Consider the following 57,671-nt stretch of genomic DNA (forward strand, 5'->3'; position numbering starts at 1 on the left):
ACTGCACGCTGTGCGTACAGGTGTGCCCCACCGGCATCGACATCCGCGACGGCCTGCAAATCGAGTGCATCGGCTGCGCCGCCTGTATCGACGCGTGCGACAGCGTCATGGACAAAATGGAGTACCCGCGCGGCCTGATCAGCTACACCACCGAACACAACCTGTCCGGGCAGAAAACCCATAAGCTGCGCCCGCGCCTGATCGGTTACGCAGGGGTATTGCTGACGATGATCAGCCTGCTGGTGGCCGCATTTTTCCTGCGTCCGCTGGTGAGCCTGGATGTGAGCAAGGACCGTGTGCTGTTCCGAGAAGACGCCGAAGGCCGCATCGCAAACGTCTACAGCCTGAAGATCATGAACAAGGACCAGCGCGACCACCTCTACCTGCTCAGCGCCACCGGCCTGCCCGACCTCAAGCTGCAAGGCCGGCGCGAAATCAGGGTGGCTGCCGGTGATACCGTCAGCCTGCCGGTGGAACTGTCGAGCGCGCCGCAGCAACTGCCGTCGAGCGCCAACGAAGTGACATTCATCCTCACGGATGCCGATGATGCCAGCATCCGGATTGAAGCCGGCAGCCGCTTCATCGGCCCGCACGTTCGATAACCAGAGATCCGAACAATGCCCCCAGCCACTGCCGCAAGCCCCTGGTACACGCACCTCTGGCCCTGGATCATCATCGCGATCCTGGCCTGTTCGGTGACGCTGACCCTGTCCATGGTGACCATCGCGGTGAACAACCCCGACAACCTGGTCAACGACAATTACTACGAGGCCGGCAAGGGCATCAACCGCGCCCTGGACCGTGAACGCCTGGCCCAGACCCTGCAACTGCGCGGCAAGCTGCATCTGGACGACCTCACCGGGGAAGTCGAGCTGCGCCTCACCGGCTACAGCAACCCGAACACCCTGCAACTCAACCTGATTTCCCCGACCCAGCCGCAAAAGGATCGCAGGATCGACCTGACCCGCAGCGACAGCGAGCCGGGCCGCTACATCGGCCAGGTCTCCGACAGGGTCGAAGGCCGGCGCTTCGTCGAACTGCTGGGGGTGGAAGGCAACCAGACCTGGCGCCTGTTCGAAGAGGAAGACGTCAGCCACGACAAGGACCTGCTGCTGGGTGACGAACCACTGCAGGGCGCCGAGGAGCTGAAGCAATAAAAACGCACGCCTCGATCAAAATACGGGGGCGCAATTACCGTGGCGAGCGGGCTTGCACCGCGTTAGGGTGCGAAGCGCCCCCAATCCAGCAAAACGCGGTGTACCTGATACGGCTCAGCGCCTGGTTTTGGGGCTGCTGCGCAGCCCAACGCAGGACAAGCCTGCTCGCCACAGGGAATCTGCGCTTCACTGAACGCCATTAGGGCTTGCCCGCTCGCCACAGGGATGTGGTTGCCTGAAATAACTGATGTGCAGTCACCTCCCAGCCACCCCAGATGCCAACCATGACCAGCCCCTGCTACCACTGCGCGCTGCCCGTTCCAAGCGGCAGCCGCTTCACCGCGATGATCCTTGGCGAGCGCCGCGAGCTCTGCTGCCCGGGCTGCCAGGCCGTAGCCGAAGCCATCGTGGCCGGCGGACTGCAACATTATTACCAGCACCGCAGCGAAACCTCGGCCAACCCCGACACCCTGCCGGTGCAATTGCTGGACGAGCTGGCGCTGTACGACCGCGCCGACGTACAAAAACCCTTCTTGCGCCGCGACGGCGACCTCGCCGAAACCACTCTGCTGATCGAAGGCATCAGTTGCGCGGCCTGCGGCTGGCTGATCGAAACACATCTGCGCCGTCTGCCCGGCGTGGCCGAGGCGCGGCTGAACCTGTCCAACCACCGGCTGCACCTGCGTTGGGCCGACGGGCAACTGCCACTGAGCCGCCTGCTCAGTGAGTTGCGCCATATCGGCTACGCCGCCCACCCCTACCAGGCCGACCGCGCCGCCGAGCAACTGGCCGGGGAAAACCGCCTGGCCCTGCGCCGGCTCGGCGTCGCCGGCCTGCTGTGGTTTCAGGCAATGATGGCCACCATGGCGACCTGGCCACAGTTCAACGTCGACCTGAGCCCAGAGTTGCACGTGATCCTGCGCTGGGTCGCGATGTTCCTCACCACGCCCATCGTGTTCTACAGCTGCGCGCCGTTCTTCAAGGGCGCGATGCGGGATCTGCGCACGCGCCACCTGACCATGGACGTGTCGGTGTCCCTGGCGATTGGCGGCGCGTACCTGGCCGGCATCTGGACCGCTATCACCGGCACGGGCGAGTTGTACTTCGACGCGGTGGGCATGTTCGCGCTGTTCCTGCTGACCGGGCGCTACCTGGAACGTCGCGCCCGGGAGCGCACGGCCGCTGCCACCGCGCAGCTGGTCAACCTGCTGCCCGCTTCGTGCCTGCGCCTCAAGAGCGACGGCCAGAGCGAGCGTGTCCTGTTGACCGAGCTGGCCCTGGGCGACCGCGTGCTGGTGCACCCCGGTGCGGTGCTGCCGGCTGACGGCGTGATCCTCGAGGGCCAGTCGAGCATCGATGAGTCCCTGCTCACCGGCGAGTACCTGCCACAACCCCGGCACGTCGGCGACAGCGTCACGGCCGGCACGCTCAACGTCGACGGCGCGCTGACCGTGCACGTGCGCGCCCTGGGCCACGACACGCAACTGTCCGCCATCGTGCGTCTGCTGGAACGCGCCCAGGCCGAAAAGCCGCGGCTGGCGCAGCTGGCCGACCGCGCCGCGCAGTGGTTCCTGCTGGGTTCATTGATAGCCGCCGCCGTGATCGGTCTGCTGTGGTGGCAACTGGACCCGTCACGGGCGTTCTGGATCGTGCTGGCGATGTTGGTGGCGACCTGCCCGTGCGCCTTGTCGCTGGCCACGCCGACGGCGCTCACCACCGCCACCGGCACCCTGCACAGCCTCGGCCTGCTGCTGACACGCGGCCATGTGCTCGAAGGCCTGAATCAGATCGACACGGTGATTTTCGACAAGACCGGCACCCTTACCGAAGGACGTCTGACCCTCAACGCCATCCGGCCTCTGGGCGAACTGAACAGCGACCAGTGCCTGGGCCTCGCCGCCGCCCTGGAAAACCGCTCCGAACACCCGATCGCCCGCGCGTTCGGCCGCGCGCCGCTACCCGCCGCTGACGTGCGCAACGCTGCGGGCCTGGGGCTGGAAGGTCACGTCGGCGAACGCCTGCTGCGCATCGGCCAGCCTGCCTACGTCTGTGAACTCAGCGGGTGCCCGCCGCCCGCCGCGCCGGAACACAGCGGGCAATGGCTGCTGTTGGGTGACCGCAGCGGCGCGCTCGCCTGGTTCGGGCTCGCTGACCGCCTGCGCAGCGATGCGCCGGCCCTGCTCGCGGCGTGCAAGGCACGAGGCTGGCGCACGCTGCTGCTGTCGGGGGACAGCTCGCCGATGGTCGCCAGCGTCGCCGCAGCATTGGGCATCGACGAAGCCCACGGCGGCCTGCACCCGGATGACAAACTGCAGGTGCTGCAACGCCTGCACGCACAAGGTCGCAAGGTGCTGATGCTCGGCGACGGCGTCAACGATGTGCCCGTGCTGGCCGCCGCCGATATCAGCGTGGCCATGGGCTCGGCCACGGACCTGGCGAAAACCAGCGCCGACGCGGTACTGCTGAACAATCGCCTGGACGCTCTGGTGCAGGCGTTCAGCCTGGCGCGGCGGACCCGCCGGGTGATCATTGAAAACCTGCTGTGGGCCGGTCTGTACAATGGCCTGATGCTGCCGTTCGCCGCGCTGGGTTGGATCACACCCATCTGGGCGGCAATCGGCATGTCCGTGAGTTCGTTGACCGTGGTGCTCAACGCCTTGCGCCTGACGCGCCGGCCGCGCGCGGCGCTCGCCCCCTTAGCCAAACCGCCCGTTGCCGGCCTGAGCCGCGCGGGCCTGGAGTAGCGATGCCAGCTCTTTACGTGATGATTCCGGCGGCGCTGCTGTTAGTGGGCGTGGCGATCTACATCTTCTTCTGGGCGGTGGACAGCGGCCAGTACGACGACCTCGACGGTGCGGCCCACAGCGTGCTGTTCGACGACCACGACCCGAACCACCTGGCCGCCACCGACGAGGCCGATGCACCGCAGCAATCGCCCACGGACTCGCCCCGTGCTTGACCTGGCGCCGATGCTGATCTCCGCGCTGATCCTCGGCCTGCTCGGTGGCGGCCACTGCCTGGGCATGTGCGGCGGGCTGATGGGCGCGCTGACGCTGGCGATTCCCAGCGCGCAACGCAACCGCCGTTTTCGCCTGCTGCTGGCATACAACCTGGGGCGCATCCTCAGCTATGCCTGTGCGGGACTGCTCATCGGCCTGGCTGGCTGGGCGGTGGCCAACAGTCCGGCGGCGATGTTCATGCGCGTACTGGCCGGCATGTTGCTGGTGTGTATGGGCCTGTACCTGGCCGGCTGGTGGAGCGGCCTCACCCGCCTCGAAAGCCTCGGGCGCGGCCTTTGGCGATATATCCAGCCACTGGCCAACCGCTTGCTGCCGGTGTCGAGCCTGCCGCGTGCCTTGCTGCTCGGCGCCCTGTGGGGCTGGTTACCGTGCGGGCTGGTCTACAGCACCCTGCTGTGGGCCGCGAGCCAGGGCAATGCGGCCCACAGCGCATGGCTGATGCTGGCGTTCGGCGTGGGCACCTGGCCGGTGCTGCTGGCGACAGGACTGGCGGCGGAGCGGGTCACCGCATTATTGCGCCGGCGCAGCGTGCGCGTGGCCGGTGGCGTGCTGGTGATACTGTTCGGTGTCTGGACCCTGCCGGGCCCGCACCAGCACTGGCTGATGGGGCATTGATCAGCCTGTGGCACAGCGCCACTCCCCGTTGATGCAAATCAACATGGCCGTCCCGCCGTGCCCCTAGACTCGGCCCATCAGCCTATCCGGGGGAGCGCCCGCATGCTCGACGCCATTCGTTGGGACACCGATCTGATTCACCGCTACGACCTCGCCGGGCCGCGCTACACGTCCTACCCCACCGCCGTGCAAATGGACAGCCAGGTCGGCGCCTTCGAGCTGCTGCACGCGCTGCGCGACAGCCGCCAGGCCGCGCGGCCGCTGTCGCTTTACGTGCACGTGCCGTTCTGCGCCAACATCTGCTACTACTGCGCCTGCAACAAGGTAATCACCAAAGACCGAGGCCGCGCGCAGGTCTATCTGCAACGCCTGATGCAGGAGATCGAGAAGGTGGCCTGCCACCTCGGTCCGAAGCAGGTGGTGGAGCAACTGCATCTGGGCGGCGGCACCCCGACCTTTCTCAGCCACAACGAACTGCGCCAGGTGATGGGCAGCCTGCGCGAGCACTTCAATCTGCGCGATGACGACTCGGGCGACTACGGCATCGAGATCGATCCGCGCGAAGCGGATTGGGCGACCATGGGCCTGCTGCGCGAGCTGGGGCTCAACCGGGTAAGCATCGGTCTGCAGGACCTCGACCCGCACGTGCAGCGCGCGGTCAATCGCCTGCAAAGCCTGGAAGAAACCCGCGCCGTGATCGACGCCGCGCGCACCCTGCAGTTTCACTCGATCAACATCGACCTGATCTACGGCTTGCCCAGCCAGTCGCCGCTCGGTTTTGCCAACACGGTGGAGGAAGTCATCCGACTGCAACCGGACCGCGTGTCGGTGTTCAACTACGCGCACCTGCCGGAGCGCTTCATGCCCCAGCGGCGGATCAACAGCGACCACCTGCCCACCCCGGCCACCAAACTGCTGATGCTGCAGACCACCATCGAACAGTTGACCCAGGCCGGCTACCGCTACATCGGCATGGACCATTTCGCGCTGCCGGATGACGAGCTGGCCATTGCCCAGGAAGACGGCACCCTGCAACGTAATTTCCAGGGCTACACCACCCATGGGCACTGCGATTTGATTGGGCTGGGGGTGTCGGCAATCAGTCAGATCGGCGACCTGTACTGCCAGAACACCAGTGACCTCGGCGCCTACCAGAACGCGCTGGCGGGTGCGCAACTGGCGACCAGCCGTGGGCTGCTGTGCACCGCGGATGACCGGCTGCGGCGGGCAGTGATCCAGCAACTGATCTGCCATTTTCAGCTGGACTTCGAACGCATCGAGCAGGCGTTCAACCTCGACTTTCGCGACTATTTCGCCGCGCTGTGGCCGCAGTTGCAGACGATGACCCGCGACGGTCTGATCGAGCTCGACGCCAGGGGCATCCGGGTATTGCCGGCCGGGCGCCTGCTGGTGCGCTCGCTGTGCATGCTGTTCGATGCGTACCTTGGGCAGCAGAACCGGCAACGGTTTTCGCGGGTGATCTGACGCGTTACTTGGACGCCAGACTCATGGCTTCCATCTGCGCATCAGCCGGCTGGTCCTTCATGGCCTTGCCCAACTGCATCTGCACCATGGTCAGGCTGGCCTGCAACGTGGCGATGCTCGCCTGCAGGTTGGCGACCCGCGCCTGACGCGCCTCGGGGGTCAGCGAATTGTCGGACTGGGCGGCAGCGATTTCGGCCTGCTTATCGGCGATCTGCTTTTTCAGCTCGCGGATCATTTTCAGCAGCTGTTTGACCGGGTCGGTCTGACTGCTGTTATCAATGTCCTTGTTCGAGTCGGTTTTGGCGGCACGAAAGCCGGCACTGGAGATCGATACGCTGACGCCCTCCTTCACCTCGGTTTCACTCGCTGGTTTTTCGTCGTTGCGGGCGTCTTCTGCCGCAGCGTTTTTTCTGAGGTCCGGCACCGTCGGAATGTTCACACTGGAAGGATTGAGGCCACCGATGGAAGACATGATCCGGGTCCTGATTGAATGAGATAGGCCTTTGTATCGGCATGGATACATGAACCTTTATAGCGCCGGCGCTGGTTTGTGCGCGCTGGCCTCACACACCCTCGGTGCGTTACCCTTACGACTTATGTGTGATTTCCCACAAGGATTTAAGAAATGCCTGAGCCAGTCAAACTGCGCGCTCACAGCCAGGCTCACTGCAAGGATTGCAGCCTGGCCCCCCTCTGCCTGCCACTTTCGTTGAATCTGGAAGACATGGATGCGCTGGACGAGATCGTTAAACGCGGGCGCCCGCTGAAGAAGGGCGAGTTTCTGTTTCGCCAGAGCGACCGGTTCGATTCCGTCTATGCAGTGCGCTCGGGTGCGTTGAAGACCTTCAGCCTGAGCGGCAGCGGCGAAGAACAGATCACCGGCTTTCACCTGCCCAGCGAACTGGTCGGGCTGTCGGGCATGGACACCGAGATGCACCCGGTGTCCGCCCAGGCGATGGAGACGACTTCAGTGTGCGAAATCCCCTTTGAGCGCCTGGATGAACTGGCCCTGCAACTGCCGCAACTGCGCCGCCAGTTGATGCGCGTGATGAGCCGCGAGATTCGTGACGATCAACAGATGATGTTGCTGCTGTCGAAGAAAACTGCCGACGAACGCATCGCCACCTTTCTGGTCAACCTCTCGGCGCGCTTTCGCGCCCGCGGGTTCTCGGCCAACCAGTTCCGCCTGAGCATGTCGCGCAATGAAATCGGCAACTACCTGGGCCTGGCGGTGGAAACCGTGTCACGGGTATTCACGCGTTTTCAACAGAGTCAATTGTTGGCAGCCGAGGGCAAGGAAGTACATATCCTCGACCCGATCCAGCTGTGCGCGCTGGCCGGTGGCTCCCTGGAGGGCTGATCCAGACACCTGCGGCCAAGCGCACCGGCGACGCCGCAGGTATACTTCGCGTCCGTTTTCCTCCCAGGACCCTCGACGATGATCCTCGATTCGTTCGACATCAAATCCCTGATCCGCCCTGTCATCGACTTCCCCAAGCCTGGGGTGATTTTCCGTGACATCACGCCACTGTTCCAATCGCCCCGCGCCTTGCGCCTGGTGGCCGATACCTTTGCCCAGCGCTACGTCGAGGCCGAGTTCACGCACATCGGCGCGATGGACGCGCGCGGTTTTCTGATCGGCTCGATCATCGCCTACCAGTTGAACAAGCCGCTGATCCTGTTCCGCAAGCAGGGCAAACTGCCGGCCGACGTGCTGGCCGAGGGTTACCAGACCGAATACGGCGAGGCCTTTCTGGAAGTGCACGCCGACAGCCTGTGCGAAGGCGACTCGGTGCTGATGTTCGATGACCTGATCGCCACTGGCGGCACCCTGATTGCAGCGGCGAACCTGGTGCGACGCATGGGTGCGCAGATCTTTGAAGCGGCGGCGATCATTGATCTGCCGGAGCTGGGTGGGTCGCAGCGTTTGGAAGCGATGGGGATTCCCACGTTCTGCCTGACGCAGTTTGCGTTGACTGAAAGGTAGGCATTTCACAACACAACATGTGGGAGCGGGCTTGCCCCAATGCCGTTCAATCAAGCGCAGATTCCCTGTGGCGAGCAGGCTTGTCCTGCGTTGGGCTGCGCAGCAGCCCCAAAACCAGGCGCTGAGCCGTATCAGGTACACCGCGTTTTGCTGGATTGGGGGGGCGCTTCGCACCCCAACGCGGGGCAAGCCCGCTCGCCACAGAGTCTCCGGTTTGCTGCGCGACAGCGCTAGCGTTGTAGTGTGTTGTGTTTTAGAGCGCGATGGGCTTGCGGCCGGCGAACGAGTGGGCCAGGGTGCCGCCGTCCACCAGCTCCAACTCGCCACCCAGCGGTACGCCGTGGGCGATGCGCGAGGTGATCAGACCTTTGTTGGTCAGCAGCTGCGCGATGTAATGGGCGGTGGCCTCGCCTTCCACAGTCGGGTTGGTGGCCAGGATCACTTCGGTAAACGTGCCCTGCTCCTGGATGCGCGTCACCAGTTGCGGAATGCCGATGGCCTCCGGTCCCAGGCCGTCCAGCGGCGACAGATGGCCCTTGAGCACGAAGTAACGACCGCGATAGCCGGTCTGCTCTACCGCGTACACGTCCATGGGCCCTTCCACCACGCACAACAAAGTGTCGTCGCGGCGCGGGTCGGCGCATTGCGGGCAGAGTTCGTCTTCGGTAAGGGTGCGGCACTGACGGCAATGGCCTACGCCTTCCATGGCCTGGCTCAGGGCCTGGGCCAGACGGATACCACCGCTGCGATCACGCTCCAGCAGTTGCAGCGCCATGCGCTGGGCGGTTTTCTGGCCGACGCCCGGCAAAGTGCGCAGGCCATCGATCAGTTGGCGAATCAGGGGGCTGAAGCTCATGGGCGAAGGGTCCGACAAAACAACGAGACGCGGTTTATACCCGCGCCTCGGATTAGCGTCAAATGCTCAATCCTGCGCGACGCGTACCACCAACTTGCCGAAGTTGCGCCCTTCGAGCAAACCGATAAACGCCTCGGGTGCTTGTTCCAGGCCGTCGACCACGTCCTCGCGGAACTTGATCTTGCCCTCGCGCACCCACGGCGCCATGGCGCTGAGGAATTCCGGCTGGCGATCGCCATAGTCGTCGAACACGATAAAGCCCTGGATACGCACGCGCTTGGTCAGCAGGGTGCGTTGCAGCGCCGGCATGCGATCGGGACCAGTAGGGGTTTCGTTGGCGTTGTAGCCGGCAATCAGGCCACACAGGGGAATGCGCGCCTTGGGATTGAGCAACGGCAGCACCGCATCGAACACCTTGCCGCCGACGTTTTCGTAATAAATATCCACGCCGTTGGAGCAGGCTGCGGCCAATTCGCTGGCGAAGTTCTCGCTCTTGTGGTCGACGCAGGCGTCAAAGCCCAGCTCGTCCACCACGTAACGGCACTTGTCTGCACCGCCGGCGATGCCGACCACGCGCAGCCCCTTGAGCTTGGCCACCTGCCCCACCACCGAGCCCACCGCGCCAGAGGCCGCCGCCACCACCAGGGTTTCCCCGGCCTTGGGCTGGCCGATATCCATCAGGCCCATGTAGGCGGTCATGCCCGGCATGCCCAGTACACCCAGCGCCATCGAAGGACTGGCCAGGCCGTTGGGCACCGGCATTAGGTTACGACCATCGGAAATGCTGTGGCTCTGCCAGCCCGTGGAACCGACCACCAGGTCGCCCACTTCGAATTTTGGATTGCGCGATTGCTCGACACGGCTGACAGCGCCGCCGGTCATCACCTCGTCGATTTCCACCGGCGCCGCGTAGGACGGCGCGTCACTCATGCGACCACGCATGTAGGGGTCGAGGGACAGGTACAGCGTCTTGAGCAACACCTGGCCGTCAGCCAGCTCCGGCAGGGTCACCCGCTCCAGGCGGAAGTTTTCCGGCGTCGGTGCGCCCTGAGGGCGCGAAACCAGGACGATGCGCTGGTTGAGAGTCGGTTCTTGAGACATCGGGGTGCTCCTTATCGAAATCATCGGTATAGGGTGCAGACCGCACGCGTGGTGCCGGGGTTCGATCGGATCGGCATAAACAAAAATGCCAGGCGCAAGGCCTGGCATTTGAAGTACAGCCAAAGCTGACCGATCAGAACGGCAGCTTCATCCCCGGCGGCATCTGCATGCCGGCGGTCATGCCGGACATTTTGTCCTGGCTGTTGGCTTCGATCTTGCGCACGGCGTCGTTGACGGCCGAGGCAAACAGCGCTTCGAGCATTTCCAGGTCATCTTCGCCCACGCCCGGCAGCACGCTTGGGTCGATGCTCACGCGCTTGATGTCGTGACGACCGGTCATCACCACGCTGACCATATCGCCACCCGCCTTGCCGGTGACTTCGGCATTGGCCAGTTCTTCCTGCATCTTGGCCATCTTTTCCTGCATTTGCTGCGCCTGCTTCATCAGGCCGGCCATGCCACCTTTCATCATGGGAATCACCTCAAAAGTACGTGGATCATTCAGTTAACAGCCCGGTGTCATGACGCTTGGGTCACCGGAGCCTCGACAGGTTCAATAGTATCGTGACGCACCACCGCACCGAACTGCTGCATCATCTGCTGGATGAGCGGATCGGCCTGGATCGAGTGTTCCGCATCGCGCTGGCGGTTGATGCGCCGACGGGTCGCGGCCTGGGCCGGGGTTTCCTGCTCGGGCTTGATCAGCTCAATGGCGATGGTCAGCGTGCGCCCGTGGTACTGGTTGAGCGCATCGTTGAGCCGGCGCTGCTGGGTCGCGTTGAACAGGGCGCTGTGGGCCGGGTCCAGGTGCAGCAGCCAGTGGTCGCCGTCGATGGCGATCAGGGTGCAGTTGGCGGCGATGCTGCCGGTCATGCCGGAAATCGGCAGTTTCGGGAACAACTCCAGCCATTGCAACGCCAGCCCGGTAGCCGGGGCTGCGGCGGGTTCCGCTTCGGGCTCCGGTGCCGGTTCGGCAACGTGTTCGCTGGCCAGTTCGTCCAGGTAGCTGTAGGCCGAATCCATATCCGGCTCGATGTAATCTTCGTCGAGCGGCGGTTCGTCGTCGAGGTCGATAGCCGGAACGGCGGCCTCAACCTGCGCAACGGTCGGCTCGGGCACTGGCGCAGACACCCACTCGGGGGCATCCGGCACCACGCTGTCGGGGGTCGGCGTGGGCATCGGCGTCAGCTCGGGCTGCTCGCCGGTGGTTTCCAGCACGGGCTCCACGGCGGGCTGCTGTTCGGGCTCGGGCTCGGCGGCAACCGGCTCGTTCCAGGGCAGATCGACGACCGCCGCGGGCTCAGGCTCGACCACGACCGGTGCCGGCTCCGGTGCTGGCACAACAGGTGCAGTCACTAGCGCTGCAACCGCCACGGGTTTGGCGGAATCAACTGTGGCCTGGCTGATCCCCACTGGCTTTAGCGGCTGCCTCGGCGCGTCGGCCGTATCGGCGGGCCGGAAGGCCAGCATGCGCAGCAGCACCATCTCGAAGCCACCGCGCGGATCCGGCGCCAGCGGCAAGTCGCGACGACCGATCAGGCCCATCTGGTAATAGAACTGCACATCTTCGGCCGGCAGCGCCTGGGCCAGGGCGAGCACGCGGTCGCGGTCGCCATGGCCGTTGTCGACGCCTTCAGGCAGCGCCTGGGCGATGGCGACACGGTGCAGCACATTGAGTATTTCCGAGAGCACGCCGTTCCAGTCCGGGCCCTGCTCCGACAAGTGGCGCACGGCTTCGAGCAACGCCTTGGCGTCGCCCTCGATCAGCGCGTGCAGCACGTCGAACACCTGGCCATGGTCGAGGGTGCCAAGCATGGCGCGTACATCGGCGGCCATGACCTTGCCTTCACCGAAGGCGATGGCCTGGTCGGTGAGGCTCATCGCGTCGCGCATCGAGCCATCGGCGGCGCGGCCAAGCAGCCACAGTGCGTCGTCCTCGAACGGCACGTTCTCCACGCCCAGCACGTGGGTCAGATGCTCGACCACGCGCTCCGGGGTCATGTTTTTCAGGGAGAACTGCAGGCAGCGCGACAAAATAGTCGCAGGAAGTTTCTGCGGGTCGGTGGTGGCGAGGATGAATTTGACGTAGGGCGGCGGCTCTTCCAGGGTTTTCAACAGCGCGTTGAAGGAATGGCTGGACAGCATGTGCACTTCGTCGATCAGGTAGACCTTGAAGCGGCCACGGCTGGGGGCGTACTGCACGTTGTCGAGCAGTTCGCGGGTGTCTTCGACCTTGGTGCGGCTGGCGGCGTCGATCTCGATCAGGTCGACGAAGCGCCCTTCGTCGATTTCCTTGCACACCGAGCAGGTGCCGCAGGGCGTCGAAGTGATACCGGTTTCACAGTTCAGGCATTTGGCGATGATGCGCGCGATAGTGGTCTTGCCCACCCCCCGCGTACCGGTGAACAGGTAGGCATGGTGCAGCCGCTGGCTGTCCAAGGCATTGATCAGAGCCTTGAGCACATGGGTCTGGCCGACCATTTCGCGGAACGAGCGCGGGCGCCATTTACGTGCAAGAACCTGATAACTCATCGAAAACCGTCGCAACTGGGAAGCGGAAGCCGGTAATGCTAGCGGAGCAAGGGGGAAATTGCATCCGGCACGCTCGCCTAATCTGACTAAGCTGTGCTCAACAGCCTCTCGAAGGCCTGAACATGGAGGGTATATGCGCGTAGTTCTGGGCGCTTTATGGATGATAGCCACGGCCACCCTGGCGGCCCCTGCGCCGCTGCGTTTCTCGGTTTCCGACAGCTTGGCGATGCCGGTGGTACAAGTGGACGGCGGCGTGCCCACCCAGGGAATTTTGTATGACCTCATGTCGAGCCTGGCCACCCAAGTGGGTCGCCCGGTCAGTTTTCATGTGCTGTCGCGGGTGCGGATTGCCGCGGCCATGGCCCATGGCGACATTGATGTGCGCTGTCACGTGGCCCAGGCCTGGGTCAACGACCTGTCGGGCAACTACAGCTGGAGCGTGCCACTGATGGTGCAGCGAGATGTGCTGGTCAGCGTCAACAGCCTGCCGGTGAAGGTGGACGAACTGGCCGCGCAGCCGATCGGCACGGTGCTCAACTACCGCTACCCCCTGCTCGACCTGCTGTTTGCCAGCGGCCAGCTCAGCCGCGACGATGCCCGCAGTGAGGAACAAGTGTTGCAAAAGCTGGTGGCCGGACGCTTTCACTATGCGGTGATGAATGAATGGATCGTGGATCGCTTCAATCAGAAAGTCCCGGTTGGGCAACGCTTGCACAAGGTAGCGACGATTGAAGAGCAAGACCTCAGGTGCATGGTGCGCAATGCCCCGGACGTGCCAGTGCAACATATTCTGCGCACCTTGCAGCACATGAAGAAATCCGGAGAAATAGACAGCATTATTCAGCTGTACACCGGGCGCCCCGCCGCCAATGCCCCTGCGGACTGAAAACCAGCAAGCGACCTTTGGTTAACTCAGAAAACCCATGGCTAATGCCCGTCAGTTAAGCGCAGGTCCACTGTGGGAGCGGTGGGTCAGTCAACATCAATGTTTGCTGGGCCGACGTCATCGGGAGCAAGCCCCCTCCCACATTTGATCGCGTCCACATTCCCCATTCCGGTCGGCTCTCAGGCCGCCGCGCTCTTGATCTTGATCTTGATCTTGATCTGAGGCGCCCCGTCAAACACGCTGGCCGAACGCAGGCTTTGGAGCGTGGGTAACCCGGCAGGACGCCGGGTTAGCCGCGCTGGGCCAAGGATGGCCCATCGCGGCGGCCCACGCTCCAAAGCCTGCGTTCGGGCACACCGAGCCTGGGCGAGGTGCCGAGTGTTGGGGCAAGAGCCCTTTTGGTTACTTTTGGCTGGGCCGGCATTCCGGGCTCTTTTCCAAAAGTGACCCGCCGTAAGGGCGGAACCCTAAGTCGCCGTTACCGCAGAAACGGATATATACACGGAAAAATCGCCTTCGCAGGCAAGCCCCCTCCCACATTTGGATTGTCTGTGTCGTTGAGGTCAGCTTTTCGGCGCAGTCAGCCGGGCGTACTGATCCTGGCTGATCCAGCCGGTGTATGTGCGATCCCTGGCATTGGTGAACTCAACCTGAGCCCAGCCATCCTTGAAGGCCAGCACACCCACCACATCATGCTTGACGATATAAGGCCGTTTGGCGGCCGCAGCGCCCGGCGCTTCAAGCAGGTAGGCCTTGTCGGCCGACACGGTCACCAGACCGATCCACTTCGTATCGGCGGTCTCACTCAAGTCCAGACCGGTGGCAATCTCGGGCATCAATATATTCATGCAACCGGGATGCTGACGGCCCTGCTCCACAGTCAGCGTCACACCCTCGGCTGACGGCGCCACGCTCCCGGGATAGACGGCATCGAGCCAGGTAGTCAGCGCTTCAGCCTTGCCTTGCAGGTAGAACGCGCAACTGCGCGTCACGCCCTCGCCCATTTGCTCGGCGTAATAGCCCTCGACCTCATGCTGCGGCGTCACGGCCAGCATCAAACCTTCGTACCTGCCCGAATGCAGCTGCGCCGGACCTGCCAAGGCAGGGCCCATGGCGCATAACGACAACACACCCACCACCAGAAAACGGATCATCCTGTTTTTCCCCAATTCACTATCAATTGCGCACATTTGCCATGCCATGAACAAGAAGCTGGCGGACGCTAACAAGGTGATTGGGGGTTGTCCATAGGCTGTTTCCTGACAAGAAACAGCCTACGCAGACGCTACTGACCGGCCTGCAGCTTTTCATAAGCCTTTTTGATTCGCTGGTCGTAATCGCCGTATTGCGGACCGTTGTAGTTACGGGCCATCCCCACATAATCCCGGGTCTTCATGGCTTTGACCAACGCCGCGTTCTTGCTGCAGAAACCGACAAACGCGTTCAATTGCTGGCCGGCGTTAAGCTTCATCGCAGCAACAAAATCGAACACATCCTTGAAACCACACGCGGCAAAATTGAACCCCATGATCTGAAACATGCCATACGACGCGGACATCAATGCCGCTTTCTGGTCCAGGCTGTAGGCCGCGCGCAAGGTTTGCCAGGCAGTGGCCTGATCCTTGTTATTGATTCGCCATTGTGTGTCGGCCTTTGCCATATAGGGCGCCGAGAGATTGGGGTGGGTACTGTCGTACTTTTTCTGAGTGTACTTGTGGAAGATATGCCGCTCGTAGGCGAGCACCGGGAATTTTTCCGGCCCGAACCCGGAACGCCCGCCCGACTCCACAATGGCGAACGCCTTGATGATATTCACCTCGATACCGTTGCCCAACGCGAGTGCAGCCTGCTTGAAGTCGGCATCGCTGAGGGTCACGTTACCGTCGCAGGTGGCCTGGGTAACCAACGGCTGCTTGTCTGACGCGGCCTGGACTGGCGACGTAACCGCCGCAGCGGGTTGTCCGCCCGAGCGGGCAGCTTCGATCAACCCTTTAAACGTCCTGCCGCCCGGGTCGATGACGCCGTCGGGGCTGGCGACATTGAGGCGATTTTTCTGAAAGTCGACGATGCGCTGATTCAACAGCGGGCCCGACTTGCCGTCCACCACCAGGGGCGAAACGGACGATGAGGCGATCATATTGAACAGCTGTTGGATGTATCGAACATCGGCAGGCACATTGCTGGCTTTACCGACGGTACCGACTGAAGCACCGATAGAACCGGATAAATCTGGAGAAGTGGTCATGGCAATCATCCTAAGTCTTCAGGAAATGAGCGCCTTCACTTCTTCACTACTCCAGCACTGAGGTCATTTGCATGATTGAAATTAGCAGGCCGCTGAACGTTGTCCAGCCGGAGTCATCCGCGCCATGAAAAATGGGCAGAGGGCTGAATAAAAGATTTTTGAGTTGAATCAGGAGGGGGAACGTTATGGAGGCAACCCCACCAGCCACACCCCGGCACACAATGTTCCCGCTGTGGCTGCTGCCTTCCGGCTCTGACCAGGTTCACGGGTAATCGTTGCGGGGGGACCGATGGGGTCACCATAACGACGCCTGCCTCTCGGCAAGCGGGGCCATTGTACCGATCTCATCGGAAGTTACAACCGTTGGTACCGGATTAAAAACATCCAGTGGTTCAAGCACTTGCCAGAGTCTTGCGCCTCACCCCTGGCGCTCTTTTCATTTTGCCAGCAAGACCTCATCAGCCCGGCCGCCCTCTTCCTGAATCACCAGGTGAATGAAGTGCAGCTTGGCGATCACCGCAGGCGGCAGCACGAAGGGATAGAAATCCGGCTGGCCCATGCTGCGGGACAGTTCGTTGAGCATGCCGGCCAGCTCGATCCAGGCGTTGACGAACGACAGGAACGCGGGACCGCCCGGGTGCTCGGGGTCGTAGAGGGTCGTGAGGGGAAACGGCTGGTAATCCAGGTCCATTTCACGGGCACTCATGCCAAAACCCAGCGCGGTGTCGACGGCGTCCATCATGTGCAGGTAGTGGGCCCAGGTTTCCGCCCAGTCTTCCCACGGGTGCATGGTGGCGTAGGCACTGACGCAATTCTGCTGCCAGTCGGCGCGTGGGCCGTGCTGGTAGTGCTGATCGAGCGCATCGGCATAACTGGCGCGTTCGTCGCCGAACAGGTCGCGATACGGCTGCAACCAGTGGCTGCTGGCGATCAGGCGATCCCAATAGTAATGGCCGACCTCATGGCGAAAATGCCCGAGCAAGGTGCGGTAGGGCTCATGCATCTGCACGCGGACCTTCTCGCGATGGGCGTCGTCGGCTTCCTTGATGTCGAGGGTGATCAGGCCGTTGGCATGCCCGGTGGTGGGCGCATTGCCTTCAAGGTCGACACCGACGAAGTCGAACGCCAGGCCCGCTTCCTCATCCACGCTTTTGGGCACCACTTGCAGGCCCAGGCTGATCAATTGCGCGACGAGCCGACGCTTGGCCGTCTCGACCTTGCCCCAGCGTTGGTGATTTTCTGCAATCGACAGGTCGGGAATGGTGCGGTTCAGGCTGCAAGCCACGCACAGCGCGTCGGTGCTGTGGGCCGGGATCAGCCAGTTGCACGCCGCCGGGGTGTCGAGGTTGGCGCAACGGCGAAAGGTGCCGGCGTCGAGGTTGTCATCCATCTGCCAAGTGTCGACCACCGGGCCCGGTTGCAGCGACGACAAACGGCTCTGCTGCGGGTGGTAGCCCAGCAGGGCCGAGCAGGCCAGGCACTGGCTGTTGCGAAAAAACAGCGACTGGCCGCAGCGGCATTGCCAGACCTTGCTGTTACGCGAGGATCCGGCCATGAACGGGGCGGCAATGCGCGAACTGAGTTGCTCGAAGTAGCGGAACATGGCGATCTCTCACGGGAAGACAGAGACTAGATCACCTTGCGCGCGGGATCGTTCCCCCGCGCAGCGTCAGGCTTTGCCGTGCTTGCTCAGGAACGCCACAAAGGCTGCCTCATCCAGCACGTTAAGCCCCAACTCGCTGGCCTTGGCCAGCTTCGACCCCGCCCCCGGCCCGGCCACCACGCAGTGGGTTTTCGCAGACACGGAACCGGCCACCTTGGCGCCCAGGCTTTCAAGCTTCTCCTTGGCCACCTCACGGCTCATCAGCTCCAGAGAGCCGGTGAGGACCCAGGTGTGCCCGGCTTCGGGCAAGCCTTCGACGGCCTTCTTCTCGCTCTCCCAGTGCATGCCGAAGTCCTTGAGCTGCTGCTCGATGGCCAGAGCATGGCGGGCATTTTCCGGGTTATCGAAGTACTCGCGCACCGCCTTGGCTTGCTTCTCGGGCAGTGCCTGACGCATGTCGAGCCAGTCGGCCTGGATCACCCCTTCGAGGCTGCCGAACTTGTCGGCGAGCTTCTGCGCCGCGCCCGGACCGACGGACGGCACGTGCAGCTTGTCGAGCAAGCCGCCCAGGGTGGTGCTGGCGGCGAATTCGGCGCTCAGGTCGCCCTGATCCTGCAACTGCAGGCCGCATTCATCCGGCGACAGCAGCGCGCCTATGACCTGCCGGTTATGGCCGTCCTCGAAGAAACTATGGATCTCGTGCGCCACTTCCAGGCCCACGTCCGGCAAGTACGTCAGCACCTGCGGCAAGGCCTGCTGCACCCGCTCCAGCGAGGCCAGGGAGCGCGCCAGCACCTTGGCGGTCTCCTCGCCCACATCGGGAATGCCCAGGGCGTAGATAAAGCGCGCCAGGGTTGGCGTGCGGCTGTTTTCAATCGCAGTGATCAGCTTCTTGCTGGAAATATCGGCAAAGCCTTCCAGGTCGATGATCTGCTCGTACGTGAGCTTGTAGAGATCGGCAGGCGAGCCGATGAGTTTTTCATCCACCAGTTGCTCGATGGTTTTGTCGCCCAGGCCGTCGATGTCCATGGCCCGGCGCGAGACAAAATGGATAATCGCCTGCTTGAGCTGCGCACCACAGGCCAGGCGGCCGACGCAACGGTACACTGCGCCCTCGCTGACGGTTTCCTTGCCCTTGCTGCGCTTGACCAACTGCGTGCGCTCCACGTGGGAGCCGCACACCGGGCAACGCTCGGGAATCTGCACCGCACGGGCATGCTCGGGGCGGCGTTCGGTGACCACCGAGACCACCTGGGGGATCACGTCGCCGGCGCGGCGGATGATCACCGTGTCGCCAATCATCAGACCCAGGCGCGCCACTTCATCCATGTTGTGCAACGTGGCATTGGACACCGTCACACCGGCCACCTTCACTGGCTTCAGACGTGCCACCGGCGTCACAGCGCCGGTACGGCCCACCTGGAACTCCACATCGAGCAGCTCGGTGAGCTCTTCCATGGCCGGGAATTTATGGGCAATGGCCCAGCGCGGCTCGCGGGCGCGAAAGCCCAGTTCGCGCTGGGAGGCAATGCGGTTGACCTTGAACACCACGCCGTCGATTTCATAGGGCAGGCTGTTACGCCGCTCGCCAATGTCGCGGTAATAATCGAGGCAATCCTGAATGCCCTTGGCCAGTTTGAGTTCGTGACTGATCGGCAGGCCCCACTGCTGCAACTGCTGCAGGTTGCCGATATGGCTGTCGCTGATATCCGTCGTCACCTGACCGATGCCATAGCAGCAGAATTCCAGCGGGCGGCTGGCGGTGATCTTCGAGTCCAGTTGGCGCAGGCTGCCGGCGGCGGCGTTGCGCGGGTTGGCGAAGGTCTTGCCGCCAACGTCCAGCTGCGATGCGTTGAGCCGTTCGAAACCGGCCTTGGACATAAAGACTTCGCCGCGCACTTCCAGAGTCGCCGGCCAGCCGCTGCCGTGCAGTTTGAGCGGGATGTTGCGCACGGTGCGCACGTTGACGCTGATGTCTTCGCCGGTGGTGCCGTCGCCACGGGTGGCGCCACGCACCAGCTCGCCGTCCTGGTACAGCAGGCTGACCGCCAGGCCATCGAGCTTCGGCTCGCAGCTGTACTCCACAGCGCCGAACAGGTCGCCGGCCGGCAGGTCCAGGCCCTCGGTCACGCGCCGATCGAACTCCAGCATGCTGCTCTCATCGAACGCGTTGCCCAGGCTGAGCATGGGGATCTCATGGCGCACCTGGGTAAACGCCGACAACGCCGCACTGCCCACCCGCTGGGTCGGCGAATCGCGTGTCACCAACTCTGGATGCTCGGCCTCCAGGGCCTTGAGCTCATGGAACAGGCGGTCGTACTCGGCGTCCGGAATACTCGGCTCGTCGAGCACGTGATAGCGGTAGTTGTGCTGATCCAGTTCAGCGCGCAATTCGAGAATACGGGTGTGGGCGGCGGTCATGGGTGTTCTCTCATAAAGCAAAAGAGCAGCCGAAGCTGCTCAATATGTTAGTGCACGGATTCTACAGACAACGCTTAAGATCGAACCTCAGCGTTTCTGTGTCAGGGCACGACGCTCGAACTCGACGATGCGCTGACGATAATGTTCGATGGTCTGGGCGGTCAGCACGCTGCGCTGGTCGTCCTTGAGTTCGCCGTTGAGCTCCTGGGACAGCTTGCGGGCTGCGGCCACCATCACGTCGAACGCCTGTTTCGGGTGACGCGGGCCTGGCAGGCCGAGGAAGAAACTCACCGCCGGGGTGCTGAACAGGTCGATGTCGTCCAGATCGAAGGTGCCGGGTTTGACCGCGTTGGCCATGGAGAACAGCACTTCGCCGTTACCGGCCATGCTTTCGTGACGATGGAAAATATCCATCTCGCCAAAGCGCAGGCCGCTTTCGAGAATGTTCTGCAACAGCGCAGGACCCTTGAAGCCACCCGCGTCGCGGCAGATCACGCTGATCACCAGCACTTCCTCGGCGGCCGGCTGATCGCTGACAGACTGGCGCGAGGCCTGCCTGCCGACGTTTTCATCGGGGAAATCATCGTCGCGACTGCTGAAGCTCGGGCCTTCGTCCACGTCGAGGTTCAAGTCACCCTGATGCGGTTCGGCGGCGCCGGCATTGCCGCGTTTGCCACGTTTGGACGGCTCGCGGGCTTCACGCTGCGGCGCGCTCATCGACGGCAGGTCATGCTCGTCCAACTGCGGCTCTTTATGGGTATCGAGCACACGGGGCGGCCCCAGCAGCTCGGCGCTGCCGTCGTCGTCGGGCAAGTTGGACAGGTTGCGGTCCAGACGAAACTTCAGCTTGCCCTTGCCACCGCGCATACGGCGCCAGCCATCAAAAAGAATACCGGCAATCACAATGATGCCGATGACGATCAGCCACTCGCGCAGACCGATTTCCATGTAATCCCGTGCCTCTAATAAAAAATGCTGAAAAATAAGGGGTTTAGCACCGTGCAAACCGCTTTAAAACGTGGCGCCAACTCTATGTTCTGACTGACGTTTTGCCCACGCGTACGAAAAATTGACATTAAACTAGCACGACCAAAGATAACTTTACACCGTCTGTCAAAATGCCTTGAACAAATATGTCCATTTGCCACTTTCTCCAGATTGGTAAAACGCCCTATATCGCACCACGCATTTTCGCCGATGGCAGCGCTTAAGATTCCACCATCTTCAGCGCTTCTTCCACATCCACCGCCACCAATCGCGAACACCCCGGTTCGTGCATCGTCACTCCCATCAGTTGATCAGCCATTTCCATGGCGATCTTGTTGTGGGTGATATAGATGAACTGCACGGTCTGGGACATCTCCTTGACCAGCCTTGCATAGCGCCCGACGTTCGCGTCATCCAGCGGCGCATCCACCTCGTCGAGCATGCAGAACGGCGCCGGGTTGAGCTTGAAGATGGCAAATACCAGCGCCAGTGCGGTCAGGGCTTTTTCGCCGCCGGACAACAAATGGATGGTGCTGTTCTTCTTGCCCGGCGGACGCGCCATGATCGTCACCCCTGTATCGAGTAGATCTTCGCCCGTCAGTTCCAGATAAGCGCTGCCACCGCCGAAAACTTTCGGGAATAAGGCCTGTAAACCGCCATTAATCTGATCAAAGGTATCCTTGAAGCGGTTGCGCGTTTCTTTGTCGATCTTGCGAATCACGTTTTCCAGCGTGTCCAGTGCTTCGACCAGGTCGGCATCCTGGGCATCCAGATAACGTTTGCGTTCGGACTGCTGCTGATATTCATCGATGGCCGCGAGGTTGATCGCGCCCAAACGTTGAATGCGCGCGGCGATGCGTTCGAGTTCTTCTTCGGCGTCTTTCTCGTTGGCCTGGGCGGTCAGCGTATTAAGCACGCCGTGCAGGTCGTAGCCGTCTTCGAGCAACTGGTCCTGCAGGGTCTTGCGGCGCACGGTAAGGGCTTGCCACTCCATGCGCTGCTGCTCGAGTTGACCCCGGATCAACTGCGATTGCTGCTCGGCCTGGGTGCGACGCTTCTCGGCGTCGCGCAGTTCGCGGTCGGCATCCTCCAGGGCGATCTGCGCGGTCCTGAGTTCTTCGTCGACGCTCATGCGCTTTTCGAGCAACTCTTCAAGCTTGAGGCGCAGCTCTTCCAGCGGCGCTTCGCCCTCCTCCAGGTTCAAGCTCAATTGCTCGCGTTTTTCGGTGAGGCGTTCGGACTGCATCTCCAGGCGTTCGAGGGCCTGGGCGGTGGACGCGTGCTGGGCGCGCAATGAGCCCAGGCGCACCGCCAACTGATGGGCGTGATCCTTGTGCTGCCGGGCTTCCTGGCGCACACGGTCAAGGCGTTCGCGCAGGCTGTCGCGCTGGGCCAGCAGCAGCTCGCGCTGCTCCGTGTCCAGGGCCATGCTGTCGAGAGCTTCCTGCAATTGCAGGCGCGCTTCGCCGATCTGTTCGTGTTCAAGGACGCGTTGTTCGCCCATCTCGGCGACTTCTTCGTCCAGACGCGTGCGGCGCAGGGTCAGTTGCTCGGCCTTCGCCTTGCTCGCCGAGAGCTGCGCTTTCAATTCGCCCTGCTGGCGCGCTTCGTCCTGCAACAGGCGGCGCAAGTGTTCGCGACCGGTTTCCTGCTGGCGCTGGGTGGCACGCAGGGTTTGCAATTCGGTTTCCAGGCGCTCCAGGGTGGCTTCGCGCTCTTCGCGCTCGGCACTCAGGTTGACGATTTCCTGGCCACGGGCCAATACGCCGCTTTCGGCTTCACTGGCACGGCGCACACGCAGAAAGTGGCGCCCGACCCAGTAGCCATCGCGGCTGATCAGGCTGTCACCCGCCGCCAGCTGGCTGCGCTGGGCCAGCGCCTCGTCGAGGGATTCGACCGGCCTGACCTGGCCCAGCCACGGCGACAGGTCAACGGCCGCCTCGACCTTGTCGAGCAGGCTGCCTGGCACCCGTTTGCCATCGGCGTCCGGGCTGAGCAGGCGCAGATCGCCATGGCCGAACCCGGCCAGGTCGAAACCGCCAACGTCATCGACCAGCACCGCTTGCAGGTCGGCGCCCAAAACGGTTTCCACGGCCAATTCCCAACCAGCGTCCACCTTCAGGCCTTCAGCCAGGCGCGGACGCTCGGCCAGGTTCTGGTCGCGCAGCCATTCGGCGGTGCCGGTGCCCGGGTCCAGGGCGGCTTGCTGTAATGCCTCAAGGGATGCCAGCCGGCCATTGAGCCGCTGCAAATCGCCCTGGGCCTGCTGCTGGGCCTGGGTCGCCGTGTGCAATTGCTGACGCAGTTGCTCCAGGCGCTCCACTTGCTGTTCTTCGCTGGCTTCTAGCTCTTCAAGCGTCATCTCGCTTTCGGCCAGTTGCTCGTTCAATTGCATGATCGCCGCGTCTTCAGGGTCGGCGGCGAGCAGCGCGCGCTCCTCGAGCATGCGGCGCTGGCGCTCGGCCAGGCGCTCCATGCTGGTTTCCAGTTGCTGGATGCGCGACTGCTGCACCTCGGCCTGACGGCGCGGTTCGGCCGATTGCAGGTTGAAGGCGTCCCACTGCTCCTGCCAGCCGTGCATGGTGGTTTCGGCTTCTTCCAGGGCGGCGGCGGCTTCCTCGGCGGCGGCGTTGGTGATCTCCTGCTCGGGGGTGAGCATGTCCAGCTCTTCGCCGAGGGTCAGCAGCAAGGTGCGGTCATGGCCCAGGTGCGACTCGGTTTCCAGGCGCGCGCGCTCGGCTTCCTTCAAGTCGTCCTGCAGCTGTCGCAAACGTTGCTGCCCGTGTTGAATGCTCTGCTCGACGCGGGCAATGTCGCCGCCCACCGAATAGAAGCGCCCCTGCACCAGATTGAAGCGCTCGGACAGGTCATGGTGCCCGTCACGCAGGCGCTCGATGCTGGCGTCGGCGTTGCGCTGCTCGGCCACCAGGGCTTCGAAGCTGATTTCCTGGGTGCCGATGATCGCTTCGCGCTGGCCCACCTGCTCGTTCAGCGCCTGCCAGCGCAAGGCCGACAGCTGCGCCTTGAGCTGGCGTTCCTCGCCCTTGTATTCCTGATACTTCTCGGCCGCCTGAGCCTGGCGGTGCAGGCGCTCCAACTGGCGCTCCAGCTCTTCGCGCAGGTCGGTCAGGCGGGCGAGGTTTTCATGGGTGCGGCGGATGCGGTTTTCGGTCTCGCGGCGGCGCTCCTTGTACTTGGAGATGCCGGCGGCTTCTTCGATGAAGTTGCGCAGATCCTCGGGCTTGGCTTCGATGAGCTTGGAGATCATGCCCTGCTCGATGATCGAGTAGCTGCGCGGGCCCAGGCCGGTGCCGAGGAAGATATCGGTGATGTCGCGTCGACGGCACTTGGTGCCGTTGAGGAAGTAGCTGTTCTGACTGTCACGGGTGACCTTGCGGCGAATCGAGATCTCCGCGTAGGCGGCGTACTCGCCGACCAGGGTGCCGTCAGAGTTGTCGAACACCAGCTCGATACTGGCCTGGCTCACCGGTTTGCGGCTGGTGGAGCCATTGAAGATGACGTCGGTCATCGACTCGCCACGCAGGTTCTTCGCCGAACTCTCGCCCATCACCCAGCGCACGGCGTCGATGATATTCGACTTGCCGCACCCATTGGGCCCGACCACCGCCGCCATGTTACTGGGGAAGTTCACCGTGGTCGGGTCGACGAAGGATTTGAACCCCGCCAGCTTGATGCACTTGAGCCGCACGTTTAGGCGTCCGCCAACGCGGCGATCACCAGCGAGCTGCTGCGCTGGCAGTAGGCCGACAGCACCGTGCGAATCTGCGCCAGGTTACGCTCGAGCACGGCGGCGAGCAGTTGCTCGAACAGCGCCAGGTACTCGCTCATGCTCGCCTTGCGCTGATCCAGGGCCAGGTAGTAGGCACGGTTCATCGCCGGTTGCAGGTTTTCGATGGTTTCCTGCAGATACGGGTTGTTGGCGAAGGGGTATGCGGCGCGCATCACGTTGAAGCTTTCTTCGACGAAGGCGCGGATGTCCTGGCGTTCGAAATTGCTCACCAGGCGCTGCTGGATCTGCACGAACGGCGCCATGTCGGCCTGAGTCTGCCAGCCCTCGGCGACCGCATTGCCGAGCAGGATGTACAGCTCGCCCATCAACGTGCACAGGCTCTGCACTTTGTGCGCAGTCAGTTCGGTGACATGGGCGCCACGGCGCGGCAGGATCGCGATGAGGTGGCGACGTTCGAGGATCAGCAAGGCTTCGCGCACGGAACCACGGCTGACATTCAGCGCCAGCGTGACTTTCTGTTCCTGGATGCGTTCCCCAGGCTTTAAATCGCCGCGAATGATACGTTCGGCGAGGTGGTGAGCGATTTGCTCGGCGAGACTGTCCGGCGCCTTGAACGTCATGTTTTCCCTTCAAAATCTTCTATCGTTGACAGCGCGGCAGTGTAGCGCATTGGCTCGCTGATGGCGCTACGCCCACAGGGGCGAATTTGGCATGAAATAAGCAGTTATTGCAGCTCATCACCCCGTAAATGCGCCGGTTTAAAAAGCCTGAACCTTAATTGAGGATGCTGTGACCGCGCTTTCTTGACCCTTAAGTCAGAAACTCATTGACCGAAAAGTCAGACATGACTAGATTCGGCGCAAAGCGGTTACAACAATAATGAATCTGCGAGGCCTTCCGTGATCCAGTTTTTACTCAACCAGGAACTCCGTAGCGAGCATGCCCTGGACCCCAACCTGACGGTGCTCAACTACCTGCGTGAACACGTGGGCAAACCCGGCACCAAGGAAGGCTGCGCCAGCGGTGACTGCGGCGCGTGCACCGTGGTGGTGGGCGAGTTGCACCGCGATGACAGCGGCGTCGAGCAGATTCGTTATCGCAGCCTCAATTCGTGCCTGACCTTTGTCTCGTCATTGCACGGCAAACAACTGATCAGCGTCGAAGACCTCAAGCACCAGGGCCAATTGCACAGCGTGCAGCAGGCGATGGTCGAGTGCCACGGCTCGCAATGCGGCTTTTGCACGCCGGGATTCGTGATGTCGCTGTTTGCCCTGCAAAAGAACAGCGATTCGCCCGACAGCCGCAAAGCCCACGAAGCCCTGGCCGGCAACCTGTGCCGCTGCACCGGCTACCGCCCGATCCTGGCCGCCGCCGAGCAGGCTTGCTGCAACAAACCCCAGGACCAGTTCGACAGCCGCCAAGCCCAGACCATCGCGCGCCTCAAGGCCATCGCGCCCACCCAGACCGGCGAGCTGAACAGCGGCGACAAACGCTGCCTGGTGCCGCTCACCGTCGCCGACCTGGCCGACCTCTACGACGCCTACCCACAGGCCCGACTGCTCGCCGGTGGCACCGACCTGGCGCTGGAAGTCACGCAGTTTCACCGCACGCTGCCGGTGATGATCTACGTGGGCAACATCGACGAGATGAAGCGCATCGAGTCCTTCGACGACCGCCTGGAAATCGGCGCCGCCGCCCCCCTCTCCGACTGCTACAGCGCCCTGCACCAGGCCTACCCGGACTTCGGCGAACTGCTGCAGCGGTTTGCCTCCCTGCAGATCCGCAACCAGGGCACCCTGGGTGGCAATATCGGCAACGCCTCGCCGATTGGCGATTCACCGCCGTTGCTGATCGCCCTGGGCGCGCAGATCGTGCTGTGCAAGGGCAACACCCGGCGCACCCTGGCGCTGGAAGACTACTTCATCGACTACCGTGTTACCGCCCGGCAAGACAGCGAATTCATCGAAAAAATCATCGTGCCCAAGGGCCACGCGCTGTTTCGTGCGTACAAGGTGTCCAAGCGTCTGGACGATGATATTTCAGCGGTCTGCGCCGCCTTCAACCTGAAGGTCGACAACGGCGTGGTCAGCGAGGCGCGCGTTGCTTTTGGTGGCATGGCCGCCACGCCCAAACGCGCGAAAAACTGCGAAGCCGGGCTGGTCGGCGCCACCTGGAACGCCGCCACCGTCGAACACGCCTGCGCCGCCCTGACCGATGACTTCACCCCGCTTTCAGATTTTCGCGCCAGCAAGGAATACCGCCTGCTCAGCGCGCAGAACCTGCTGCGCAAATACTTCATCGAACTGCAGACGCCGCACATCAAGACTCGGGTGACCGCTTATGTCTAACCATCACGCCGTCGTTAACACCCAGGCCGAACTGGCCGAACTGTTCGCCGGGGAAATCACCTCTGGCGTGGGCCGCAGCGTCAAGCACGACAGCGCCGCCAAGCACGTCAGCGGTGAAGCGCAATACATCGATGACCGCCTGGAATTTCCCAACCAGTTGCACCTGTATGCGCGCCTGTCCGACCGTGCCCACGCGCGCATCCTGAGCATCGACACCGCGCCCTGCTACGCCTTCGACGGGGTGCGCATCGTCATCACCCACGAAGACGTGCCGGGCCTCAAAGACATCGGCCCGCTGCTGCCCGGCGACCCGCTGCTGGCCATCGACACCGTGCAATACGTCGGCCAGGTGGTGCTCGCCGTGGCCGCCCGTGACCTCGACACCGCGCGCAAGGCCGCGATGGCGGCGCTGATCGAATACGAAGACCTGGAGCCGGTGCTCGATGTGGTCGAGGCCTACCGCAACAAACATTTCGTGCTCGACAGCCACACCCACCAACGCGGGGATTCGGCGGGCGCATTGGCCACGGCCAAACATCGTCTGCAAGGCACCCTGCACATCGGCGGCCAGGAACACTTCTACCTCGAAACCCAGATTTCCTCGGTGATGCCCACCGAAGACGGCGGCATGGTCGTCTACTGCTCCACGCAAAACCCCACCGAAATACAGAAACTGGTGGCTGAAGTGCTCGATGTGTCGATGAACAAAATCGTCGTCGACATGCGCCGCATGGGCGGCGGTTTTGGCGGCAAGGAAACCCAGGCAGCGAGCCCCGCCTGCCTGTGTGCGGTGGTCGCGCGCCTTACCGGTCAGCCAACCAAGATGCGCCTGCCGCGCGTCGAAGACATGCTGATGACCGGCAAGCGCCACCCGTTCTATATCGAATACGACGTGGGCTTTGACGACAGCGGCCGGCTGCACGGGATCAACCTGGAGCTGGCGGGCAACTGCGGCTGCTCGCCGGACCTGTCCAACTCGATTGTCGACCGCGCGATGTTCCACGCCGACAATTCGTATTACCTGGGCGATGCCACGGTCAACGGCCATCGCTGCAAGACCAACACCGCGTCCAACACCGCTTATCGCGGCTTCGGTGGCCCCCAGGGCATGGTCGCTATCGAAGAGGTGATGGACGCCATCGCCCGTCACCTGGCGCTCGACCCGCTGGCGGTGCGCAAGGCCAATTACTATGGCAAGACCGAGCGCAACGTCACTCACTACTACCAGACCGTCGAGCACAACATGCTCGACGAGATGACCGCCGAACTTGAAGCCAGCAGCCAGTACGCCGAGCGCCGCGAAGCGATCCGCCAGTACAACGCCCACAGCCCGATCCTGAAAAAAGGCCTGGCGCTGACCCCGGTGAAATTCGGCATCTCGTTTACCGCCAGCTTCCTCAACCAGGCCGGCGCGCTGATCCACATCTACACCGACGGCAGCATCCACCTCAACCACGGCGGCACCGAGATGGGCCAGGGCCTGAACACCAAGGTCGCGCAAGTGGTGGCCGAGGTGTTCCAGGTGCACATCGACCGCGTGCAGATCACCGCCACTAACACCGACAAAGTGCCGAACACCTCGCCCACCGCCGCTTCCAGCGGTGCCGACCTGAACGGCAAGGCCGCGCAGAACGCCGCCGAAACCATCAAGCAGCGTCTGGTGGAATTTGCCGCGCGCAAGTACGACGTGAGCGAAGCGGATGTGGAATTTCGCAACGGCCATGTGCGCGTGCGCGAGCAGATCCTGAGTTTCGAGACGTTGATCCAGCAGGCGTACTTCGCCCAGGTGTCACTCTCGAGCACGGGGTTCTACAAGACTCCGAAAATTTTCTACGACCGCAGCCAGTCGCGCGGACGGCCGTTCTACTACTACGCGTTCGGCGCGGCCTGTTGCGAAGTGATCGTCGACACCCTCACCGGTGAATACCGGATGCTGCGCACCGACATCCTGCATGACGTGGGCGCCTCGCTGAACCCGGCCATCGACATCGGCCAGGTCGAAGGCGGCTTCATCCAGGGCATGGGCTGGCTGACCATGGAGGAGTTGGTGTGGAACGACAAGGGCAAACTGATGACGAACGGCCCGGCCAGCTACAAGATCCCGGCGGTGGCCGACATGCCGCTGGATTTGCGCGTCAGATTGGTAGAGAACCGCAAGAACCCGGAAGACACGGTGTTTCACTCCAAGGCCGTGGGCGAGCCGCCGTTCATGCTCGGCATTGCCTCGTGGTGTGCGATCAAGGATGCAGTGGCGAGCCTCGGTGGTTATCGCCATCAACCGAAGATCGATGCCCCGGCGACGCCGGAGCGGGTGTTGTGGGGGTGTGAGCAGATGCGGCGGTTGCAGGTTTCGCTTTAGGACCGAGGTGCTGCCATCGCAGGCAAGCCAGCTCCCACATTTTGATGTGTGAATGCAGTCAAATGTGGGAGCGGGCTTGCCCGCGATGACGGCCTGAGAGACACCACAAGAGGTCACCATGAACAACTGGATCAGCGCCCTCGCCCACCTGCAAACCAGCGGCGAACCCTGCGTGCTCGTCACCATCATCGAAGAACTGGGCTCCACCCCGCGCAATGCCGGTTCGAAGATGGTGATCAGCGCCGACCGGACCTTCGACACCATCGGCGGCGGGCACCTGGAATACAAGGCGATGCAGATCGCCCGCGACATGCTTGCGCACGGCCAGCAAAACACCCACCTGGAGCGCTTCAGCCTCGGCGCCAGCCTTGGTCAGTGCTGTGGCGGCGTGACCGTGCTGCTGTTCGAGCCCATGGGCCAGGTGCAGGCGCACATTGCGGTGTTCGGCGCCGGCCATGTCGGCCGTGCACTGGTGCCGTTGCTGGCCAGCCTGCCGTGCCGGGTGCGCTGGATAGATTCGCGTGACCAGCAATTCCCGGAACATATCCCGCAAGGCGTGCGTAAAATCGTCAGCGAAGAGCCGGTCGACGAAATTGCCGACCTGCCGGCGGGCAGCTACTGCATCGTCATGACCCACAATCACGCGCTGGACCTGGAACTGACCGCCGCCCTGCTCAAGCGCAACGACTTCACCTACTTCGGCCTGATCGGCTCCAAAACCAAACGCGTCAAGTTCGAACACCGTCTGCGCGATCGCGGTTTCGACGCCGCGCACTTGCAACGCATGCGCTGCCCCATGGGCCTCACCGAGGTGAAGGGCAAACTGCCGATGGAGATCGCCATTTCCATCGCCGGCGAAATCATCGCCACCTACAACGCCAGTTTCGGCCAGCACGCTGCCCGCGCCGAACCCATTGCCAAACTGCTGCCGGCGTCACGTCGCAGCCAAGCTATCTGAATCGAGACCCCCATGCCTTTGACTCGCAAAGCCTACCGCGCCGCCCTCCTGCACAGCATCGGCGACCCTGCCGAAGTGGGGATCGAAGCCTCCTACGAGTATTTCGAAGACGGTCTGCTGGTGATCGAAAACGGCCTTATCAGCGCCGTCGGCCACGCCGCCGACCTGCTGCCGAGCCTGCCCGCCGATACCGAGGTCGTTCATTATCAGGACGCGCTGATCACGCCAGGGCTGATCGACACCCATATCCACCTGCCGCAAACCGGCATGGTCGGCGCCTATGGCGAGCAATTGCTCGATTGGCTCAACACCTACACCTTCCCGTGCGAAAGCCAGTTCGCCGACAAAGCCCATGCCGAGCACGTCGCGGATATTTTCATCAAGGAACTGCTGCGCAACGGCACCACCACCGCGCTGGTGTTCGCCAGCGTGCACCCGCAGTCGGTGGACGCGTTCTTTGAAGCCGCGCAAAAACTCGACCTGCGCATGATCGCCGGCAAAGTGATGATGGACCGCAACGCGCCGGACTACCTCACCGACACCGCCCAAACCAGCTACGCGGACAGCAAGGCGCTGATCGAACGCTGGCACGGCAAGGGCCGCCTGCACTATGCCGTCACCCCGCGCTTTGCGCCCACCAGCACGCCGGAGCAACTGACACTGGCCGGGCAGTTGCTGGGGGAATACCCCGACCTTTACCTGCAGACCCACATCAGCGAGAACACGCAGGAAGTCGAATGGGTGAAGGAGCTGTTCCCGGAGCGCAGCGGCTACCTGGACGTGTACGACCACTACAAGCTGCTGGGCGAGCGCTCGGTGTTCGCCCACGGCGTGCACCTGTGTGACGACGAATGCGCGCGCCTGGCGCAGACCGGCTCGGCGGTCGCCTTCTGCCCTACCTCGAACTTGTTTCTGGGCAGCGGGCTGTTCAACCTGCCGATGGCCGAGAAGCACAAGCTCAATGTCGGCCTGGGCACCGACTTGGGCGGTGGCACCAGTTTCTCGCTGCTGCAGACACTGAACGAGGCGTACAAAGTCATGCAGTTGCAGGGCGTGCGGTTGAGCCCGTTCAAGTCGCTGTACCTCGCCACGCTGGGCGGCGCGCGGGCGCTGCGTCTGGAGGACAGGATCGGGACGTTGCAACCGGGTACGGATGCGGACTTTCTGGTATTGGATTACAACGCTACGCCGCTGCTCAGTTATCGCTTGAAGCAGTCAAAAGATATTGCCGAGACGTTGTTTGTGTTGATGACGCTGGGGGATGATCGGGTGGTGCTGCAGACCTATGCGGCTGGCCGGTTGGTGCACCAACGGTGATCCTGGCTACACGGGGAAGGTGAACGCGATCAAATGTGGGAGCTGGCTTGCCTGCGAAGGCATCGACTGGGCCTGCCTGATGCATTGAGGTGTCTGCATCGCAGGCAAGCCAGCTCCCACAGAGAAGCGAATGAACCAGATCCTGCTTTTGATCTGCTTTTGATCTGCTTTGCTTTGCTTTGGCTTTTGATCTTGATCTCAAGCGCCCCGTCAACCACGCTGGCCGAACGCAGGCTTGAATCCGTGGGCAACCCGGCAGGACGCCGGGTTAGCCGCACTGGGCCAGGGATGGCCCATTGCGGCGGCCCACGGATTCAAGCCGGAGTGCGGGCACACCGAGCATTAGCGAGGTGCCGAGTGGTGGGGCGAAGCGTTTTTGGTTACTTTTTGCGCTCTTCAAAAAGTGACCCGCCGTCAGGGCGGAACCGCAAGCAGCCGTTACCGCAGCAACGGATGTACACAATTAAAGCCCCCTCCCACACTTTTAAAATGTGTTCACACCTTCAACGAAGACCGCCCACCCTTCCTGGTCTGCAACAAATGCGAAAACACCGCATGCAAATCATCCGAAGCCCCTTCCTCGTCAAGGTTGAGCTTGCTGTCGATATGATCCATATGATGCATCATCAAATCCACCGCCAGCACCGCATCGCGCGCTTCGATCGCGTCAATCAACTGGGTATGTTCATCGTAGGAACAATGCGAGCGGTTGCCGCTTTCGTACTGCGCGATGATCAATGAAGTCTGCGAAACCAGGCTGCGCTGAAAGCTGATCAGCGGCGCATTCTTCGCCGCTTCCGCCAGTTTGAGGTGAAATTCGCCGGACAGACGAATACCCGCACCACGATCCCCGCGGGAAAAGCTGTCGCGCTCGTCATTGACCATCTGACGCAGTTCGGCCAACTGCTCGGCGGTGGCGTGCTGCACGGCCAATTCAGTGATCGCGCGCTCCACCAGACGCCGCGCCATGAACACCTGGCGGGCCTCTTCGACACTCGGGCTGGCAACCACCGCACCGCGATTGGGCCGCAGCAGCACCACGCCTTCATGGGCCAGACGCGACAGCGCACGGCGAATGATGGTGCGGCTCACGCCAAAGATTTCGCCCAGTGCCTCTTCACTCAATTTGGTGCCGGGTGCCAGGCGCTGTTCGAGGATCGCCTCGAAGATATGCGCATAGACGATATCGTCCTGGGTGCCGGTGCGACCGGTTTTGCCGGCGCGCGGTTGTTTCTTGAGAGGTTGCAACTGTTCGTTCATGAGCACTCGGGTTTGGAGAACGGCGGCGAATTAACGGTAATACGGCAACAGCGTGACGCTGGCAAGTATCGCCTGAAAACGGGGCACATTGTACACAACCGCATACGCCAACACACTGTACGGCTGTTTGCGGCCCCGGCTGTATTGCAATGACCGGTGACCTTTGAGTTTAGGCTTGAATCTGCGCCCTCACCGGCAAATACCCAGGCAAAAGGAACACCCTCGTCATGACCGATGCCATTCACGCGCCCCTGCGCCCGCTGGCCGACACTTCGCCGTCGGCCGTCGTCGCCGGTTTTATCGCCATGATGACTGGCTATACCAGCTCCCTGGTGCTGATGTTCCAGGCCGGCCAGGCGGCCGGTTTGACCACGGCGCAGATTTCTTCGTGGATCTGGGCGCTGTCCATCGGCATGGCGGTGTGCAGCATCGGCCTGTCGCTGCGCTACCGCACGCCGATTACCGTCGCCTGGTCGACACCCGGCGCGGCGCTGTTGATCACCAGCCTGGGCGGCGTGAGCTACGGCGAGGCCATTGGTGCCTATATCACCTGCGCGGTGCTGGTGACGCTCTGCGGGCTGACCGGCAGCTTTGAAAAACTACTCAAGCGCATCCCCGCATCACTGGCCGCGGCATTGCTGGCTGGCATCCTGTTCAAGATCGGCAGTGAGATTTTCGTCGCCGCGCAACATCGCACCGCGCTGGTGCTGGGAATGTTTTTTACCTACCTGATCATCAAGCGCCTGTCGCCGCGTTATGCGGTGCTCGCTGCGCTGGTGATCGGCACCGCATTGTCCGGGCTGCTGGGGCTGCTGGATTTCAGCGCCTTTCACCTGGAAGTGGCGGTGCCGGTGTGGACCACGCCGCACTTCTCGCTCGCGGCAACCATCAGCATCGGCATCCCGCTGTTCGTGGTGGCGATGACCTCGCAGAACATGCCCGGCATCGCCGTGCTGCGCGCCGACGGGTACAACGTGCCGGCCTCGCCGTTGATCAGCGTCACCGGGCTGGCCTCGCTGCTGCTGGCGCCGTTCGGTTCGCACGGCATCAACCTGGCGGCGATCAGCGCGGCCATCTGCACCGGGCCGCATGCCCATGAGGATCGCCACAAGCGCTACACCGCCGCCGTGTGGTGCGGGGTGTTCTACGGCATTGCAGGGGTGTTCGGCGCGACCCTGGCGGCATTGTTCGCCGCCTTGCCAAAAGAGCTGGTGCTGTCGATTGCGGCGCTGGCGTTGTTCGGCTCGATCATCAACGGCCTGAGCGTCGCCATGCACGAACCTAAGGAACGCGAGGCGGCGCTGATCACCTTCATGGTCACCGCATCAGGGCTGACGCTGTTTTCCATCGGCTCGGCATTCTGGGGCATTGTCGCGGGGCTGTTGACCCTGCTGATCCTGAACGGGCGAACCCGCACTCAGTGACGCAGCAGCTTGCGCAGCGGCACGCCGTCTTTCAACACCGGTGATTTGATCACGATGTAGCTGAAGTACTTGGAGATGCCGATGTTCTTGTCCAGCAGGCCTTCGACCACTTCCTGGTAATGCTGGATGCTGCGGGTCATGAAGCGCACCAGGTAATCGTAGCCGCCGCTGATCAGATGGCATTCGAGCACCTCATCCACCAGGCGGATGTTGGATTCGAACTTGGCGAAGTCTTCACGCTTGTGGTCGCTGAGGGTAATTTCGGTGAACACCGTGACCGAATCGGTGATCTTGGCCAGGTTCAGATGCGCCTTGTAGCTGGAGATATAACCGGCCGACTCCAGCCGCTTGACCCGTTGCAGGCAGGGACTGGCGGACAGGCCCACGGCATCGGCCAGGCTGACGTTGGTCATCCGACCATCTTTTTGCAGTTCAACCAGAATGCTGATGTCGATCCGGTCCAGCTTGACGAGCCCTTCCATTGCATACCTCTTGACTGCCGTTTGTAAGCAATCTTCTAGCAAAATCAGCGCCGTAAAGACAGCTGATGCTGAGCGACCAGATCAGCCATGCTGTTAATGCAGTAATCGGCCGCACACGGCGTGGGCTGCGGCGAGCGGTTGCGGCCGATCAGGCAACGGTCCAGCGCCAGAACGGCGCCGGCTGATGCGCGGGTCACGTGCAACACAGGCTCTACCTGCGCCCCTTGGCGGTCAAGCCACTGCTCAGCCTCGATCAGGGAAATGAAATGCTCCGCCTCGATGCCCAGGCGCTCGCACAACAGCTTACGGTCTTCGGCATCGCGGTCGCCGCGCACCAGCAGACGATAGAACTTGCGCAGGTACAGCATCGCCCCCGGCGCATCCTCGAACAGCGACCAGTTGCCCGCCGAACGCGCAAAGCTCATGCCCTCCTCCCAACTGGCGTGCAGCCCCCAGCGCTCGGCGAGCTGGCGATGGGCAAAACACAGCACGCCGCTGAAGCCCAGCTCGGCAAACCGCGGGTAGAGGCCCTCGATCACCGTATTGAATTCGGCCAGCACCTGCTCCCTGGCTGGCGCTGGCCCGCCACGGCTGTCGAGCAGCGGCTGCAACGCGGCGAACACGCCCGAGTCACGGTCCACCAGCACCCCATCACAATCGATCAGCAACGCTCGATAATCTGTCAGTCCCATGAGGGGTCACGCCTCCAATGATGCAGTGTGGTCGCCCGCGCCCCATAACGGGTCACGGGCGGTGCCGACAGCCGGGTTCGCCGCCGGTAGCGGCTCAGTTCAAGACCCGTGCCAGGGCTGCGTCAAGAATCTGCACGGCTTCGTCGACCTGCGCCTCGGTGGTCACCAGCGGCGCAAGGAAGCGCAGCACGTTGCGGTAAACGCCGCACTTGATCACCAGCAAACCACCGGCGCGGGCTTCGTCGATCACCCGTTGATTGAGGTCGGCATCCGGGCTGCGCGCCGCGTCGTCCTTGACCAGCTCGATTGCCAGCATGAAGCCGGTGCCACGCACGTCACCGATACGCGGGTAGCGCGCCTGCAAACCGAGCAAACCGTGGCGCAGGCGTTCGCCGAGCACGTGGCTGCGCGCCAGTAGTTGTTCCTCTTCGAACGCGCTGATCACCGCCAACGCCGCCGCGCAGGCCAACGCATTACCGCCGTAGGTGCCGCCCAGACCGCCGGGCAGCGGCGCGTCCATGATATGCGTCTTGCCCACCACGCCGGACAACGGCAAGCCACCGGCCAGGCTCTTGGCCACGGTAACCAGGTCGGGCTGGATGCCCGAGTGTTGGAAACCGAACCAGCTGCCGGTGCGACCGAAACCGGTCTGGATTTCATCGAGGATCAGCACGATGCCGTGTTTGTCAGCCAATGCGCGCAAGGCCTGGAGAAACTCCGGCGGCGCGGCGAGGAAACCGCCGTCGCCCTGCACCGGTTCGATGAGAATCGCCGCGACGCGGTCCGGGGCAACCTGGGTGGCCAGCAATTCATCCAGCGCCTTGAGCGCCAGCTCGCTGGTCATGCCGCGATACGCGTTGGGGTACGGGGTGTGAAACACCTCCGGCGCGAACGGACCGAAATTCTGTTTGTACGGCTGGCTCATGCCAGTGAGTGTGGTGCCGAGCAACGTACGACCGTGGAAGCCGCCGCGAAAGGCAATGACCGCCGAACGATTGGTGTGGGCGCGGGCGATCTTCACCGCATTTTCCACCGCCTCGGCGCCGGACGTGAAGAATGCCGCCTTGTAGGCCTCTTCCCCGCCGATCATCTCGCACAAGCGTTGGGCCAGGTCGAGATAAGGCTGGTAGGCCACCACCTGGAAACAGGCGTGGGAGACTTTCTGCAACTGCGCCTGCACCGCCGCGACCACTTTGGGGTGGTTATGACCGATGTTCAGCACGCCGATACCGCCGACGAAATCGAGGTAGCGTTTGCCTTCCACGTCCCAGAGTTCGGCGCCCTGGGCGCGGTCAATCACCAGCGGATGCGCGGTGATCAGGCCACGGGGTACGAATTGATCGCGCTGACGGAGCAAATGAGGGGTTTTATCGACTCTGCTGTTCATGGCATTTCCCAAGGTGAGCCCGGCAACCGGAAGGTGGTTGCGATGACATTCAGATTACGGCCTGGCAAAAACGAACTGCACCGAACTTGCCCTGTGAGAAATTCGGATCGACTGTTTTTCCACTGCGTTTCAACAGATCCTGCGCCGGCATTGCGCGATGATGATGGCTACTTTCAGCCCTGCGGAGATGCCCATGGCCCTGCTCTACAAATCCGACCCCGTGCGCGGCGAACGCTGGCAGGCCTTGTTCGCCGAACACGCGCCGGACATCGAATGGCGCGCCTGGCCGGACATCGGCGACCCCAGCGAAATTGAATACCTCGCCGCCTGGCTGGCGCCGGACAATATTGAACAATTGCTGCCCAACCTGAAGGTGCTGTTTGCCGTATCGGCCGGGGTCGACCAATTGGACCTGGCACGCTTGCCCGCCGACTTGCCGGTGGTGCGCCTGCTCGATCCCGGCATCACCCAGGGCATGTGCGAATACGCCACCTGGGCCGTGCTCAGCCTGCACCGCGACATGCTGCGCTACCGCCAGCAACAAACGGCGCGCTGCTGGCAGGCGCACCGGTTGCAACCGGCGGCCAACCGCCGCGTCGGCGTGATGGGCCTGGGCGCGCAGGCGCAGCAGATCCTCGCGACCCTCGCGCCGCTGGGGTTTGCCTTGTCGGGTTGGGCACGCAGCGCGCATCAACTGCCGGGGGTTACGTGTTATGCGGGTGAAGCACAACTGCCGGCGTTTCTCGGCCAGTGCGACATTCTGCTGTGCGTGTTGCCGTTGACCGAGCAGACCCAGGGCATTCTCAACAGCCGCTTGTTTGAGCAGCTGCCGCAGGGCGCGGGGCTGATCAACATGGGGCGCGGCGGGCACCTGGTGGAGAAGGACCTGCTGGAGGCGCTTTCCAGCGGGCAACTCAGCGGCGCAGTGCTGGATGTGCTGCAGCAGGAGCCGGCGCCGGCGGAGCATCCGTTTTGGGGGCATCCGCAGATTTTGATGACGCCGCATATTGCCGCAATGACTCAGCCGGATACTGCGTTTGAGGTGTTGTTGGGGAATATTCGCAGGTTTGAGCGGGGGGAGCGGATGGTTGGGGAGGTGGATCGGGGGAAGGGGTATTGATGGGTGTATTGGGCTCTTGCCCCAACACTCGGTGCCTCGCCCAGGCGCGGCATGCCCTCACTCCGGCTTTGGAGCCGACCGCTGTACAAAATGTCGGAGGGGGCTTGCTCCCGATGGCTGAGTGTCAGTCAGCTTATTGGTAGCTGACCCACTGCTATCGGGAGCGAGCCCCCTCCCACAGTTGATCTCCATTTGTCTGTTGGATATCACACTGCTTTTGATCTGCTTTGCTTTTGATTTTGATCTCAGGCGCCCCTTCAACCACGGCACCGAGCCTAAGCGAGGTGCCGAGTGGTGGGGCAAGAGCCCTTTGGTTACTTTGGGCTGGGCCGGCATTCCGGCTTTTCCAAAGTGACCCGCCGTAAGGGCGGAACCATACGTAGCCGTGACCCAAATAACGGATACACTCCGCTAAAAAGCTGTCATCCCAGCCCCCCAATATGAAACGCCTTAACCTCAAGATACTCATCCAGCCCGTACTTGCTCCCCTCACGCCCCAGCCCCGACTGCTTGATGCCGCCAAACGGCGCCACCTCCATCGAGATGATCCCGGTATTGAGCCCGACCATGCCAAACTCCAGCGCCTCACCAAAGCGCCATGAGCGCGCCAGGTTCTGAGTGAAGTAATAGGCGCCCAACCCGTAAGGCGTGGCGTTGGCCAGCGCAAGCGCCTCGGCTTCGTCGGTAAAACGCATCAGTGGCGCCACCGGGCCGAAGGTTTCCTCGTTGGCCAGCAGCATGCCTGCATGGGCACCGCCCAGTACCGTGGGCTGCACGAACGGACTGTCGCCAGCGGGAACGGCGCCGCACAGCAAGGTCGCGCCCTGGCTCAGGGCATCCTCGATATGCCGCGTTACCTTGGCCACCGCCGCAGGGTTGATCAGCGGGCCGATGGTCACACCCTCCTCCCGCCCATTGCCCACCTGGAGCTTGCCCACTTCCTCTACCAGCCGCGCGGCGAAGCGCTCATAGATGCCGGCCTGCACCAGGATGCGGTTGGCGCACACGCAGGTTTGCCCGGCATTGCGAAACTTGCTGATCATCACCCCGGCCACCGCCTGCTCAAGGTCGGCGTCGTCAAACACCACGAACGGCGCATTGCCGCCCAGTTCCAGGCTCAGGCGCTTGATGTGCTCGGCACTCTGGCGCATCAGCAGGCGGCCGACGGCAGTGGAGCCAGTGAAGGAAATCTTGCGCACCACCGGGTTGCCGGTCAGCTCGGCGCCGATGCCGGCGGGTAGCCCGGTGATCACATTGAAGACGCCGGCAGGAATGCCGACACGCTCGGCCAGCACCGCCAGGGCCAGGGCCGACAGCGGTGTGAGGTCGGACGGCTTGACGATGATCGGGCAACCGGCGGCCAATGCCGGCGCGCATTTGCGGGTGATCATCGCGTTGGGGAAATTCCACGGGGTGATGGCGGCGCACACGCCCACCGGCTGCTTCAACGTCAGCAGACGTCGGTCGCCACTGGGGGCCGGCATGGTTTCGCCGTACACCCGGCGCGCTTCTTCGGCGAACCATTTGACGAAGCCTGCGCCGTAGCGAATCTCGCCACGGGCTTCATTGAGCGGCTTGCCCTGCTCGCAGGTCATGATCAGCGCCAAGTCCTCGAGATTGTCGAGCATGGCCTGATACCAACGCTCCAGCAGTGCTGCGCGTTCGGCGGCCGGGCGTGCACGCCAGGCAGGCCAGGCACGCTCGGCGGCGTCGATGGCGCGGCGGGTGTCCACCGCGTCCATGGCTGGCACCCGTGCGAGCACCTCGCCATTGGCGGGGTCGAGGATGTCCAGGGTGGAGCCGCTGGCGGCGGCGATCCACTGGCCGTCAACGTAGGCGAGTTCAGCCAGAAGGCTGGGGTCTTGCAAGCGAGTAGTCAGCATGGTCGAGTCCTGATCCGAGACACGCTCCAGTCTAGGGAGGTGCCGCGGACGAGGATGCCGAAAGCGTCGCGTGGGCAGCGTGGCGTGCTGAAATTACGCGCGCAACGGCAGGCTCTGCTAGGCCTTCAAAGAGCCGAGCAGGCCGTGCAGGAATGCCTCGCCGGCGTCCATCTGACTGATCTCGATAAACTCGTCGGGCTTGTGCGCCTGCTCGATGGAACCCGGCCCGCACACCACCACCGGCACGTCCAGGCGCTGCTTGAACAGCCCGCCTTCGGTGCCGAACGAGACCTTGGCCGTGCCGGTATCAGGCGCGGCGAACTGCTTGAGAAAACGCACCGCTTCAACGCTGGGGTGCGTATCGAGGCCGGGATAGGTGTTGACGGTTTCGATCTCGATGGCGGCCACGCTGGAGAGTTTTTTCGCCTCCTGCACGATCACTTCGGCGCGCTCGCGCAGTTGTTCCAGAAACTGGTCCAGGTTGTCGGCCGGCAGGTTGCGCACCTCGAAATCCAGGGTGCACAGGTTGGGCACGATGTTCAGCGCCTTGCCGCCGACAATCTGCCCGACATGCACGGTGCTGTAGGGCACGTCGTAATCGCTGTCCTGGGCGCCATGGCGCTGCAACTGCTGCTGGCTCTCGCGCAGCGCGGCGATAAAGTCGCAGGCGACATGAATGGCGTTGACCGAGCGCGGCGCCAGCGACGAGTGCGCCTCCAGGCCCCGGCAATAGGTGCGGTAGGAGCCCTTGCCCTTGTGGCCGAGCACGAACTGCATGTTGGTCGGCTCGCCGACCACGCACAGAAACGGACGCATCGGCGCCAGGTGCAGCACATCGAGCAGGCGTCGCACGCCGACGCAGCCAATCTCTTCGTCATGGGACAAGGCCAGTTGCAACGGGCGGTTCAAGGTGTGATGGGCGGCATCGAGCATGGCGTCGATGGCCAGCGCGATAAAGCCCTTCATGTCGCAACTGCCACGCCCGTAGATGCGCCCGTCCTGCACGGTGGCGGCGAACGGCGGGAAGGTCCAGGCCTGCCCCGCCGCCGGCACCACATCGGTGTGCCCGGACAGCAGCACGCCGGGCCGCACCTCAGGCCCGGTGCTGGCGAACAGGTTGGCCTTCTTGCCGCTCGCATCCTTGACGATCAGCGACTCGATGCCCTGGGTCAGCAGCAGGTCGCGCACGTACTCGATCAAAGCCATGTTCGACTCGGACGACACGGTGTCGAACGCCATCAGTTTTTTCAGGATCTCCAGTACGCGCGGTTTCATAAGGACTGGCTCCGTTGCAGGGCAAAATATCGGCTCATGCGTAGGCTCCGCTGGTTTCCACGACGAGGCCACGCTGGGTCTTGATCAATTGGGCGCCGTCATGGTGGCAGAGCATTTCACTGCCATTGTCCAGGGAGTGGCGGCTGGGGGCGACGCGATTACATACGCCGTCGATACGCACCGGGCAACGGTTGAGAAAGGTGCACAGCTCCGGCACGGCGGCTCGCGCGCCCACCGGCGGCAAGGTGCCGCTGGTGGCGCCGCAGGTTTCCAGCCAGCCCTGGCGCAACTCAGGCACCGAATGAATCAGCAGGTCGGTGTAGGGATGGAACGGCGGCGCGGCAAACGACTCGCGGCTGCCGGCCTGCACCTTGTGGCCGCTGTACATCACCACGATGTCGTCACACAGCGCGCGCACGGTGGAGATGTCGTGGCTGATAAACAGGTAGGACACGCCCAGTTGCTGGCGCAGGTCGCGCAGCAGCTCAAGAATCGCCGCGCCGACCACGGTGTCCAGGGCCGAGGTCACTTCATCGCAAAGGATAAGGTCCGGTTTGGCGGCCAGCGCCCGGGCCAGGTTGACCCGCTGCTTCTGCCCACCGGACAACTCGCTGGGGCGCCGCTCGGCCAGGGCGTGCGGCAGGCGCACCAGGTCGAGCAGTTCATGGGTGCGCTCGCGCAACGCCGCGCCCTTGAGACCGAAATACATTTTCAGCGGGCGACCGATGATGGCGCCGACGCTGTGCATCGGGTTGAGCGCGGTGTCGGCGTTCTGGAACACCATCTGAATGCGTCGAAACTGCTCCGGCGTGCGCTCGGACAAGCGGCCGCCGAGGGGCTGACCGTCGAACGTGAGGCCGCCCAGAGCCGGCGTCAGCAGGCCCGCGACCACCCGCGCCAGGGTGGATTTGCCCGAGCCGGACTCGCCGATCACGCCGATCGCCTGGCCACGGCGTACGGTGAGGTCAATGCCTTCGAGCACACGGATCAGCGGCATGCCCTGGGCGTTCTTGTTGCCGTAGCCGGCCGTCAGGCCGCTGATGGTCAGCAGCGGTGCGTCTTCAGCAATGCCGCTGGGCGGGCGAATCGTCGCGTCGGGTCGCGCGGCCGCAAGCAGGCTGCGCGTGTAGTCATGGGCCGGTGCCAACAGCAGCGGCGCGGTGTCGCTTTGTTCAAGGATCTGTCCGTCATTGAGCACCACGATGCGGTCGGCCATCTGCGCCACCACCGCCAGGTCGTGAGACACGTACACCGCCGTGGCGCCGCGCTCGCGCACCACACGCTTGAACGCGCGCAGCACGTCGATCTGGGTGGTCACGTCCAGCGCCGTGGTGGGTTCGTCGAGCACCACCAGCAACGGGTCGCTGATCAGCGCCATGGCCGCCATTACCCGCTGCAACTGCCCGCCCGACACTTGGTGCGGGTAACGTTGGCCGATGGTTTCCGGGTCTGGCAATGACAGGTCGCGGAACAGGCCGACCGCTTTGGCCTCCAGCTCGACGCGGCTGCCCAGGCCATGGATCAAGGCTCCCTCCACCACCTGGTCGATGAGTTTTTTCGCCGGGTTGAACGCGGCGGCGGCACTTTGCGCGATATAGGACACGCGGTTGCCGCGCAGTTTCTGCAACTGGCTTTCGCTCGCCGCCAGCATGTCGTGCTCGCCCACGCGCACCACGCCGCCGGACAACCGGCAACCACTGCGCGCATAGCCCAACAGCGCCAGGGCGATGGTGGTCTTGCCGGAACCGGACTCGCCGATCAGCGCCAGCACCTGGCCCTGTTCCAGGGCAAAGCTCACGCCCTTGACGATTTCCACCTCGCCGCGTTCGCCACAGGCGACCACGCGCAAGTCTTCGACACGAATCAATTCAGTCATTTCAATGGCCTCCGGTGCGTCGGCTACGTCTGGAAGACAGGTAGTCGATCAACAGATTCACGCCGATGGTCAGGGTGCCGATGGCCAACGCCGGAATAACGATAGCCAGCGCGCCCTGGCTGAGGCCGCCGATGTTTTCGCGCACCAGCGAGCCGAGGTCGGCGTCGGGTGGCTGCACGCCGAGGCCGAGAAAACTCATGCCGGCCAGCAACAGTACGATGTAACCGAACCGCAGGCCGAGGTCGGTGAGCACCGGGTTGAGGATGTTCGGCAGGATTTCCCGGCACGCCACGTACAAACGGCGCTCGCCACGGGTGCGGGCGACCTGCACGTATTCCAGCGCCTCAATGTTCACCGCCATGCTGCGGGCCACGCGGAACGATCCGGGGATGTAGCTGATGACCGCCGTGCAGATCAGCAGGGTCACCGACGAGCCGAAGGCCGACACCATGATCAGCGCGAGCATTTTGCTCGGGATGGAAATGAAGGCGTCCATGATGCGGCTGATGATTTCGTCCAGCCACTTGGGCGACACCACCGACACCAACGCACACAGCGTGCCCAGGGTGCTGGCGAGTACGGCTGCCACCAGCGCCAGGCCGACGGTGAAACGTGCGCCGACCATGACCCGGCTGAGCATGTCGCGACCCAGGTAATCAGTGCCAAACGGGTGCGCCAGGCTGAAGCCGTCGAAGACGTTATCGGACACCACTTCACCCACCGGGTGCGGCGCCAGCCAGGGGCCCACCAGCGCCAACAGCAGCCAGGCGACGCAAATCAGCGCACCGGCCAGCCCCAGCCAGGACGGGCCGTTGGAGACTTTGGCCAGTGCCAGGGCGGAGGATGCAGGCTTGGACTTCGCAATGAGCGTGTTCATTGGTTTCTCAGCCTCGGGTTGGAGAGGATTGCGCAGAGGTCGGCGATCAGCACCAGACTCAGGTAAGCGGTGCAGAACAGCATGGTGCAGGCTTGCACCAGCGCCATGTCGCGGTTGGTCACCGCATCGACCATCAGGCTGGCAATGCCCGGGTAGTTGAAGATGGTTTCGACGATCACCACGCCGCCCAACAGGTACGACAGGCTCAGGGCGATGGCGTTGGCGATCGGGCCGATGGCATTGGGCAAGGCATGGCGCAGCACGATGCGGATCGGGCCGACGCCTTTGAGCCGCGCCATTTCCACGTAGGGGCTGTCGAGCTGGTCGATCACCGCCGCGCGGGTCATGCGCGCCATTTGCGCGACGATCACGCAGCACAGCGTCATCACCGGCAAGGCATAGGTGCGCATGAACTCCCACGGCGAGCTGATATCGCTGGCGTAGGACAGCGACGACAGCCACCCCAGGTTCACCGCGAAGATCAGCACCGCCAGGGTCGCCACCAGAAACTCCGGCACCGCGACCATGGCCAGGGTGACGAAGCTCAGGATGTTGTCGATGCGCCCGCCTCGGGCCATCGCCGAACCGATGCCGAGCAACAGGGCCACCGGCACCGAAACCAGCGCCGTAGTGGCCGCCAGCATCAGGGTGTTGGGTACCCGCCCGCCCATTAATTCACTCACCGGCATTGCGCTGGACACCGACATACCCAGATCGCCGGTGAGCAGGCTCATCAACCAGTGCAGGTAGCGCAATACACCGGGCTGGTCCAACCCCAGTTTCAGACGCAGTGCCGCCACCTGTTCAGGCGTGGCGAACTGGCCGAGGGCCTGTTGCGCCGCATCGCCGGGCAGGACTGCCGTGATCGCGAACACGACCATGGACACGATCAACAAGGTCACGACGGCAGCGCCCAGGCGCCGGCCGATCAACCACAGTGTAGTGCTGTTCATCGCAAAGCCCCCATCACGCGTCCAACCACACCTGCTCGGCGAACATGTAACCCATGAATCCACCCAGCGGGTGAGTGCTATACCCCTTCAGGCGCTGGTCGACACCATCGATGTTGCTGATGAACACCGGCACGCCGATGCCGCAATGGTCATGCACCAGGGTCTGCATGTCGGCGTACATCTTGCCGCGCTTGGCCTCGTCGGTTTCGGCGCGCGCCAGCAACAGTAACTGATCGAACTGCTCGTTCTGCCAGCCGGACTCGTTCCACGGCGCCTTGGACTGGAAGAACTGCGAGAACATCACGTCGGCATTCGGCCGTGGGTTGATGTTGCCGAAGCTCAACGGGTGCTTCATCCAGTGGTTGGACCAGTAGCCGTCGCTGGGCAGGCGGTTGACGTCGAGCTTGAGGCCGGCCTGTTTCGCCGATTGCTGCAAGAGCACGGCGATGTCCACCGAGGAGGTCGCGGCGGGCGAAGCGGCGAGCGGCATGGTGATGCTTTCCATGCCGGCCTTTTTCAGCAGGAAGCGCGCCTTCTCCGGGTCGTACACGGTCTGTGGCAGGTCGGCGTTGTAATAGCGCGAACCGGGCGCAATCGGGTGATCGTTACCCACCACGGCAAACCCGCGGAACACTGCGGACTTGACCTGTTCACGGTCCAGCAGGCATTTCATGGCCTGGGTGAACTCCGGGCTTTTGCCCGGCATCTGGTCCTGGCGGATGATCAGGTTGGTGTAGTTGCCCGAGGGCGAATCGACGTATTGATGGCCAGCGCTGGCCTTGATCCGCGTAGTGGAGCGCGGGTCGACCTGGTTGATCGCGTGCACATCGCCCGACAGCAACGCATTGACCCGCGACGGTTCATCGCTGATGGCGATGACTTCGATCTCGTCCAGGTATGGCAGGCCGGGTTTCCAGTAGTTGGGGTTGCGCACGGCCACCGAACGCACGCCCGGTTTGAATTCCTTGACCTTGAACGGCCCGGTGCCGATGCCCTGGCTGAAGTCGGTGGTGCCTTCAGGCACGATCAGCAAGTGCGACACGGCAAGGATCGAGGGCAGCTCGGCATTCGGCGCGCCGAGGCGAATCTGCACCTCGTTCGGACCGCTGGCTTTGATCTCCTCGAACTGCGCCACCAGCGCCATGACTTTGGAGCCGATTGCCGGGTCCTTGTGCCGATTCAGGGAATACACCACGTCGGCGGCGGTGAGTGGCTTGCCGTTGTGGAAGGTGACCTCCTTGCGCAGGGTGATGGTCCACAGCGTGGCGTCGGTATTGTCGATGCGTTCGGCCAGTTCCAGTTGCGGCACCATGTGCACGTCGAAACGGGTCAGGCCGTTGTAGAACATGTACTGGCGCACGTAGTCGGTAGACAGGCCGCCCTTGGCCGGGTCGAGGGTGTCAGCGGTGGAGCTGGCCACGCTGGCCACGCGAATTTTACCGCCAGGCTTGCCCTTGCCGGCCACCGGCGCGTCATCGGCCCACAGCTTGCCGGCAGCGCCGAACAGGCTGCCCGCGCCCGCCGCCGCGACACCGGCGACGCCAAGCATCTGCAGGGCGTTGCGGCGCGACATGCCGCGGTTGAGGCCTTCAAATACCCGCAGGCTTTCTGCACCGGAAATGAGTTCGGGCGTGTTCTTGTTGTCTGTCATGGCAAGGCTACCTGTCGAAGATCTAAAGATTCGAGTGCTCACGGATATCCGGAGCGTCCTGGAAACGCAAACGACGGTGAGTCAACTGTGGCGCTTCAATGCAAATAATCCTGGAAGCGGTAATAGGCGCCCACGAACGGCAGGAACCAGGGTGTGCCGAAATGGCCCGGGATCGCCGGCCACTCGAGTTCGCGCCATGGGTTGGCCGCCACATTGCCGGCCATCACCTCGGCCATTAACTGGCCCATGTGCACCGACATCTGCACGCCATGGCCGCTGTAGCCCATGGAGTGAAACACGCCGCCATGCTGGCCGGCGCGTGGCAGGCGGTCGGAGGTCATGTCCACCAGGCCGCCCCAGCAATAGTCGATCTTCACATCCGCCAGTTGCGGGAACATGTTCACCATCGCCGCTTGCAGCACCTTGCCGCTCTTGGCGTCGGACACACTGTTGGACATGGCAAACCGCGCACGCCCGCCGAACAGCAGGCGGTTGTCCGGGGTCAGGCGAAAATAATTGCCGATCATGCGGCTGGTGACGTAGGCACGGTGCTGCGGCAACAGCTGGTCGATCAGTGCCTGGGGCAATACCTCGGTGACGATCACAAAGCTGCCCACCGGCACAATGCGTCGGCGATACCAGCCCAGGCCGCCGTGCTGGCAGGCGCCGCTGGCCAGCAGCACCTGGCCGGCGTGCAACGAGCCCTTGGCGGTGTTGACCTGATAGCCACCGGCTTGCGCCTTCCAGTCGTTGACCAGGGTGTGCTCGTGAATCATCGCGCCACGTCGCGCGGCGGCTTCGGCCAGGCCGACACCGAAGCGCCCGATGTGCATCTGCACGCCGTTGCGCTGCAGCAGGCCGCCGTGAAACTGCGCTGAATTGACTTCAGCACGGGCCTGCCCGGCGTCGAGCAATTCAACATCGGCGTCCACCTCACGGCGAATCAGCTCACAGGTACGTGCCAGTCCCTCGTAATGCAAGGGCTTGGCCGCCAGCTTGAGCTTGCCGTTGCGCACCAGGTCGCAGGCGATCTGCTCCTGCTCGACCAACGACACCACCGTGTGCACAGCGCTTTCATAGGCCTGGTAATAAGCGCGCGCCCGCTCGGCCCCGAGGCTGGCGTGCAGCCCGGCGTAGTCCTGGGCCACGCCGGTGTTGCACTGCCCGCCGTTGCGCCCCGACGCTTCGCCGACCACCCGCCCGGCATCCAGCACCACCACACTGGCGCCGCGCATGGCCAGTGCACGGGCAGCCGACAGCCCGGTGAACCCGCCACCGATGACCGCCACATCGACCTGCCGGGGCAAGTCGCCCGACTGTGCGCCGGTGAAGGCCGGTGCGGTGTCGAGCCAATAGGATTCACTGCCCATGTCTAACCTCGCGCGCAGAAAACGTTCGTTTTACAAACCCACCAGGCCAGGCAAACCGCCGATATCGGTAATCTGCTGATAACCATAGGCAGCATTGGCCGGCACTTCATGCCCACGGGCGACGAAGGCCTTGTGCTTGATCTTCATGTCATGGGCCGGCATCAGGTCATAACGGAAGCTGGACGACACATGCAAGATGTCTTCCGGACCGCAGCCCAGGTTGTCGAGCATGAATTCGAATGCCCGCAGGCGTGGCTTGTAGGCCTGCGCCTGTTGGGCGGTGAACACTTTGTGAAAAGGTGCGCCGAGCTTGTCGACGTTGGACATGATCTGACTGTCCATGGCATTGGAGAAAATCACCAGGGGAATCTTGTCGGCGATCTTCGACAGGCCCGCCGGCACGTCGGCATGGGGACCCCAGGTCGGCACGGCGTCGTAATACAGCTGGCCTTCTTCGCGGTACTCAATGCCCCAGCGCTTGCAGGTACGGGCCAGGGCGGTCTTGAGCACTTCATCGTAGGGCCGCCAGTCGCCCATCACCTGGTCGAGGCGGTAGGCGGTGAAGTCCTTGACGAACTGCTCCATCTGCTCGGGCGTGACGCGGTCGGCAAACAGCTCGCGGGTCAGGGTGCCCATGTGAAAGTTGGTCAGCGTACCGTAGCAGTCGAACGTAATGAATTTGGGACGAAGAAAGCTCATGGCGTGGAGTCCTGGAGTCAGTGGAATGTGGCCAAGCGTTCGCGGCTCTGGCGGCGCGTCAGCCCTGTGCAACACAGCTTCATTACAACACTGTGAAATCAGCAGATGGCGTCAAAAACGCCCGCACCTCAATACAAAGCACCGTTTTTAGCGTCAGCGCCAGCAGAGTTTGCGGCGCGCACAAGCCTTGGGCAAAGCCCGTATTCATGCGCCTTAATGGCCCTTTTATGGGATGAAGGCTCAAGAATGGGGCTGGCGAGCGGCAGAAAGTGTGGTGAGCCTCCGTACTTGATGCTGCACGCTGACGCGGCCATGAACAGCCCTGCGCACGGCAACGCATTTGCTGCTGAGCGCCGCCTCCAATTTAGTAGTAACTATGGTGGTGCGACCCTCCTGCATCGCAAATCTGCCGAATACTGCGCGCCCTCTTGCCAGCCCTGAAAACAGGTGGGATACAGGCATTCCAATGATGCTCCCCCTTCTGCTCAACGGAGACCCGCCATGGCAGCCCAGCCACACACTGATTTCTTCTATCGCTCGATGACGGTGGCCGACTTGCCGGCCGCCCATGCCCTGTCGGTGCAACTCAAATGGCCCCATCGCCAGGAAGACTGGGCGATGTTGCAGCGGGTCAGTGACGGCTTTGTGGTACTCGACGGCGAGCGCCTGATCGGCACCGCATTCGCCTGCCCTCAGGGCGACTACGCCACCATCGGCCTGGTGATCGTCAGCGACGATTATCAGGGCCGTGGCATTGGCCGGCGCTTGATGGAGCTGGCATTGAAGGCCTGCGATGCGCACACGCCTTTGCTCAACGCAACCGTGGCCGGCGCGCCGCTGTATGCCAGTCAGGGTTTTGTCGAGTTCGGCCATATACAGCAACACCAAGGCCAGGTGCAGGTGCCCGAGCAGACCGCGCTGGCCGAGGGTGAACACTGTCGCCCGTTGACGGCCGACGATCACGCCACCGTGATCGCCCTGGCCAACGCCGGCAGCGGCCTGGACCGCCGTGAAATCCTGCGCGACCTGCAGGTGGAACACGCCGTGGGCATCGAACGCGACGGCCAGTTGCGCGGGTTTGCGCTGCTGCGCCCGTTCGGTCGCGGGCGCTGCATCGGCCCGGTGGTGGCCGAAACCCTAGAACAGGCCAAACACCTGATCACCACGCTGATGGAACAGGTGCCGGACGCCTTCGTGCGTATCGACATTCCGGCCGAGTGCGGCCTCGGCGACTGGCTCGAACAGGCCGGTCTCAAGTGCGTCGACACCGTCGCCCGCATGGCCAAGGGCACACCGCCCAAGGCCAGCGGCGACGTCCACCTGTTTGCCCTGATCACCCAAGCGGTCGGTTGATTTTTTCCTGGAGCCTTACCCATGTCCTCTCCCCGTATTCTGATGCTCGCCCGCGCTGATGGCAGCGCCGTTGATACCCCCTTTCGCCACGCAGCGCTGAACGCGCTCGACCCGTTCGGCGACGCCCGCCAGATCGCCTGGCAGAGTGACGACGGCGTGTCCGCCGGGCGCGTCGCGTTCAGCGGTGAAGCTGTGATCGACGATTTCCCCTACAGCGAAACGCTGGTGGTGCAAGCCGGTTCCGTCCTGCTGCACAGCGCCGAGCAGACCCTGGAGCTGGGGGTCGGCGACAGCGCCGTGATCGGCCGGGGCACGCGCCTCACCCTGCAGGCGAGCCCCGGTAGCGCGTGGGCCTTCTGCGCGCTGAACCTGACCGACGCGCCGCTGCGTCCCGGCCTCACCTGGCTCGATCCGCGCACCCCGCTCAATCCGTCCGCCGCGCCCGATGCCCAGATTTTGATCGGCCCCGCGCCGCAATGCCGCGCCAACAACCTTTTCGACGATGAAAGCACCGAGCTGCGTGTGGGCATTTGGGATTCAACGCCCTATGCCCGTCACGGTCGCCCGCACAAGCTGCATGAGTTGATGTACCTGATCGAAGGCAGCATGACGTTGCAGGACGCCGATGGCGTGGACACGACGGTCAACCCCGGCGACACCGTATTCGTCGCCAAAGGCGCGCCCTGTGCCTGGCGCGGCTCGGTGTATGTGCGCAAGATTTACGCGGTGAAATAAGCTGTTATCGCTCCAGGGAGCCCGTTGAATGACTACACACTCTTCGAACCGCTACAGCGTCGATGCGCACACGGCGGACAAGTTCTATATCGATGGCCGCTGGGTTGCGCCCGCCGTTGCGGCGAGCCTGGCGGTGATCAACCCGGCCACCGAAGAGGTCGCCGCGCAGGTGGCACGCGGCTCCGGCGAAGATGTCGACCGCGCCGTCGCTGCGGCGCGTGCGGCGTTTCCCGGCTGGTCGGCCACCGCCCCGGCGGCGCGCGCCGTGGTGCTGGGGAAAATCCACGAGTTGATTCTGGAGCGCAAAGAGCAACTGGCCCAGGCGCTGTCTCTGGAAATGGGCGCCGCCATCGGTTTTGCCCGCGCCATGCAGGTGCCGCTGGCGGCCGAGCATGTGCGGGTGGCGCGTGATCTGTTGGCGAGCTACCGCTTTCACACGCTCGAAGGCAGCACCGCCATCGAACGCGAGCCTATCGGCGTGTGTGCGCTGATCACGCCGTGGAACTGGCCGCTGTACCAGATCACTGCCAAGGTCGCGCCGGCGATTGCCGCCGGCTGCACCGTGGTGCTCAAACCCAGCGAATTGTCGCCACTGAGCGCGCTGCTGTTCGCCCAATTGGTGCACGATGCCGGCCTGCCGCCGGGGGTGTTCAACCTGGTCAACGGCAGCGGCCACGAGGTGGGCGCGGCGATGGCGGCGCACCCTGACATCGACATGATTTCCATCACCGGCTCCAACCGCGCCGGCGCTTTGGTGGCGCAGGCTGCCGCGCCGACGGTCAAACGCGTGACCCAGGAACTGGGCGGAAAATCGCCGAACGTGATGCTGCCCGATGCGGACTTTGCCAAGGTGGTGCCATTGGGGGTGATGTCGGCGTTTCGCAACGTGGGCCAGTCGTGCAGCGCGCCGACGCGGATGATCGTGCCGAGGGCGCGGTTGGCCGAAGTCGAAGCACTCGCGGCGGCGACGGCCAACGCGATCATCGTGGGTGACCCGTCATCGGACGATACGGTGCTGGGGCCGATTGCCAATCAGGCGCAGTTCGAGCGTGTGCAAGTGATGATCGAGGCCGGTATCGACGAAGGGGCGAAACTGGTGTGTGGGGGCCCGGGGCGTGCGGCAGGTTTTGATAACGGCTTTTACACGCGGCCGACGGTGTTCTCCGAGGTGGAGAACCGCATGCGTATCGCCCAGGAGGAAATTTTCGGGCCGGTGCTTTGTATCATCGCGTATGACACGGTGGATGAAGCGGTGTCCATTGCCAATGACACGGTGTACGGGCTGGGCGCACACGTGCAGGGGCAGGATCTGCAGGCCGCCCGTGCGGTGGCGTTGCGTATTCGCGCGGGGCAGGTGCACTTGAATCACCCGGCGTGGGATCCGATGGCGCCGTTTGGCGGGTACAAGCGCTCGGGGAATGGACGGGAATATGGAGTGGTGGGGTTTGAGGAGTATCTGGAGATCAAGGCGATTGTTGGGTTTGGTAGTTAAGGATGCGCCATCCTTGGACCAGCGCGGCTAACCCGGCGTCCTGCCGGGTTAGCAACGGATTCAAGCCTGCGTGAGGCCAGCGCGGTTGACGGGGCGCGTGAGATCAAGATTAAAAACAGGGCAAAAGCAGGATCTGGTCGATTCGCTTTTTTGTGGGAGCTGGCTTGCCTGCGATGCAGACACCTCAATCCTTCAGGCAGACCCAGCCGATGCCTTCGCAGGCAAGCCAGCTTTTATCAAACCCAAAATAAGATATTGATTTACAACATCAAACTTCAGGACACATTCCTGTGGCGAGCAGGCTTGTCCTGCGTTGGGCTGCGCAGCAGCCCCAAAACCATGCTCCGGGCAGTGTCAGGTACACCGCATTTTCCTTGATTGGCGGCGCTTCGCACCCCAACGCGGGGCAAGCCCGCTCGCCACAGAGGTTACAGTTTGCTGCGCGACAGCGCTAAGTCGAAGACTTGCCGCTGTCTCCCACAGTTGATCGCGCTCACTCCCCCATACCGGTGGGTTCTAAGGACGGGCGGCTCTTGAAACATCATCCAGCACGCGCTCGGCCAGCAAGCGTGACACTTCAATCAGCTGTGCAATACCCAATGCACATTCGCGCCGCGTACTTTCCAGGTCGAAGGCAAAGTCGCAGGCCAGTGATTCGCTGAGGTTGACCAACAGGTCCTGGGTGGGATGCCGTCCTTGACGGTGAACAGCACCAAAGGACCCGGCATACCCAGAGGTATCCCGCGCACAGCCGCCATATCGCCTGCCGCGGTGATGGCGGCAACGGATATGTACACCCCCCCAACACATTAAAAGTCCGCCACCTTCCCCCAAGCCGACGACTTAAACCGATCCGGGTGATAAGGCTCCGGATCCACAATCGGCCGCGCTCCACTCACAATATCCGCAATCAAATGCCCTGCCCCTGGCCCGATCCCAAAGCCATGTCCACTGAACCCCGCTGCCAACACCAACCCTGGCAAGCTGGCCATTTCCCCAATGCCGGGCACTCCATCAGGTGTACTGTCCACATACCCCGCCCACGCCGCTGTTACCGAAGATTCTTTAAAGGCCGGCATCAGTTGCGTCGCGCGCGCATAGGTCAGTTTCACCGCCGCCGCATCCGGCGTGGGATCCAGAATCCGCATCTTTTCCATTGGCGTCGGCTCATCCAGACGCCAGCGCTTCCAGCTCTCATGCCCTGCCCGCGCGCCCTCGAAGCCACCCACCGCCAGGTTGCGCCAGCGACGCTGAAACATCGGTAAAAACTGCGGTGCAAAGCTGAGCAACTGCGGCGTCGGGTCAACTCGCCCGCGCCCGCTGATGGCCAGCGTATAGCTGCCATCAAAGCGGCGGGTCATCGAGGCCTGGGTGGTGTGCAGCGCGCTCGGCAGTTCCTGATTGGGCGGCGATACGCGCAGCACTGTTTGCCGAATGGTCGCCTGGGGAAAACGAATGCCGTACTGACGGCAGAACGACGACGCCCAGGCACCGGCAGCCAGCACCGCGAGACGGGTACGGATGGTGCCCTTCTCGGTCACCACACCCGACAGTCGCCCGCCCTCGGTCTCCAGCCCGCGCACGGCGCAGTCCTGATGCACCGTGCTGCCCAGCGCCATAATCGCGCGCGCGACCGCAGGCGCTGCGCGGGACGGGTCGGCAATGCCGTCGGTGGGCGCGTAGACCCCGCCCTTCCATTGCTTGCCGGTGGCCTGACCCCGTTCAGCGGCTTGCTGCGCGGTGAGCATATGGGTCTCGACGTTGACCGAACGGGCGAACTCGCCCCAGCGCGCCCAGCCGTCGATTTCCTTTTCATCATTGCTCAGGTAAAGCAGGCCGCAGCGCGTGAAACCGGTCTGCTCGCCGGTTTCGGCGGCGAACTGTGACCACAGCTCCAGGCTCTTGGTGGCCATCGGCAGCTCGCGCGCATCGCGATTCTGCTGGCGGCACCAACCCCAGTTGCGGCTCGATTGTTCAGCGCCGATACGGCCCTTTTCCACCAGCGCGACTTTCATCCCGCGCTTGGCCAGGTAATAGGCGGTAAAGGCACCGATGATGCCGCCGCCGATCACGACCACATCGGCGTCCGTCGGCAGGTCTGGCGAAGTTTCTACAGGAATCAGGGGAGCTGGCATGGGCGGGTTTCCGTCAAGGTCGGTCGTGGGGGCTCTGGCATCGCGGCAGCATGGATTTATTACACCACCATGAAGCCATGCATATACGGCGAAAAATACCGGCTGACTGACACAAACCACCGTTTAACAGGCCTGCCCCGGCAGACTTTACCGATGAAGCGGATGAGGGTTTGCTTAACGCCGTGAGGCGGCCGCGTCTATTAGCTGGTAAAGTGCGCACCGTTATTTATTAAGAGGAATGTTTCATGGCCACTAACCGCTCCCAGCGTCTGCGCAAAAAACTGTGTGTGGACGAGTTCCAGGAATTGGGTTTCGAACTGAACCTGGAATTCAAGAAAGACCTGGCTGACGATGCAATCGATGCATTTCTCGACGCATTCCTCAAAGAAGCCATGGAAGCCAACGGTCTGGGCTATGTCGGCGGTGACGACTACGGTCTGGTCTGCCTGCAGAAGCGTGGCTCGGTCAGCGAAGAGCAGCGCGCCAAGGTTGAAGCCTGGCTCAAATCCCGCGACGAACTGACCAAAGCTGAAGTCAGCCCGTTGCTGGACGTCTGGTACCCGGAAAAGCCGATCAATCCGGTTGCCTGATTGTCCTCAGGGCCATCCTCGTGATGGCCCTGTTTGTTTACGCGAGCCCCTGCTCTGGTGCTCCACGCCCGTGACGTCTCAGTCACCGGACAACCGTTCAAAATCACTCAATCGATGAACTCACCGCTGACGCTGCCGTGAAAGCAACGCCGTGCCTGCAAAAAAACGCCGATTTCCAGCTATCGTTCAGCTACAAGTGGCGCGACCTTGGGGCATAATGCCGACACTTTCATGATCACTGAGGGATTTTCTTACGTTCCCCTCGCCTTTTTCACCCTCCTCAGCAGCAGGGTTCTATTTTTTATGATCAAATCTTTGCGTCCATTGTTACTCGCCGGTCTGCTCCTGCCACTGGCCTTTTCCGCCACCGCCGCCCCCGTCAATAACAGCCTGCCGCCCAACGTGGCGCAAGCGCTGCAGAAAGCCAAGCTGCAAAACACCGCCCTGTCCCTGGTAATGATTCCGCTCAACGGCCCGGGCACGCCGACTGTATTCAACGCCGACGTCTCAGTGAACCCCGCCTCCACCATGAAGCTGGTCACCACCTATGCGGCCCTGGAAATGCTGGGGCCCAACCATCAGTGGAAAACCGAGTTCTACACCGACGGCACCCTCAGCGGTGGCGTGTTGCATGGCAACCTGTACCTCAAGGGCGGCGGCGACCCCAAGCTGAACATGGAAAAACTCTGGCTGCTGATGCGCGACCTGCGGGCCAATGGCGTGCAGCAAGTCACCGGCGACCTGGTGCTGGACCGCAGTTTCTTCAACCAGCCGCTGCTGCCCGAGTTCAATGACGACGGCAACGACGAGAACAAACCGTTTCTGGTCAAGCCCGACGCGTTGCTGGTCAACCTCAAGGCCCTGCGCTTTGTCACGCGTAACGATGGGGGACGGGTGATCGTCTCGGTCGAGCCGCCGATTGCCACCATCCGTATCGATAACCAGGTCAAGGTTTCCAACGCCAAGCAGTGCACCGGCGATGTGCGCTACAACCCGGTCAGCGCCGCCGATGGCAGCGTCACCGTGACCGTCAGCGGCCAGTTGGCCGATGGCTGCAGCTCGCAGACCTACCTGTCGCTGCTCGACCACGCCACCTACACCGCCGGCGCCGTGCGCGCCATCTGGAAAGAGTTGGGGGGCAGTATCCAGGGCCGTGACATCCAGGCGCCTGTGCCCAAAAGCGCCAAGGTACTGGCCCGCGCATTCTCGCCGGACCTGGCGGAAATCATCCGTGACATCAACAAATACAGTAACAACACCATGGCCCAGCAGTTGTTCCTGAGCCTGGGCGCGCAATTTCGCAACGATGCCGATGGCGACGATGCCAAGGCCGCGCAGCGTGTGGTGCGCCAGTGGCTGGCGAAGAAAGGCATCACCGCGCCGCACCTGGTGATGGAGAACGGCTCCGGCCTGTCCCGCGCCGAACGCGTCAGCGCCCGCGAAATGGCCACCATGTTGCAGGCCGCGTGGAAAAGCCCGTATGCCGCCGAATACATCAGTTCCCTGCCGATTGCCGGCACCGACGGCACCATGCGTAAACGCTTGAAGACCACCGCCATGCGCGGCGAAGCCCACGTCAAGACCGGCACCCTGAACACCGTGCGCGCGATTGCCGGGTTCAGTCGCGACAATAACGGCTACACCTGGGCGGTGGTGGCGATCCTCAACGATCCGAAGCCGTGGGGCGCCTCGTCGGTGCTGGACCAGGTGCTGCTTGACCTGTATCGCCAGCCTAAAGTGATGGCGGCAGCGCCGGTGCTCTAAATGTGGGAGGGGGCTTGCCCCCTCCCACCTTGGTTTTTGTGTCTGCCTTCAGGCCGGTAGTTTTTCCGGCGTGACACGGTCACGGCCTGCCTGCTTGGCCAGGTACACCGCCGAATCGGCGCGCAGCAGCAACCCGTCAATACCCTCATCGACACGCCAACTGGCCACCCCAAAACTGGCGGTCACCGTACCCACGGTATCCATCGGTACGCTGCGCAATGATTCCCACAGCTCCATCGCCAGGCTGTAGGCCTGTTGGCCGTCGGTGCCGGGGCACAACACCATGAACTCTTCGCCCCCCAAGCGGCAGAACACATCGGTGCGGCGCAGGCGCTGGCCGATGCGCTTGCACAGTTCCTGCAGCACGCCGTCGCCCACCCCGTGCCCATAGCGATCATTGATGCGCTTGAAGTGGTCGATATCCAGCATGATCACCGACAACGCCCCTGACGTGCGTCTGACGCGCACCATCTCGGACTTGAGGCGGTCCTGGAAGTAGCGACGGTTGTGGATGCCGGTCAGGGAATCGGTGATGGACAACGCACGCAGCTCTTCTTCTACCCGTTTGAGATCGGAAATATCCGACACATAACCGTGCCACAGCGTGCCGCCTCCGGGTAATTCTTCCGGCGTGGCCTCGCCACGAATCCAGCGCAACCCGCGCTGCGGCAAGATCACACGATACTCTTCGCGCCAATGGCTCAACTGCACGGCCGACGAGCGAATCGAGGCGCGTATGCGCTCGACGTCCAATGGGTGGATACGCTCGAAGACCTTTTCCGCGTCCTGCTGCAACACCCCTACCTCGATTTCATAGATATCGCGCATGCCATCGCTGGCATAGATGAAGCGCCAGTCGCCCCGGCGCTTGAGGGTGAACTGGAAAATCCCGCCGGGTACGTGGGCGCTGAGTTTTTTCAGCAGGCGATCCCGTGCAGCCAGAGCCTCGTAGGCGCGCTTTTGCTCGGTCACGTCGAGGTAGATCGCCAGATGCCCCACCCACAGGCCATGGTCATCGAGCAACG

Annotated in this window: 46 protein-coding genes, 1 other RNA gene and 1 pseudogene (2 of these 48 cut by a window edge); 20 read left to right on the top strand and 28 right to left on the bottom strand. The window is 62.9% G+C overall.

Going from position 1 to position 57,671, the window contains the following annotated elements; genetic code table 11:
- The 6 genes from ccoG to hemN form a co-directional block, all read left to right on the top strand.
- Positions 1–602, top strand: partial view of a cytochrome c oxidase accessory protein CcoG gene (gene ccoG / locus H045_RS13590; RefSeq protein ID WP_015372644.1) — the 3' portion only. The gene continues 802 nt to the left of window position 1, outside the view; 602 of the gene's 1,404 nt are visible here — the last part of the coding sequence; the start codon falls outside the window, past its left edge; its stop codon occupies positions 600–602.
- 15 nt (positions 603–617) lie between these two features.
- The gene (locus H045_RS13595; RefSeq protein WP_015372645.1) at positions 618–1,157 is read left to right on the top strand and encodes a FixH family protein; all 540 of its coding nucleotides are present in this window, start codon (positions 618–620) and stop codon (positions 1,155–1,157) included.
- Positions 1,158–1,441: 284 nt separating this feature from the next.
- A complete protein-coding gene (locus H045_RS13600) occupies positions 1,442–3,901 on the top strand; it encodes a heavy metal translocating P-type ATPase (RefSeq protein ID WP_015372646.1) in 2,460 nt (819 codons plus the stop codon).
- 2 nt (positions 3,902–3,903) lie between these two features.
- Positions 3,904–4,116 carry a cbb3-type cytochrome oxidase assembly protein CcoS gene (gene ccoS, locus H045_RS13605; protein ID WP_015372647.1) on the top strand — a complete coding sequence of 71 codons (213 nt, stop codon included), beginning with the start codon at positions 3,904–3,906 and terminating at the stop codon, positions 4,114–4,116.
- Positions 4,109–4,792, top strand: coding sequence for a sulfite exporter TauE/SafE family protein (locus H045_RS13610; protein ID WP_015372648.1), 684 nt, complete (start codon positions 4,109–4,111; stop codon positions 4,790–4,792). Before ccoS ends, H045_RS13610 begins: the two co-directional genes overlap by 8 nt.
- Before the next feature lie 102 nt (positions 4,793–4,894).
- Positions 4,895–6,277 carry an oxygen-independent coproporphyrinogen III oxidase gene (hemN, locus tag H045_RS13615; RefSeq protein ID WP_015372649.1) on the top strand — a complete coding sequence of 461 codons (1,383 nt, stop codon included), beginning with the start codon at positions 4,895–4,897 and terminating at the stop codon, positions 6,275–6,277.
- 4 nt (positions 6,278–6,281) lie between these two features.
- Here hemN and H045_RS13620 read toward each other — a convergent pair whose 3' ends face one another.
- Positions 6,282–6,749 carry a hypothetical protein gene (locus H045_RS13620; RefSeq protein WP_003230426.1) on the bottom strand — a complete coding sequence of 156 codons (468 nt, stop codon included), beginning with the start codon at positions 6,747–6,749 and terminating at the stop codon, positions 6,282–6,284.
- A gap of 153 nt (positions 6,750–6,902) precedes the next feature.
- Here H045_RS13620 and fnr point away from each other — a divergent pair, with 153 nt between their 5' ends.
- Together fnr and H045_RS13630 are read left to right on the top strand one after the other, a co-directional pair.
- A complete protein-coding gene (gene fnr / locus H045_RS13625) occupies positions 6,903–7,637 on the top strand; it encodes a fumarate/nitrate reduction transcriptional regulator Fnr (protein WP_003230424.1) in 735 nt (244 codons plus the stop codon).
- 78 nt (positions 7,638–7,715) lie between these two features.
- A complete protein-coding gene (locus H045_RS13630; protein ID WP_003230422.1) occupies positions 7,716–8,264 on the top strand; it encodes an adenine phosphoribosyltransferase in 549 nt (182 codons plus the stop codon).
- 253 nt (positions 8,265–8,517) lie between these two features.
- Here H045_RS13630 and recR read toward each other — a convergent pair whose 3' ends face one another.
- The 4 genes from recR to dnaX form a co-directional block, all read right to left on the bottom strand.
- The gene (gene recR / locus H045_RS13635) at positions 8,518–9,120 is read right to left on the bottom strand and encodes a recombination mediator RecR (RefSeq protein ID WP_015372650.1); all 603 of its coding nucleotides are present in this window, start codon (positions 9,118–9,120) and stop codon (positions 8,518–8,520) included.
- A gap of 66 nt (positions 9,121–9,186) precedes the next feature.
- The gene (locus tag H045_RS13640; RefSeq protein WP_003230419.1) at positions 9,187–10,221 is read right to left on the bottom strand and encodes an NADP-dependent oxidoreductase; all 1,035 of its coding nucleotides are present in this window, start codon (positions 10,219–10,221) and stop codon (positions 9,187–9,189) included.
- Between the two features lie 133 nt (positions 10,222–10,354).
- A complete protein-coding gene (locus H045_RS13645) occupies positions 10,355–10,693 on the bottom strand; it encodes a YbaB/EbfC family nucleoid-associated protein (protein WP_003230417.1) in 339 nt (112 codons plus the stop codon).
- A 47-nt stretch (positions 10,694–10,740) separates the two neighbouring features.
- A complete protein-coding gene (gene dnaX, locus H045_RS13650; protein ID WP_015372651.1) occupies positions 10,741–12,753 on the bottom strand; it encodes a DNA polymerase III subunit gamma/tau in 2,013 nt (670 codons plus the stop codon).
- Between the two features lie 133 nt (positions 12,754–12,886).
- On the opposite strand from dnaX, the gene H045_RS13655 reads away from it, so the two are divergent.
- Positions 12,887–13,639 carry a substrate-binding periplasmic protein gene (locus tag H045_RS13655; RefSeq protein WP_015372652.1) on the top strand — a complete coding sequence of 251 codons (753 nt, stop codon included), beginning with the start codon at positions 12,887–12,889 and terminating at the stop codon, positions 13,637–13,639.
- Positions 13,640–14,202: 563 nt separating this feature from the next.
- Here the strand turns inward: H045_RS13655 and H045_RS13660 are convergent.
- The 8 genes from H045_RS13660 to H045_RS13690 form a co-directional block, all read right to left on the bottom strand.
- On the bottom strand, positions 14,203–14,793 hold the full coding sequence (locus tag H045_RS13660) for a hypothetical protein (RefSeq protein ID WP_015372653.1): 591 nt from the start codon (positions 14,791–14,793) through the stop codon (positions 14,203–14,205).
- 131 nt (positions 14,794–14,924) lie between these two features.
- The gene (locus H045_RS13665; protein WP_041931631.1) at positions 14,925–15,884 is read right to left on the bottom strand and encodes an N-acetylmuramidase family protein; all 960 of its coding nucleotides are present in this window, start codon (positions 15,882–15,884) and stop codon (positions 14,925–14,927) included.
- Positions 15,885–16,079: 195 nt separating this feature from the next.
- An RNA gene (ffs, locus tag H045_RS24575) (signal recognition particle sRNA small type) lies at positions 16,080–16,176 on the bottom strand.
- Between the two features lie 144 nt (positions 16,177–16,320).
- Positions 16,321–17,487, bottom strand: a complete 1,167-nt coding sequence (locus H045_RS13670; RefSeq protein WP_015372655.1) for a zinc-binding metallopeptidase family protein — start codon at positions 17,485–17,487, stop codon at positions 16,321–16,323.
- A gap of 66 nt (positions 17,488–17,553) precedes the next feature.
- Complete coding sequence (gene ligA, locus H045_RS13675; protein WP_015372656.1) at positions 17,554–19,908, bottom strand: NAD-dependent DNA ligase LigA; 2,355 nt, start codon at positions 19,906–19,908, stop codon at positions 17,554–17,556.
- Between the two features lie 87 nt (positions 19,909–19,995).
- Entirely contained in the window at positions 19,996–20,856 is an 861-nt protein-coding gene (gene zipA, locus H045_RS13680) for a cell division protein ZipA (RefSeq protein WP_003230404.1), read from the bottom strand.
- Positions 20,857–21,115: 259 nt separating this feature from the next.
- Positions 21,116–24,604, bottom strand: a complete 3,489-nt coding sequence (gene smc / locus H045_RS13685) for a chromosome segregation protein SMC (RefSeq protein ID WP_015372657.1) — start codon at positions 24,602–24,604, stop codon at positions 21,116–21,118.
- Positions 24,605–24,606: 2 nt separating this feature from the next.
- A complete protein-coding gene (locus tag H045_RS13690; RefSeq protein ID WP_015372658.1) occupies positions 24,607–25,266 on the bottom strand; it encodes a GntR family transcriptional regulator in 660 nt (219 codons plus the stop codon).
- 279 nt (positions 25,267–25,545) lie between these two features.
- Between H045_RS13690 and xdhA the strand changes: the two genes are divergently transcribed.
- The 4 genes from xdhA (at position 25,546) to guaD (ending at position 31,628) form a co-directional block, all read left to right on the top strand.
- Positions 25,546–26,994, top strand: a complete 1,449-nt coding sequence (gene xdhA / locus H045_RS13695; protein ID WP_015372659.1) for a xanthine dehydrogenase small subunit — start codon at positions 25,546–25,548, stop codon at positions 26,992–26,994.
- Positions 26,987–29,353: a xanthine dehydrogenase molybdopterin binding subunit gene (gene xdhB, locus H045_RS13700; protein WP_015372660.1), complete on the top strand. Its 2,367-nt coding sequence runs from the start codon at positions 26,987–26,989 to the stop codon at positions 29,351–29,353. Before xdhA ends, xdhB begins: the two co-directional genes overlap by 8 nt.
- 118 nt (positions 29,354–29,471) lie before the next feature.
- Entirely contained in the window at positions 29,472–30,311 is an 840-nt protein-coding gene (gene xdhC, locus H045_RS13705; protein WP_015372661.1) for a xanthine dehydrogenase accessory protein XdhC, read from the top strand.
- 12 nt (positions 30,312–30,323) lie between these two features.
- Complete coding sequence (gene guaD / locus H045_RS13710; RefSeq protein ID WP_015372662.1) at positions 30,324–31,628, top strand: guanine deaminase; 1,305 nt, start codon at positions 30,324–30,326, stop codon at positions 31,626–31,628.
- A 495-nt stretch (positions 31,629–32,123) separates the two neighbouring features.
- On the opposite strand, the gene H045_RS13715 is transcribed toward guaD, so the two are convergent.
- The gene (locus H045_RS13715; RefSeq protein ID WP_003230388.1) at positions 32,124–32,888 is read right to left on the bottom strand and encodes a GntR family transcriptional regulator; all 765 of its coding nucleotides are present in this window, start codon (positions 32,886–32,888) and stop codon (positions 32,124–32,126) included.
- A 227-nt stretch (positions 32,889–33,115) separates the two neighbouring features.
- On the opposite strand from H045_RS13715, the gene H045_RS13720 reads away from it, so the two are divergent.
- The gene (locus tag H045_RS13720; protein ID WP_015372663.1) at positions 33,116–34,312 is read left to right on the top strand and encodes a benzoate/H(+) symporter BenE family transporter; all 1,197 of its coding nucleotides are present in this window, start codon (positions 33,116–33,118) and stop codon (positions 34,310–34,312) included.
- On the opposite strand, the gene H045_RS13725 is transcribed toward H045_RS13720, so the two are convergent.
- The 3 genes from H045_RS13725 to gabT form a co-directional block, all read right to left on the bottom strand.
- Positions 34,306–34,794 carry an Lrp/AsnC family transcriptional regulator gene (locus H045_RS13725; protein WP_003230384.1) on the bottom strand — a complete coding sequence of 163 codons (489 nt, stop codon included), beginning with the start codon at positions 34,792–34,794 and terminating at the stop codon, positions 34,306–34,308. The genes H045_RS13720 and H045_RS13725 overlap by 7 nt on opposite strands.
- A gap of 44 nt (positions 34,795–34,838) precedes the next feature.
- Entirely contained in the window at positions 34,839–35,486 is a 648-nt protein-coding gene (locus H045_RS13730; protein ID WP_003230382.1) for an HAD family hydrolase, read from the bottom strand.
- Between the two features lie 94 nt (positions 35,487–35,580).
- Positions 35,581–36,873 carry a 4-aminobutyrate--2-oxoglutarate transaminase gene (gabT, locus tag H045_RS13735; RefSeq protein WP_003230380.1) on the bottom strand — a complete coding sequence of 431 codons (1,293 nt, stop codon included), beginning with the start codon at positions 36,871–36,873 and terminating at the stop codon, positions 35,581–35,583.
- Positions 36,874–37,066: 193 nt separating this feature from the next.
- Here gabT and H045_RS13740 point away from each other — a divergent pair, with 193 nt between their 5' ends.
- Positions 37,067–37,993: a 2-hydroxyacid dehydrogenase gene (locus tag H045_RS13740; protein ID WP_015372664.1), complete on the top strand. Its 927-nt coding sequence runs from the start codon at positions 37,067–37,069 to the stop codon at positions 37,991–37,993.
- A 422-nt stretch (positions 37,994–38,415) separates the two neighbouring features.
- On the opposite strand, the gene H045_RS13745 is transcribed toward H045_RS13740, so the two are convergent.
- From H045_RS13745 to H045_RS13780, 8 genes are all read right to left on the bottom strand, one after another.
- Entirely contained in the window at positions 38,416–39,876 is a 1,461-nt protein-coding gene (locus tag H045_RS13745; RefSeq protein WP_015372665.1) for an NAD-dependent succinate-semialdehyde dehydrogenase, read from the bottom strand.
- A 117-nt stretch (positions 39,877–39,993) separates the two neighbouring features.
- Positions 39,994–41,151: an acetylornithine deacetylase gene (argE, locus tag H045_RS13750; RefSeq protein WP_015372666.1), complete on the bottom strand. Its 1,158-nt coding sequence runs from the start codon at positions 41,149–41,151 to the stop codon at positions 39,994–39,996.
- A gap of 34 nt (positions 41,152–41,185) precedes the next feature.
- Positions 41,186–43,027, bottom strand: a complete 1,842-nt coding sequence (locus tag H045_RS13755) for an ABC transporter ATP-binding protein (protein WP_003230374.1) — start codon at positions 43,025–43,027, stop codon at positions 41,186–41,188.
- A 1-nt stretch (position 43,028) separates the two neighbouring features.
- Positions 43,029–43,904 carry an ABC transporter permease gene (locus H045_RS13760; protein WP_003230371.1) on the bottom strand — a complete coding sequence of 292 codons (876 nt, stop codon included), beginning with the start codon at positions 43,902–43,904 and terminating at the stop codon, positions 43,029–43,031.
- Positions 43,901–44,857, bottom strand: a complete 957-nt coding sequence (locus tag H045_RS13765; RefSeq protein WP_003230370.1) for an ABC transporter permease — start codon at positions 44,855–44,857, stop codon at positions 43,901–43,903. Before H045_RS13765 ends, H045_RS13760 begins: the two co-directional genes overlap by 4 nt.
- Before the next feature lie 13 nt (positions 44,858–44,870).
- On the bottom strand, positions 44,871–46,508 hold the full coding sequence (locus H045_RS13770; protein ID WP_003230368.1) for an ABC transporter substrate-binding protein: 1,638 nt from the start codon (positions 46,506–46,508) through the stop codon (positions 44,871–44,873).
- Positions 46,509–46,603: 95 nt separating this feature from the next.
- The gene (locus H045_RS13775) at positions 46,604–47,878 is read right to left on the bottom strand and encodes an NAD(P)/FAD-dependent oxidoreductase (protein ID WP_015372667.1); all 1,275 of its coding nucleotides are present in this window, start codon (positions 47,876–47,878) and stop codon (positions 46,604–46,606) included.
- A gap of 30 nt (positions 47,879–47,908) precedes the next feature.
- Positions 47,909–48,577, bottom strand: coding sequence for a haloacid dehalogenase type II (locus tag H045_RS13780; protein ID WP_003230364.1), 669 nt, complete (start codon positions 48,575–48,577; stop codon positions 47,909–47,911).
- A gap of 501 nt (positions 48,578–49,078) precedes the next feature.
- Between H045_RS13780 and H045_RS13785 the strand changes: the two genes are divergently transcribed.
- The 3 genes from H045_RS13785 to H045_RS13795 are packed head-to-tail and all read left to right on the top strand — an operon-like array spanning position 49,079 to position 52,157.
- On the top strand, positions 49,079–49,930 hold the full coding sequence (locus H045_RS13785; protein WP_015372668.1) for a GNAT family N-acetyltransferase: 852 nt from the start codon (positions 49,079–49,081) through the stop codon (positions 49,928–49,930).
- 21 nt (positions 49,931–49,951) lie between these two features.
- A complete protein-coding gene (locus H045_RS13790) occupies positions 49,952–50,665 on the top strand; it encodes a cupin domain-containing protein (RefSeq protein WP_015372669.1) in 714 nt (237 codons plus the stop codon).
- A 28-nt stretch (positions 50,666–50,693) separates the two neighbouring features.
- Positions 50,694–52,157, top strand: a complete 1,464-nt coding sequence (locus tag H045_RS13795) for an aldehyde dehydrogenase family protein (RefSeq protein ID WP_015372670.1) — start codon at positions 50,694–50,696, stop codon at positions 52,155–52,157.
- A 516-nt stretch (positions 52,158–52,673) separates the two neighbouring features.
- Here the strand turns inward: H045_RS13795 and H045_RS13800 are convergent.
- Together H045_RS13800 and H045_RS13805 are read right to left on the bottom strand one after the other, a co-directional pair.
- Positions 52,674–52,915: pseudogene (locus tag H045_RS13800) on the bottom strand (DUF6124 family protein).
- Between the two features lie 51 nt (positions 52,916–52,966).
- On the bottom strand, positions 52,967–54,292 hold the full coding sequence (locus H045_RS13805) for an NAD(P)/FAD-dependent oxidoreductase (protein WP_003230351.1): 1,326 nt from the start codon (positions 54,290–54,292) through the stop codon (positions 52,967–52,969).
- 245 nt (positions 54,293–54,537) lie between these two features.
- On the opposite strand from H045_RS13805, the gene H045_RS13810 reads away from it, so the two are divergent.
- Together H045_RS13810 and dacB are read left to right on the top strand one after the other, a co-directional pair.
- Positions 54,538–54,882, top strand: coding sequence for a YggL family protein (locus H045_RS13810; protein ID WP_003230349.1), 345 nt, complete (start codon positions 54,538–54,540; stop codon positions 54,880–54,882).
- Between the two features lie 303 nt (positions 54,883–55,185).
- A complete protein-coding gene (gene dacB, locus H045_RS13815) occupies positions 55,186–56,646 on the top strand; it encodes a D-alanyl-D-alanine carboxypeptidase/D-alanyl-D-alanine endopeptidase (protein WP_015372672.1) in 1,461 nt (486 codons plus the stop codon).
- A 48-nt stretch (positions 56,647–56,694) separates the two neighbouring features.
- On the opposite strand, the gene H045_RS13820 is transcribed toward dacB, so the two are convergent.
- On the bottom strand, positions 56,695–57,671 hold the 3' end of the coding sequence (locus tag H045_RS13820) for a sensor domain-containing diguanylate cyclase (protein WP_015372673.1). It continues 1,405 nt past the right edge of the window; 977 of the gene's 2,382 nt are visible here — the last part of the coding sequence; its start codon lies beyond the right edge, outside the window; its stop codon occupies positions 56,695–56,697.

Origin of the sequence: Pseudomonas poae RE*1-1-14 (assembly GCF_000336465.1) — a bacterium.
Taxonomy (GTDB): Bacteria; Pseudomonadota; Gammaproteobacteria; order Pseudomonadales; family Pseudomonadaceae; genus Aquipseudomonas; species Aquipseudomonas poae.

Bases quoted from the DNA above. Each gene is read 5' to 3' on its own strand.
- H045_RS13595 (WP_015372645.1), top strand. From the start codon at position 618: ATGCCCCCAGCCACTGCCGCAAGCCCCTGGTACACGCACCTCTGGCCC.
- H045_RS13600 (WP_015372646.1), top strand. From the start codon at position 1,442: ATGACCAGCCCCTGCTACCACTGCGCGCTGCCCGTTCCAAGCGGCAGC.
- ccoS (WP_015372647.1), top strand. From the start codon at position 3,904: ATGCCAGCTCTTTACGTGATGATTCCGGCGGCGCTGCTGTTAGTGGGC.
- hemN (WP_015372649.1), top strand. From the start codon at position 4,895: ATGCTCGACGCCATTCGTTGGGACACCGATCTGATTCACCGCTACGAC.
- H045_RS13620 (WP_003230426.1), bottom strand. From the start codon at position 6,749: ATGTCTTCCATCGGTGGCCTCAATCCTTCCAGTGTGAACATTCCGACG.
- fnr (WP_003230424.1), top strand. From the start codon at position 6,903: ATGCCTGAGCCAGTCAAACTGCGCGCTCACAGCCAGGCTCACTGCAAG.
- H045_RS13630 (WP_003230422.1), top strand. From the start codon at position 7,716: ATGATCCTCGATTCGTTCGACATCAAATCCCTGATCCGCCCTGTCATC.
- recR (WP_015372650.1), bottom strand. From the start codon at position 9,120: ATGAGCTTCAGCCCCCTGATTCGCCAACTGATCGATGGCCTGCGCACT.
- H045_RS13640 (WP_003230419.1), bottom strand. From the start codon at position 10,221: ATGTCTCAAGAACCGACTCTCAACCAGCGCATCGTCCTGGTTTCGCGC.
- H045_RS13645 (WP_003230417.1), bottom strand. From the start codon at position 10,693: ATGATGAAAGGTGGCATGGCCGGCCTGATGAAGCAGGCGCAGCAAATG.
- dnaX (WP_015372651.1), bottom strand. From the start codon at position 12,753: ATGAGTTATCAGGTTCTTGCACGTAAATGGCGCCCGCGCTCGTTCCGC.
- H045_RS13655 (WP_015372652.1), top strand. From the start codon at position 12,887: ATGCGCGTAGTTCTGGGCGCTTTATGGATGATAGCCACGGCCACCCTG.
- H045_RS13660 (WP_015372653.1), bottom strand. From the start codon at position 14,793: ATGATCCGTTTTCTGGTGGTGGGTGTGTTGTCGTTATGCGCCATGGGC.
- H045_RS13665 (WP_041931631.1), bottom strand. From the start codon at position 15,884: ATGACCACTTCTCCAGATTTATCCGGTTCTATCGGTGCTTCAGTCGGT.
- H045_RS13670 (WP_015372655.1), bottom strand. From the start codon at position 17,487: ATGTTCCGCTACTTCGAGCAACTCAGTTCGCGCATTGCCGCCCCGTTC.
- ligA (WP_015372656.1), bottom strand. From the start codon at position 19,908: ATGACCGCCGCCCACACCCGTATTCTCGAATTGCGCGCTGAACTGGAT.
- zipA (WP_003230404.1), bottom strand. From the start codon at position 20,856: ATGGAAATCGGTCTGCGCGAGTGGCTGATCGTCATCGGCATCATTGTG.
- H045_RS13690 (WP_015372658.1), bottom strand. From the start codon at position 25,266: ATGACGTTCAAGGCGCCGGACAGTCTCGCCGAGCAAATCGCTCACCAC.
- xdhB (WP_015372660.1), top strand. From the start codon at position 26,987: ATGTCTAACCATCACGCCGTCGTTAACACCCAGGCCGAACTGGCCGAA.
- xdhC (WP_015372661.1), top strand. From the start codon at position 29,472: ATGAACAACTGGATCAGCGCCCTCGCCCACCTGCAAACCAGCGGCGAA.
- guaD (WP_015372662.1), top strand. From the start codon at position 30,324: ATGCCTTTGACTCGCAAAGCCTACCGCGCCGCCCTCCTGCACAGCATC.
- H045_RS13715 (WP_003230388.1), bottom strand. From the start codon at position 32,888: ATGAACGAACAGTTGCAACCTCTCAAGAAACAACCGCGCGCCGGCAAA.
- H045_RS13720 (WP_015372663.1), top strand. From the start codon at position 33,116: ATGACCGATGCCATTCACGCGCCCCTGCGCCCGCTGGCCGACACTTCG.
- H045_RS13725 (WP_003230384.1), bottom strand. From the start codon at position 34,794: ATGGAAGGGCTCGTCAAGCTGGACCGGATCGACATCAGCATTCTGGTT.
- H045_RS13730 (WP_003230382.1), bottom strand. From the start codon at position 35,486: ATGGGACTGACAGATTATCGAGCGTTGCTGATCGATTGTGATGGGGTG.
- gabT (WP_003230380.1), bottom strand. From the start codon at position 36,873: ATGAACAGCAGAGTCGATAAAACCCCTCATTTGCTCCGTCAGCGCGAT.
- H045_RS13740 (WP_015372664.1), top strand. From the start codon at position 37,067: ATGGCCCTGCTCTACAAATCCGACCCCGTGCGCGGCGAACGCTGGCAG.
- H045_RS13745 (WP_015372665.1), bottom strand. From the start codon at position 39,876: ATGCTGACTACTCGCTTGCAAGACCCCAGCCTTCTGGCTGAACTCGCC.
- argE (WP_015372666.1), bottom strand. From the start codon at position 41,151: ATGAAACCGCGCGTACTGGAGATCCTGAAAAAACTGATGGCGTTCGAC.
- H045_RS13755 (WP_003230374.1), bottom strand. From the start codon at position 43,027: ATGACTGAATTGATTCGTGTCGAAGACTTGCGCGTGGTCGCCTGTGGC.
- H045_RS13760 (WP_003230371.1), bottom strand. From the start codon at position 43,904: ATGAACACGCTCATTGCGAAGTCCAAGCCTGCATCCTCCGCCCTGGCA.
- H045_RS13765 (WP_003230370.1), bottom strand. From the start codon at position 44,857: ATGAACAGCACTACACTGTGGTTGATCGGCCGGCGCCTGGGCGCTGCC.
- H045_RS13770 (WP_003230368.1), bottom strand. From the start codon at position 46,508: ATGACAGACAACAAGAACACGCCCGAACTCATTTCCGGTGCAGAAAGC.
- H045_RS13775 (WP_015372667.1), bottom strand. From the start codon at position 47,878: ATGGGCAGTGAATCCTATTGGCTCGACACCGCACCGGCCTTCACCGGC.
- H045_RS13780 (WP_003230364.1), bottom strand. From the start codon at position 48,577: ATGAGCTTTCTTCGTCCCAAATTCATTACGTTCGACTGCTACGGTACG.
- H045_RS13785 (WP_015372668.1), top strand. From the start codon at position 49,079: ATGGCAGCCCAGCCACACACTGATTTCTTCTATCGCTCGATGACGGTG.
- H045_RS13790 (WP_015372669.1), top strand. From the start codon at position 49,952: ATGTCCTCTCCCCGTATTCTGATGCTCGCCCGCGCTGATGGCAGCGCC.
- H045_RS13795 (WP_015372670.1), top strand. From the start codon at position 50,694: ATGACTACACACTCTTCGAACCGCTACAGCGTCGATGCGCACACGGCG.
- H045_RS13805 (WP_003230351.1), bottom strand. From the start codon at position 54,292: ATGCCAGCTCCCCTGATTCCTGTAGAAACTTCGCCAGACCTGCCGACG.
- H045_RS13810 (WP_003230349.1), top strand. From the start codon at position 54,538: ATGGCCACTAACCGCTCCCAGCGTCTGCGCAAAAAACTGTGTGTGGAC.
- dacB (WP_015372672.1), top strand. From the start codon at position 55,186: ATGATCAAATCTTTGCGTCCATTGTTACTCGCCGGTCTGCTCCTGCCA.